General features: G+C 64.4%; 54 protein-coding genes (1 of these 54 only partly in view). 32 read left to right on the plus strand and 22 right to left on the minus strand.

The window, feature by feature from the left end:
• Together D8Z78_RS17300 and D8Z78_RS17305 are read right to left on the minus strand one after the other, a co-directional pair.
• Positions 1-1,151: aldehyde dehydrogenase (NADP(+)) (locus D8Z78_RS17300; protein WP_164932998.1), on the minus strand; the 1,151-nt coding region annotated here is incomplete at its 3' end.
• A gap of 79 nt (positions 1,152-1,230) precedes the next feature.
• A complete protein-coding gene (locus D8Z78_RS17305; RefSeq protein WP_121630436.1) occupies positions 1,231-2,856 on the minus strand; it encodes a tannase/feruloyl esterase family alpha/beta hydrolase in 1,626 nt (541 codons plus the stop codon).
• Positions 2,857-3,058: 202 nt separating this feature from the next.
• Between D8Z78_RS17305 and D8Z78_RS17310 the strand changes: the two genes are divergently transcribed.
• From D8Z78_RS17310 to D8Z78_RS17360, 11 genes are all read left to right on the plus strand, one after another.
• Positions 3,059-3,724 (plus strand): nucleoside/nucleotide kinase family protein, encoded by a 666-nt coding sequence (locus tag D8Z78_RS17310; RefSeq protein WP_338064690.1) that lies wholly within the window; start codon positions 3,059-3,061, stop codon positions 3,722-3,724.
• Between the two features lie 164 nt (positions 3,725-3,888).
• The gene (locus tag D8Z78_RS17315) at positions 3,889-4,935 is read left to right on the plus strand and encodes a C4-dicarboxylate TRAP transporter substrate-binding protein (RefSeq protein ID WP_121630435.1); all 1,047 of its coding nucleotides are present in this window, start codon (positions 3,889-3,891) and stop codon (positions 4,933-4,935) included.
• A 63-nt stretch (positions 4,936-4,998) separates the two neighbouring features.
• The gene (locus D8Z78_RS17320; RefSeq protein WP_121630434.1) at positions 4,999-5,508 is read left to right on the plus strand and encodes a TRAP transporter small permease; all 510 of its coding nucleotides are present in this window, start codon (positions 4,999-5,001) and stop codon (positions 5,506-5,508) included.
• The gene (locus D8Z78_RS17325) at positions 5,508-6,845 is read left to right on the plus strand and encodes a TRAP transporter large permease (protein WP_121630433.1); all 1,338 of its coding nucleotides are present in this window, start codon (positions 5,508-5,510) and stop codon (positions 6,843-6,845) included. The genes D8Z78_RS17320 and D8Z78_RS17325 overlap by 1 nt, the downstream gene beginning before the upstream one ends.
• An 8-nt stretch (positions 6,846-6,853) precedes the next feature.
• Positions 6,854-7,639, plus strand: coding sequence for an IclR family transcriptional regulator (locus tag D8Z78_RS17330; protein WP_121630498.1), 786 nt, complete (start codon positions 6,854-6,856; stop codon positions 7,637-7,639).
• Positions 7,640-7,649: 10 nt separating this feature from the next.
• The gene (locus D8Z78_RS17335; RefSeq protein ID WP_121630432.1) at positions 7,650-9,716 is read left to right on the plus strand and encodes a 3-hydroxyacyl-CoA dehydrogenase NAD-binding domain-containing protein; all 2,067 of its coding nucleotides are present in this window, start codon (positions 7,650-7,652) and stop codon (positions 9,714-9,716) included.
• Between the two features lie 12 nt (positions 9,717-9,728).
• The gene (locus D8Z78_RS17340) at positions 9,729-10,925 is read left to right on the plus strand and encodes an acyl-CoA dehydrogenase family protein (RefSeq protein WP_121630431.1); all 1,197 of its coding nucleotides are present in this window, start codon (positions 9,729-9,731) and stop codon (positions 10,923-10,925) included.
• 1 nt (position 10,926) lies between these two features.
• Positions 10,927-11,979: an acyl-CoA dehydrogenase family protein gene (locus D8Z78_RS17345; protein ID WP_121630430.1), complete on the plus strand. Its 1,053-nt coding sequence runs from the start codon at positions 10,927-10,929 to the stop codon at positions 11,977-11,979.
• The gene (locus tag D8Z78_RS17350; RefSeq protein WP_121630429.1) at positions 11,976-12,395 is read left to right on the plus strand and encodes a PaaI family thioesterase; all 420 of its coding nucleotides are present in this window, start codon (positions 11,976-11,978) and stop codon (positions 12,393-12,395) included. Before D8Z78_RS17345 ends, D8Z78_RS17350 begins: the two co-directional genes overlap by 4 nt.
• A complete protein-coding gene (locus D8Z78_RS17355; protein WP_121630428.1) occupies positions 12,392-13,906 on the plus strand; it encodes a class I adenylate-forming enzyme family protein in 1,515 nt (504 codons plus the stop codon). Before D8Z78_RS17350 ends, D8Z78_RS17355 begins: the two co-directional genes overlap by 4 nt.
• Positions 13,907-14,126: 220 nt before the next feature.
• Positions 14,127-14,807, plus strand: a complete 681-nt coding sequence (locus D8Z78_RS17360; protein WP_164932999.1) for a GntR family transcriptional regulator — start codon at positions 14,127-14,129, stop codon at positions 14,805-14,807.
• Here D8Z78_RS17360 and oiaX read toward each other — a convergent pair.
• The gene (gene oiaX, locus D8Z78_RS17365; protein WP_121630426.1) at positions 14,792-16,036 is read right to left on the minus strand and encodes a 3-oxo-isoapionate-4-phosphate decarboxylase OiaX; all 1,245 of its coding nucleotides are present in this window, start codon (positions 16,034-16,036) and stop codon (positions 14,792-14,794) included. The genes D8Z78_RS17360 and oiaX overlap by 16 nt on opposite strands.
• Before the next feature lie 64 nt (positions 16,037-16,100).
• On the opposite strand from oiaX, the gene D8Z78_RS17370 reads away from it, so the two are divergent.
• Genes D8Z78_RS17370 through nanR form a run of 3 tightly spaced genes read left to right on the plus strand, consistent with a single transcriptional unit; the run spans position 16,101 to position 19,453 of the window.
• The gene (locus D8Z78_RS17370; protein WP_121630425.1) at positions 16,101-17,108 is read left to right on the plus strand and encodes a Gfo/Idh/MocA family protein; all 1,008 of its coding nucleotides are present in this window, start codon (positions 16,101-16,103) and stop codon (positions 17,106-17,108) included.
• Between the two features lies 1 nt (position 17,109).
• A complete protein-coding gene (locus D8Z78_RS17375; protein ID WP_121630424.1) occupies positions 17,110-18,744 on the plus strand; it encodes a D-apionate lactonase family protein in 1,635 nt (544 codons plus the stop codon).
• A gap of 7 nt (positions 18,745-18,751) precedes the next feature.
• On the plus strand, positions 18,752-19,453 hold the full coding sequence (gene nanR, locus D8Z78_RS17380; RefSeq protein WP_240672168.1) for a transcriptional regulator NanR: 702 nt from the start codon (positions 18,752-18,754) through the stop codon (positions 19,451-19,453).
• On the opposite strand, the gene D8Z78_RS17385 is transcribed toward nanR, so the two are convergent.
• Positions 19,444-20,778: a four-carbon acid sugar kinase family protein gene (locus tag D8Z78_RS17385; protein WP_121630422.1), complete on the minus strand. Its 1,335-nt coding sequence runs from the start codon at positions 20,776-20,778 to the stop codon at positions 19,444-19,446. The genes nanR and D8Z78_RS17385 overlap by 10 nt on opposite strands.
• An 85-nt stretch (positions 20,779-20,863) precedes the next feature.
• On the opposite strand from D8Z78_RS17385, the gene D8Z78_RS17390 reads away from it, so the two are divergent.
• From D8Z78_RS17390 to D8Z78_RS17400, 3 genes are all read left to right on the plus strand, one after another.
• Positions 20,864-21,691 carry a phosphogluconate dehydrogenase C-terminal domain-containing protein gene (locus D8Z78_RS17390; RefSeq protein ID WP_121630421.1) on the plus strand — a complete coding sequence of 276 codons (828 nt, stop codon included), beginning with the start codon at positions 20,864-20,866 and terminating at the stop codon, positions 21,689-21,691.
• A 170-nt stretch (positions 21,692-21,861) separates the two neighbouring features.
• Positions 21,862-23,265, plus strand: a complete 1,404-nt coding sequence (locus D8Z78_RS17395; protein WP_121630420.1) for an HWE histidine kinase domain-containing protein — start codon at positions 21,862-21,864, stop codon at positions 23,263-23,265.
• Positions 23,266-23,348: 83 nt separating this feature from the next.
• A complete protein-coding gene (locus D8Z78_RS17400) occupies positions 23,349-24,269 on the plus strand; it encodes a hypothetical protein (protein WP_121630419.1) in 921 nt (306 codons plus the stop codon).
• 18 nt (positions 24,270-24,287) lie between these two features.
• Here the strand turns inward: D8Z78_RS17400 and D8Z78_RS17405 are convergent, their stop codons facing one another.
• Entirely contained in the window at positions 24,288-24,617 is a 330-nt protein-coding gene (locus D8Z78_RS17405) for a DUF2322 family protein (protein ID WP_121630418.1), read from the minus strand.
• Positions 24,618-24,798: 181 nt separating this feature from the next.
• Here D8Z78_RS17405 and D8Z78_RS17410 point away from each other — a divergent pair, with 181 nt between their 5' ends.
• Together D8Z78_RS17410 and D8Z78_RS17415 are read left to right on the plus strand one after the other, a co-directional pair.
• Positions 24,799-25,815: a translocase gene (locus D8Z78_RS17410; RefSeq protein ID WP_121630417.1), complete on the plus strand. Its 1,017-nt coding sequence runs from the start codon at positions 24,799-24,801 to the stop codon at positions 25,813-25,815.
• 21 nt (positions 25,816-25,836) lie between these two features.
• Positions 25,837-27,384 (plus strand): phosphate ABC transporter substrate-binding/OmpA family protein, encoded by a 1,548-nt coding sequence (locus D8Z78_RS17415; RefSeq protein ID WP_121630416.1) that lies wholly within the window; start codon positions 25,837-25,839, stop codon positions 27,382-27,384.
• 39 nt (positions 27,385-27,423) lie between these two features.
• On the opposite strand, the gene radC is transcribed toward D8Z78_RS17415, so the two are convergent.
• The 3 genes from radC to dnaK form a co-directional block, all read right to left on the minus strand.
• Positions 27,424-28,188 carry a RadC family protein gene (gene radC, locus D8Z78_RS17420; protein WP_121630415.1) on the minus strand — a complete coding sequence of 255 codons (765 nt, stop codon included), beginning with the start codon at positions 28,186-28,188 and terminating at the stop codon, positions 27,424-27,426.
• A gap of 130 nt (positions 28,189-28,318) precedes the next feature.
• Positions 28,319-29,473 (minus strand): molecular chaperone DnaJ, encoded by a 1,155-nt coding sequence (gene dnaJ / locus D8Z78_RS17425; RefSeq protein WP_121630414.1) that lies wholly within the window; start codon positions 29,471-29,473, stop codon positions 28,319-28,321.
• 80 nt (positions 29,474-29,553) lie between these two features.
• Positions 29,554-31,473, minus strand: coding sequence for a molecular chaperone DnaK (dnaK, locus tag D8Z78_RS17430; RefSeq protein WP_121630413.1), 1,920 nt, complete (start codon positions 31,471-31,473; stop codon positions 29,554-29,556).
• A gap of 210 nt (positions 31,474-31,683) precedes the next feature.
• Between dnaK and D8Z78_RS17435 the strand changes: the two genes are divergently transcribed.
• Complete coding sequence (locus D8Z78_RS17435; protein ID WP_164933000.1) at positions 31,684-32,301, plus strand: alpha-ketoglutarate-dependent dioxygenase AlkB family protein; 618 nt, start codon at positions 31,684-31,686, stop codon at positions 32,299-32,301.
• Here D8Z78_RS17435 and D8Z78_RS17440 read toward each other — a convergent pair.
• The 3 genes from D8Z78_RS17440 to D8Z78_RS17450 are packed head-to-tail and all read right to left on the minus strand — an operon-like array spanning position 32,279 to position 34,362.
• Positions 32,279-32,896, minus strand: a complete 618-nt coding sequence (locus tag D8Z78_RS17440; RefSeq protein WP_121630411.1) for an SH3 domain-containing protein — start codon at positions 32,894-32,896, stop codon at positions 32,279-32,281. The genes D8Z78_RS17435 and D8Z78_RS17440 overlap by 23 nt on opposite strands.
• The gene (locus D8Z78_RS17445) at positions 32,896-33,489 is read right to left on the minus strand and encodes a COG3650 family protein (protein ID WP_121630410.1); all 594 of its coding nucleotides are present in this window, start codon (positions 33,487-33,489) and stop codon (positions 32,896-32,898) included. Before D8Z78_RS17445 ends, D8Z78_RS17440 begins: the two co-directional genes overlap by 1 nt.
• 42 nt (positions 33,490-33,531) lie before the next feature.
• Complete coding sequence (locus D8Z78_RS17450; protein ID WP_121630409.1) at positions 33,532-34,362, minus strand: ABC transporter permease; 831 nt, start codon at positions 34,360-34,362, stop codon at positions 33,532-33,534.
• A 117-nt stretch (positions 34,363-34,479) separates the two neighbouring features.
• Here D8Z78_RS17450 and cysQ point away from each other — a divergent pair, with 117 nt between their 5' ends.
• The 8 genes from cysQ to D8Z78_RS17490 all read left to right on the plus strand — a co-directional run bounded on the left by cysQ (position 34,480) and on the right by D8Z78_RS17490 (position 43,855).
• Positions 34,480-35,277 (plus strand): 3'(2'),5'-bisphosphate nucleotidase CysQ, encoded by a 798-nt coding sequence (cysQ, locus tag D8Z78_RS17455; protein ID WP_121630408.1) that lies wholly within the window; start codon positions 34,480-34,482, stop codon positions 35,275-35,277.
• Positions 35,278-35,280: 3 nt separating this feature from the next.
• The gene (locus D8Z78_RS17460) at positions 35,281-36,519 is read left to right on the plus strand and encodes a glycosyltransferase family 2 protein (protein WP_121630407.1); all 1,239 of its coding nucleotides are present in this window, start codon (positions 35,281-35,283) and stop codon (positions 36,517-36,519) included.
• Between the two features lie 125 nt (positions 36,520-36,644).
• The gene (gene galU / locus D8Z78_RS17465) at positions 36,645-37,541 is read left to right on the plus strand and encodes a UTP--glucose-1-phosphate uridylyltransferase GalU (RefSeq protein ID WP_121630406.1); all 897 of its coding nucleotides are present in this window, start codon (positions 36,645-36,647) and stop codon (positions 37,539-37,541) included.
• 3 nt (positions 37,542-37,544) lie between these two features.
• On the plus strand, positions 37,545-38,525 hold the full coding sequence (gene galE, locus D8Z78_RS17470) for a UDP-glucose 4-epimerase GalE (RefSeq protein WP_121630405.1): 981 nt from the start codon (positions 37,545-37,547) through the stop codon (positions 38,523-38,525).
• On the plus strand, positions 38,506-39,657 hold the full coding sequence (locus tag D8Z78_RS17475) for a glycosyltransferase family 4 protein (protein WP_121630404.1): 1,152 nt from the start codon (positions 38,506-38,508) through the stop codon (positions 39,655-39,657). Before galE ends, D8Z78_RS17475 begins: the two co-directional genes overlap by 20 nt.
• Positions 39,658-39,729: 72 nt before the next feature.
• The gene (locus D8Z78_RS17480) at positions 39,730-40,716 is read left to right on the plus strand and encodes a glycosyltransferase family 2 protein (RefSeq protein WP_206169699.1); all 987 of its coding nucleotides are present in this window, start codon (positions 39,730-39,732) and stop codon (positions 40,714-40,716) included.
• The gene (locus D8Z78_RS17485) at positions 40,713-42,413 is read left to right on the plus strand and encodes a DUF5927 domain-containing protein (RefSeq protein WP_121630402.1); all 1,701 of its coding nucleotides are present in this window, start codon (positions 40,713-40,715) and stop codon (positions 42,411-42,413) included. Before D8Z78_RS17480 ends, D8Z78_RS17485 begins: the two co-directional genes overlap by 4 nt.
• Positions 42,414-42,424: 11 nt before the next feature.
• Positions 42,425-43,855 (plus strand): sulfotransferase family 2 domain-containing protein, encoded by a 1,431-nt coding sequence (locus tag D8Z78_RS17490; protein WP_121630401.1) that lies wholly within the window; start codon positions 42,425-42,427, stop codon positions 43,853-43,855.
• Positions 43,856-43,859: 4 nt separating this feature from the next.
• On the opposite strand, the gene D8Z78_RS17495 is transcribed toward D8Z78_RS17490, so the two are convergent.
• From D8Z78_RS17495 to D8Z78_RS17520, 6 genes are all read right to left on the minus strand, one after another.
• Complete coding sequence (locus D8Z78_RS17495) at positions 43,860-44,324, minus strand: PTS sugar transporter subunit IIA (protein ID WP_121630400.1); 465 nt, start codon at positions 44,322-44,324, stop codon at positions 43,860-43,862.
• Between the two features lie 42 nt (positions 44,325-44,366).
• Positions 44,367-44,930 carry a ribosome hibernation-promoting factor, HPF/YfiA family gene (hpf, locus tag D8Z78_RS17500; protein ID WP_121630399.1) on the minus strand — a complete coding sequence of 188 codons (564 nt, stop codon included), beginning with the start codon at positions 44,928-44,930 and terminating at the stop codon, positions 44,367-44,369.
• A 258-nt stretch (positions 44,931-45,188) separates the two neighbouring features.
• Positions 45,189-45,947, minus strand: a complete 759-nt coding sequence (lptB, locus tag D8Z78_RS17505; RefSeq protein WP_121630398.1) for an LPS export ABC transporter ATP-binding protein — start codon at positions 45,945-45,947, stop codon at positions 45,189-45,191.
• Positions 45,948-46,430, minus strand: a complete 483-nt coding sequence (lptA, locus tag D8Z78_RS17510; RefSeq protein WP_121630397.1) for a lipopolysaccharide transport periplasmic protein LptA — start codon at positions 46,428-46,430, stop codon at positions 45,948-45,950.
• Entirely contained in the window at positions 46,427-47,044 is a 618-nt protein-coding gene (gene lptC / locus D8Z78_RS17515) for an LPS export ABC transporter periplasmic protein LptC (protein ID WP_121630396.1), read from the minus strand. Before lptC ends, lptA begins: the two co-directional genes overlap by 4 nt.
• A gap of 11 nt (positions 47,045-47,055) precedes the next feature.
• Positions 47,056-47,670, minus strand: a complete 615-nt coding sequence (locus D8Z78_RS17520) for a ribonuclease D (RefSeq protein ID WP_121630395.1) — start codon at positions 47,668-47,670, stop codon at positions 47,056-47,058.
• 948 nt (positions 47,671-48,618) lie between these two features.
• On the opposite strand from D8Z78_RS17520, the gene D8Z78_RS17525 reads away from it, so the two are divergent.
• A complete protein-coding gene (locus D8Z78_RS17525; protein ID WP_240672170.1) occupies positions 48,619-49,308 on the plus strand; it encodes a sugar transferase in 690 nt (229 codons plus the stop codon).
• Positions 49,309-49,356: 48 nt separating this feature from the next.
• Here D8Z78_RS17525 and D8Z78_RS17530 read toward each other — a convergent pair whose 3' ends face one another.
• Positions 49,357-50,154: an HTD2 family dehydratase gene (locus D8Z78_RS17530; protein WP_121630393.1), complete on the minus strand. Its 798-nt coding sequence runs from the start codon at positions 50,152-50,154 to the stop codon at positions 49,357-49,359.
• A gap of 30 nt (positions 50,155-50,184) precedes the next feature.
• Here D8Z78_RS17530 and D8Z78_RS17535 point away from each other — a divergent pair, with 30 nt between their 5' ends.
• On the plus strand, positions 50,185-50,580 hold the full coding sequence (locus D8Z78_RS17535; RefSeq protein WP_121630392.1) for a VOC family protein: 396 nt from the start codon (positions 50,185-50,187) through the stop codon (positions 50,578-50,580).
• Here D8Z78_RS17535 and D8Z78_RS17540 read toward each other — a convergent pair.
• The 3 genes from D8Z78_RS17540 to D8Z78_RS17550 form a co-directional block, all read right to left on the minus strand.
• Positions 50,577-51,125, minus strand: a complete 549-nt coding sequence (locus D8Z78_RS17540; RefSeq protein ID WP_121630391.1) for an NADPH-dependent FMN reductase — start codon at positions 51,123-51,125, stop codon at positions 50,577-50,579. The genes D8Z78_RS17535 and D8Z78_RS17540 overlap by 4 nt on opposite strands.
• Before the next feature lie 99 nt (positions 51,126-51,224).
• Positions 51,225-51,893 (minus strand): YiaD family glycine zipper/OmpA-like lipoprotein, encoded by a 669-nt coding sequence (locus D8Z78_RS17545; RefSeq protein WP_121630390.1) that lies wholly within the window; start codon positions 51,891-51,893, stop codon positions 51,225-51,227.
• 169 nt (positions 51,894-52,062) lie between these two features.
• Positions 52,063-52,917 (minus strand): methylated-DNA--[protein]-cysteine S-methyltransferase, encoded by an 855-nt coding sequence (locus D8Z78_RS17550; protein WP_121630389.1) that lies wholly within the window; start codon positions 52,915-52,917, stop codon positions 52,063-52,065.
• 125 nt (positions 52,918-53,042) lie between these two features.
• Between D8Z78_RS17550 and nth the strand changes: the two genes are divergently transcribed.
• Both nth and D8Z78_RS17560 read left to right on the plus strand, forming a co-directional pair.
• Entirely contained in the window at positions 53,043-53,687 is a 645-nt protein-coding gene (nth, locus tag D8Z78_RS17555; protein ID WP_121630388.1) for an endonuclease III, read from the plus strand.
• Positions 53,684-54,679, plus strand: coding sequence for an adenosine kinase (locus tag D8Z78_RS17560; RefSeq protein WP_121630387.1), 996 nt, complete (start codon positions 53,684-53,686; stop codon positions 54,677-54,679). The genes nth and D8Z78_RS17560 overlap by 4 nt, the downstream gene beginning before the upstream one ends.
• A gap of 87 nt (positions 54,680-54,766) precedes the next feature.
• Here D8Z78_RS17560 and polA read toward each other — a convergent pair whose 3' ends face one another.
• Positions 54,767-56,796: the 3' portion of a DNA polymerase I gene (gene polA, locus D8Z78_RS17565; protein ID WP_121630386.1), read on the minus strand. Its footprint extends 769 nt past the window's final position; the window shows 2,030 of its 2,799 coding nt (coding positions 770-2,799); the start codon falls outside the window, past its right edge; it ends in the stop codon at positions 54,767-54,769.

Here is a 56,796-nt window from a genome sequence, read left to right on the forward strand (position 1 = left end):
TGATCCTGCAGGTAATTCGCCGCATCCGTCTGGTAGAGGTTGGGGTTGGCGTTGCGGCCGTCGCTGTCGGTGACCAGAACCGGCTCGACCGCGTTGCGCCCGTCGAACCGCGCCTTGCCGTCGCGATAGGCCTGCGCGATGCCGTCGGTCAGCATACATTGTGTATTCACGCCCTTCAGCGCCTCGGCCGCCGCAGAGACGAAGGCGTCACCCGCCGCGCCCTTTTCGACCACGGCGATGCCGGGATTGGTGCAGAACTGCCCCGCGCCCATGGTCAGGCTCGCCGCCCAGCCCTCGCCGATCTGCGCGCCGCGCGCACTGGCCGCCTCGGGCAGCAGGAACATCGGGTTGACCGAGCCCAGCTCGCCGAAGAAGGGGATCGGCTCAGGCCGTTGTGCACACAGATCATACAACGCGCGCCCGCCCTTGAGCGATCCGGTGAAGCCCACCGCCTTGATCAGCGGATGCTGCACCAGAGAGGTGCCGACATCGCGCTTGCCACCTTGGATCAGGCTGAAGGTGCCGGGGTGTATACCGCATGTATTCATCGCGGCGAGGATCGCCTCGGCGACGATCTCGCCGGTGCCGGGATGGGCCGAATGGCCCTTGACCACGACGGGACAGCCCGCCGCCAGCGCCGAAGCCGTGTCGCCGCCGGCGGTGGAAAAGGCCAACGGGAAGTTCGACGCGCCGAACACCGCGACCGGGCCGATGGGCCGTTGGATCATCTTGAGATCGGGGCGCGGCAGGGGGGCTCGGTCGGGCAGCGCATCGTCATGACGCCGATCGCGGCAATCGCCCTTGAGGATATGTTCCGCGAACAGGCGCAACTGACCGGTGGTGCGGCCGCGCTCGCCCTGCAGGCGGGCTTCGGGCAGGCCGGTTTCCTGGGTGCCGATCTGGGTGATGGCCTCGGCGCGGGCCTCGATCTCGTCGGCGATGGCGTTGAGGAAGGCGGCGCGTTGTGCACTGGTTGTATACCCGTACTCCCAAAAGGCCTCCTCGGCCTTGGTGACGGCCTGATCGACCAGTTCCGGGGTGCCGATGCTGAAATCATGCGCAGGCCCATGCGCCGGTTCCGAGGCAAAGGTCTGGTCGGACGCGCCCCACTCACCTGCGATCAGGTGGCGGCCGTGGGGGGTGAAGGTCATGCGGTATCCTCTTTCCTGTCGTACAATCGCACCGGCAGGCGGACTGCCGGTGCGATCCTGTTGCCGCGGCCTTTCGACCTTATTCGCAGGCGAAACTCGAGGCCTGCGCAGCGTCACCACCTTGGTAGCGGGCGATGGTCGGATAGGGGCACAGCGGCCGCGAAATGTCGCCAAGGGCGTCCTGCCCTTCGGCGTTTGCATCGGTCACATGCGCCTCTATCGCGCCGGGTGCCTCGCCGTTTTCCACCCAGTTCACCAACGGGGTCAGCATGTCGAATCCGTCCGTCGACGGCCCTCCCGCCCCGTGCGGCATCCCGGGGATGCGATAGAACACGGCAAAGCGTTCGGCCTCGTCATCGTTGTTCAGGTCAAGCCTTTCATACCAACTCGTCGTGTCCAAGACCGAAAAGACCGGATCTGCATTTCCGTGCAGGATCAACATCTTGCCCCCGGCCTCGCGGAACTCGGCCAGTTCCGGTTCACCCACCCCCGGCGGCGTCATCACCTCCATCGCGCTTTCGACAAACGTGTCATCGGTGGCAAAGATCTGGCTCGCCTCGGCTTGGATATCGAAATCCAGAAGGAACTGTTCCAGCGCCTCCGGGCTTCCCGCGACCTCTGTTGGCGGCGTGGTGAAGATCTGCGCAAGCGATGCGGCCCCCATCACCGCAATGATCGGCTTGTTGCCCCAAGGCGGAATCGGGCTTTCGATTTTCCAGAACCGCCAGTTGCCCGACGCAATGCCCGGGTCCCACGCCCAGTCGGCATAAAGCGGCTCGCCATCCTCGTCGAGGGGGCCGGTAAAGATTATATACAACGCGTTCACCTGCGCTTCGGTCAGGCAGCCGCTGCTTTGTTCGGCGCATTGCACCATCGAGGGGTCGAAGCTGGCAAGGCAGCCGTTCACATCGTAGACCAGCCCGTCCTCGAGACCGTCGAGACCGTCACATGTCTGGCGGATGCGGTCGGCCACCAAGTTCAGGTCATCGCGGGTGAAGGCGGTCTTCAGATCACCGGAGACACCGTGAAAGGCCTGCACGTCCAGCGCGTGTTGCAGTGCCGCGCGGGGCAGGTTGAAACCGGGATAGCCGATCAGCAAACCGTCGAAGGCATCGGGCATCCGCGCCGCCGCGACCATGGCATGCCGCCCGCCATTCGATCCGCCAATACCGTATGTATACAATATCTGCTGACCGTAGAACGTCTCGGTCAGGCCGGTCGCCACCGGGTGCAGATCGCGCACCGCCGTGTAGCCATAGGCAGCCCGCGCCTGCGGATCGAAGCCGAAGCGCGCGCCACCGGCCAAGCCTGCCTCGCCAAAGGCGGCGCCGTCATGGCCCGCATCGGACGACACGACCGCGTAGCCGCGCGCCAGCGCCGTGTCGTCCTTGAGCCCGGACAGCAGGGGGCCGAAGGCGGGTTTCACCTCGCCGTCATTGCCGCCGTTGAACTGGTGCACGAACCGACCGTTCCATTCGTCTGGCAGACGCAGCTCGAACCGCAGGGCATAGGCCATGCCATCCACGCCCTCGCGTTCGTTCATCACCCCGGTGATCCGGCAATGCTCCCGCGGGCTTTCATCGCCTTTGGCGACCTGTTCGGCGCCCGTCAATCGGACACCGTCCGGCACTTGCAGATCGGTGGTGCAAGCGGCGAAGCCGGGTCCGGCCAGCAAGACCGCCGCGAGGCCTGTCAATATGCGCATCTCTCCCTCCCTGTGGGCTTGTCCCGTTCAGCTTTCCCCCATTGGGCGAAATTCTCAAGGTCTTGTTCACCTTTGGCAGAAGGTCTTGGGGTCATGCACCTGCGTCTGACACCCGTCGTACCGGGAGAAGGGTGTTGCGGTCGGTGCGAATTCCTTGCAACCCTGACCGCCAAAGTTTCGAGGAAGGACACGCGATGGAACGTTGCTTGAACCAGTTGCCGGGGTGCTCGTCCTGATGGCGCGCGACGTGGACATGGACGGGCTTCTTGCCGAAGCCCTGACGCTGCTGGATGCGCCGGGGCGGACATTTCTGGCCATCGCAGGCGCGCCCGGTTCGGGCAAGAGCACCACGGTCGAAACCCTGCATGATCGGCTGAATGCTGCGCGCCCCGGCCTGACGGCCATCCTGCCGATGGACGGGTTTCACTATGACGACGCGGTGCTGCACGCGATGAACCGCCGCCCATGGAAAGGCGCGCCGGACACGTTCGACGTGGGCGGGCTGGCCTCGGTACTGGCGCGGCTGCGCAAGGCGGATGACACCGTTGCGGTGCCGGTCTTTGACCGCGATCTGGAAATCTCGCGCGGGTCGGCGCGGCTGATCGATACGCAGGCGCGGCTGATCCTCGTCGAGGGCAATTACCTGCTTCTGGATCAGGCCCCTTGGGACCAGCTTGCCCCGCTGTTCGACAAGACGGTGATGATCGCGGTGCCCGAATCCGTTCTGGCCGAACGGCTGCGCGCCCGGTGGGTGCATTACAAGCTGTCCAACGACGAGATCGTGCAAAAGCTGGAGGATAACGACCTGCCAAACGGGCGCACGGTCCGCGACCGAAGCCGGGACCCGGATTTCATCCTGCATCAATGAGGGGCCGTCACGGCCCCTTTTCCTCGACCGGCTAACAGCACCTTCCGCCCCGCGCCCGGAGGCAGCTTTCGCACTGGCATCGGAATTTCCGGTTGTCAGGGTCGCGATGCTCTGGCATGGTTTTAGAATTCAATTCCACATAGTGGAAATAAGGGAGGAAGCCGATGAAGACCGTGATGCAAAATGTGCTGCTGGCAACGTTTCTGGCCGGCGCGTCCGTGGCGCAGGCCGAGACGACGCTGATCTTTGGCGAGGCGGGCCCGAACCGGGGCGCCCGTGCCGAGGCGCTGAACTGGTTCACCGAAAAGGCCACCGAATTGTCGGGCGGCGAGCTGCAATTCGACACGCAATGGGGCGGCGCGCTGTTCAAGGCTGGCGCGGCGCTGAGCGGCGTGGCCGACGGCGTGGCCGATCTGGGCACCGTGATCAGCGTCTATTTCCCGCAGGAAATGGTCGCCTATGGCATCGCCGACCTGCCGCTTCAGAACGACGATGCATGGGTCGGGATGAAGGCCACCGACGAGCTGATGCGCAACAACGACCAGATCGCTGCCAGCCTTGCCGATCTGAACCTCGTCTATCTGGGCACCTTCACCACCTCGGCGGTGCATATCGGCTGCAAGGATGCCGCGATCCGCAGCGCCGATGACATTTCCGGGCTGAAAGTCCGTGGCGTCGGCGCCTATGGCAAGGCGTTCCAGGATCTGGGCGCGAACATGGTGCCGATGTCGGTCTATGACGCCTATCAGGGGCTGGATTCCGGCCTGCTGGATTGCTCGCAGGGCTACAGCTATGCCACCGCCGCGCTGAAGCAGCACGAGGTGATCGACAGCTACACCCTGCTGAACTGGGGGCAGGTCGGCGCGCTGGGGATCGTCATGAACAAGGATGCCTTCGACGTGCTGTCAGAGTCCGAACAGCAGGCGTTGCTGGATGCGGGCGCGGGTCTGCCGGATGTGCTGGGCCAGTTGATCACCGCCGACAACGACAAGGCCATCGAGACGATGAAGGCCGCCGGTGTCGAGGTGATCGAGCTGCCCGAGGCCGAGCGCGCCAAGCTGGTCGAAGCCGGTGCGCCCTATGTCGAGGCTTGGGTCGAACAGGCCAGCGCCGCCGGTCTGGACGGCGCGACCCTGCTGGACGAGTACAAAGCGCTGATCGCCAAGTACGAGACCGAGGTCGCCGACAAGGGCTATCCCTGGACCCGCTAAGCTGACCTGAACGGGGTCGGCTCTGGCCGGCCCCACCTTCCCGAACACTCCAGGAGGGGCGCCATGCTTCGCCGGATCGAGCGTTTGCTCGTCGATCTTTCCATTGCCGCGGTGGCGGGCCTGTGCGGGCTGATCACCCTCAACGTCGCCCTGCGCGCGCTGTTCAACGGCGGCGTGCCGGACAGCACCACGCTGGTGGCCGAGCTGATGATCGCCGCCGTGGTCCTGCCGATGGCCGCCGCAACGACCCAGCGTGCCCATATCGCGGTGGACCTGATCGCAAAGCGCCTGCCGCGTCGCGTCGGCGACGGGCTGATCATCTTTGGCTCGATCTTCGGCCTGATCGCGCTGTCGCCGTTGATCTGGGCGGGCACGCGCGAGGTTCTGGGCGTGATCGAGAAGGGATCGTTCTTCTATGGCGAATTGCAACTGCCGAAATGGCCGGGCCGCGTGCTGTTTTTGATCGGGATGGCAATCTGCTGGCTGCGCCTGCTGGTGATGGTCATCCGCGACATCCGCACCCTGCGCGCAGGCGGCAGCCTGAGCGACGACCACCCGGAGGAGGCCGCCTGATGGACGGAACGCTGATCGGCCTCGTGGCCTTTGCCGCCCTGATCGTCCTGCTGGGCGCGCGCGTGCCCATCGCCTTTGCGCTGGCCGGGGTGGCGACGCTGGGCACCTTCGTGATGTTCGCCTTCCGCACCGGGGCCTTCAACCCGGACCGGGCGATCCGGCCCACCGCGTCGATGGTGTTTTCCAACAGCTTCGACCTGATCCACAGCTACGACCTGTCGATGATCCCGCTTTTCGTTGCGCTGGGACACATCGCCTACCGGGCCGAGATCACCACCCGCATCTACTACGCCGCGCGGGTCTGGCTGTCTGCCATTCCCGGTGGCGTCGCCATGGCCAGCGTGATGGGCTGCGGCGGGTTCTCGGCGATCACCGGATCGTCCATCGCCTGCGCCTCGACCATGGGGCGGATCTGCACCCCCGAGATGCTGAACATGGGCTATGACAAGCGTCTTGCCACCGCCTCCGTCGCCGCCGGAGGGACGCTGGGCAGCCTGATCCCGCCCTCGGTGCTGTTCATCATCTACGGCATCTTCACCGAGACCTCGATCTCGCAGCTGTTCCTTGCCGGTATCCTGCCAGGGCTGATCTCGCTACTGGGGTTTTTGCTGGTGATCTGGCTTTGGGTGCGGCGCGATCCGTCCGCCGCGCCGACCCGCCCCGATGACCTGACGACCCGCCAGCGCCTGCAGGCAGCGCTGGATGCGTGGCCCGCCGCGCTGCTGTTCGTGATCATCGTCGGCGGCATCTATGGCGGCATCTTCACCGCGACCGAAGCCGCCGCCGTCTGTGTCTCGGCCACCTTGCTGATCGGCTTTGCCCAGCGGCGGCTGACCGTCGCTGCGGTGATCGAGTCGCTGCGGGAAACCGTCATTCAGACCACCTCGATCTTCATCATCGCTGCCGGGGCCAAGATCTTTGTCGCGTTCATCGCGCTGACCGGCGTGGCGGGCGACATCGTCGCGGCGGTTCAGGCCGCCGATCTGAACGTGGTCTTGCTGATGCTGGCCATCGCCGCAATCTACCTTGCGCTGGGGATGTTCCTCGACCCGATCGGGATCATGGTGCTGACCCTGCCGCTGCTGGTGCCGCTGGTCGAAGGCTATGGCCTCGACCTGATCTGGTTCGGCGTGGTGGTCATCAAGCTGCTGGAAATCGGCCTGATCACCCCGCCCGTCGGCCTGAACGTCTTCGTCATTTCGTCCGTCGTCGGCAAGGAAGTCCCCATCGACCGCATCTTTTCCGGCATCCTGCGGTTCCTGTCGGTGGACGTGATCGTGCTGGCCCTCATCATGGCCTTCCCGATACTGTCGCTGCTGATCCCGAATTCGATGTGAGGCAGATGATGCAAGACCACCCCGACGCCAAGGACCGCCGCTTTGCCACCACGTTGGCCCGTGGGCTGGCGGTCCTGCGCGCCTTTCGCGCCTCTGATGACGGGCTTGGCAATGCCGACATCGCCGAGCGCACCGGCCTGCCGAAAAGCACGGTCTCGCGGCTGACCTTCACGCTGCAAAGCCTTGGGTACCTGACCCATGCCCGGCGCCATGACCGCTATCGGCCCGGGCCCGCGCTGCTGGCGCTGGGGAACGTGGCGCAGGCATCGATTTCCTTCGTCGACCTGTCCGCGCCGATCATGCAACGGCTGGCGGATGAAACCGGGACGCTGTCGCTGCTGCTGGTGCGCGACGATACCAAGCTGCTGATCGTGCGCACATGGCGACCGCGCGGGGTGTCGTCGCTGTGGCTGGAGGTCGGGCACAGGCTGCCCTTCGTCGGGACCTCGTCCGGCCATGCCATGCTGGCCGCGATGTCCGACGACCAGTTCGCCACGCTGTCCGATGGCATGGTCGGTGCCTCTGCTGCGCGACAGGCGGCCTATGGCCAGCTGATCACCCGTGGCTTCGCCATCACCCCGCCCGATCAGTATTACGCCGCCAATATCCATGCCGTTTCAAAGCCCTTCTTTGCCCGCGACCTTGCAGAGCCGGTCGTGTTCACCTGCGGGGCCATGCCGCAGGACCTGTCCGTCGAACGGATGGAAACCGAGGTCGGGCCGAAACTGAACGACGCCGTGAAAGAATTGGAACGCATCATGGGGCAGCCCGCCTCGATCACGATGCGCACCTGAAAGGAGACCCATGTCAGACCCAGTCCGCTATGAACGCGAGGGCGAGATTGCCCTGATCGTCATCGCCAACCCGCCGGTCAACGCGCTGGGACAGGCGGTGCGGCAAGGCCTGTGGGGGGCCATCGACCGTTTTGCGCAGGACGATGCGCGCATCGCCGTCATCCTCGGCGAGGGCAAACTGTTCCTTGGCGGCGCGGATATATCCGAGTTCGGCAAGCCGATGACGGAACCCTTCCTGCCCGATCTGTGCACCCATATCGAAGGCTGCACCAAACCCGTTGTCGCCGCCATTCATGGCCCGGCGCTGGGGGGCGGCTGCGAGGTCGCCTTGGGCGCGCATTACCGGCTGGCCATGCAGGGCGCGCGGCTGGGCTTTCCCGAGGTGCATCTCGGCCTGATCCCCGGCGCGGGTGGCTCGCAACGCATGCCGCGTCTGACCGGCATTGGCCCCGCCATCGACATGATGGCGGCTGGCGGGTCGGTCACCGCCGAAAAGGCGCTGGCCATCGGCCTTGTGGACCGTGTCGCGACCGGCGAAGTGCGCGCCGCAGGGATCGCCTATGCGCAGGACCTGCTGGAGGACGCAGCACCTGTGCGCCGTACCGGCGACCTGCCCCGCCCCGCCTTCGACGCGGCGACCTTTGACGAGGCCCGCGCGCTCTGGACGAAGAAGGCGCGCGGCGAGGTTGCACCGCTTGTGGCCATCGACGCCGTCGAGGTCGCCACAAGGATGGACCTGGACGCGGGCATCGCCGAGGAACGCCGCCTGTTCTTCAAGCTGATGGAGACGCCGCAGCGCGCAGGCATGATCCATGCCTTCTTCAACGACCGCAGGGTGTCGAAACTGCCCGAACTGGCGGGCATTGCCCCCCGTGAGGTGAGCCACGTCGGCGTGATCGGCGGCGGCACCATGGGCGCGGGCATCGCCACGGCCTGTCTGCTGGCCGGCCTGACCGTGACCTTGGTGGAGCGCGATGACCAAGCGGCTGACAAGGCGCGCGCCACGATCACCGGCAATCTCGACGCCGCCGTGAAACGTGGCAAGCTCGACGACCGGGATACCGCGCTGGCCCGTCTGCGCACCGTGACCGACTATGCCGAGCTGCGCGACGCGGATCTCGCCATCGAAGCGGTGTTCGAGGATATGGACGTGAAGAAGGACGTGTTCGCCCGGCTCGACGCGGTCCTGAAGCCCGGTGCCATCCTCGCCACCAACACCTCTTATCTGGATGTGAACGAGATCGCGCAGGCCACCGGCCGCTCCGGCGACGTGATCGGGCTGCACTTCTTCAGCCCTGCGCATGTCATGAAGCTGCTCGAAGTCGTCGTTGCCGACGCCACCGCGCCGGACGTCACCGCCACCGCCTTTGCGCTGGCAAAGCGGCTGGGCAAGACGGCGGTCAAGGCCGGTGTCTGCGATGGCTTCATCGGCAACCGCATCCTCGCCACCTATCGCGGCGCGGCGGATCGGATGATCCTCGACGGGGCCTCGCCATGGGAGATCGACGCCGCGATCAAGGCGTTCGGCCTGCCGATGGGCCCGTTCGAGATGGGCGATCTGGCGGGGCTGGACATCGGATTTTTGACGCGCCAGCGCAAGGCGGCCACGCGCGACCCGCGCGACGTGGTGCCGACATGGGCCGACGACATGGTTCACAAGGGCTGGCTGGGGCAGAAGACCGGCACGGGCTACTATGTCTACGAGGGCCGCAAGGGCATCCCGAACGAGGCCATCCTACCCCTGATCGAGGCCGCGCGCGGCGACCGCCCGCAGCAGACCTTCACGCCCGAAGACATCCAGCGCCGCTACATGGCCGCCATGGTCAACGAGGCCGCCAAGGTCGTGGGTGACGGCATCGCCGCGCGCCCGCTCGATGTGGATGTGACGCTGCTTTACGGCTACGGCTTCCCGCGCTGGCGCGGCGGACCGATGCACTGGGCCGACACGGTCGGCCTGCCCGCCCTGCTCGATGACATCAAGTCATGGGCACAAACCGATCCGTATTTCTGGACGCCCGCACCGCTGTTGGAGCAGCTGGTGGCCGAGGGGCGTCAATTCGCCGATCTCAACACATAAGGGGCCAAACGCATGGACCTGAGCTTTACGCCTGACCAACAGGCCTTTCGCGCGGAGTTGCGCGCCTTCCTGAACGAAAACCTGCCTGCGCGCCTGTCCGACAAGGTGCGCCGGGGCCTGCGCCTGACCAAGCAGGATTACGAGGACTGGCATGCCATCCTCAACGCCCGTGGCTGGCTGGGCGTGAACTGGCCGGTCGAGCATGGCGGCACCGGCTGGGACGCCGTGCAGCGCCATATCTTCGAGGAAGAAACCACCGCCGCGCACGCCCCGCGCATCGTGCCGTTTGGCATCGCCATGCTGGGGCCGGTGCTGATGGCCTTTGGCAATGACGCGCAAAAGGCGCATTACCTGCCGCGCATCCTGAACGGCGACGACTGGTGGTGTCAGGGCTATTCCGAACCCGGCGCCGGGTCCGATCTGGCCAATGTCCAGACGACCGCCATGCGTGACGGCGACCATTACGTGGTCAACGGCCAGAAGACTTGGACGACGCTGGGCCAGCACGCCAACATGATCTTCTGCCTCGTGCGCACCTCGAAAGAGGGCAAGAAGCAAGAGGGCATCTCGTTCCTGCTGATCGACATGAATACGCCCGGGGTCGAGGTCCGCCCCATCGTGCTGATCGACGGCGAACCGGAGGTCAACGAGGTCTGGTTCTCGGATGTCCGCGTTCCGGTCGAAAACCTCGTGGGCGAGGAGAACAAGGGCTGGACCTATGCCAAATACCTGCTGACCCATGAACGCACGAATATCGCCGGTGTGGGCTTTGCCCGGGCGGGGCTGTCGGCGCTCAAGCGCATCGCGGGCGAGCAGATGGATGGCGGCAAGCCCCTGATCCAGAACCCGTTCTTTGCCGCCAAGGTGGCGCAGGTGGAAATCGACCTGATGGCCATGGCCACCACCAACCTGCGCACCATCGCCGCCGCCGCTGCGGGGCAGGCGCCGGGGGCGGAATCCTCGATGCTCAAGGTCAAGGGGACGGTGATCCGCCAGACGATCAACGCCCTGACCCGGCAAGCGGTCGGGCCCTATGCGGCGCCCTTCGTATCCGAGGCGCTGGACGAAGGCTCGAACGTGGAACCCGTGGGGCCTGAGGCGGCGATGCCCGCCACGCAGGCCTATTTCAACAACCGCAAGCTTTCGATCTACGGCGGCTCGAACGAGGTGCAGCGGCAGATCATTTCCAAAGCGATCCTGGAGCTCTGACATGGATTTCCGACTGACAGACGAACGCCAGATGTTGCAGGACAGCCTGCGCCGATACCTGACCGACACGGTCACGCCCGACGGCATCGCTGCGGCGACCGATGGCGAGGCGGGCTTTGACCGGACGGTGTGGGACGGGCTTGTCGAGATGGGCGTGCCCGCTGCGCTGTTCCCCGAGGAACAGGGCGGCTTTGGCGGTGCCGGTTTCGACCTGATGGTCGTGTTCGAGGAATTGGGCCGCGCCGGTCTGCCCGCGCCCCTCTTGGAAACGGTTCTGGTCGGGTCCTTGGCCTCGTCCGAGGACCTGATCGCCGGGCAGGTCGCGACGCTCGCCCATGCCGAACCCAGCAGCCGCTATGACCTGTCCCACGTGGAAACCCGCGCCGAGCAAGCGGACGGGGCCTACCAGCTGACGGGCCGAAAGGCGGTGGTGCCCTATGCCAGTGCCACTGAGACCCTTCTGGTCAGCGCCCGGCTGAACGACAAGATCGCCCTGTTCCAAGTCCAGCCCGATGCCGTGCAGATGCGGGACTATCCGCTGAATGGTGGTGGCCGCGCTTCCGAAATCATGCTGGACGGGGCCGCTGCGCAGTTGGTGCAGGAGGACGCGATGGACGCCCTTCACACCGCTTTTGCTCGCGCCACAGCCGCGCAATGTGCCGAGGCGCTGGGTCTGATGGAGGCGATCAAGGCGCTGACCGTCGACTACCTGCGCAACCGCAAGCAATTCGGCCAGCCCATCGGCAAGTTTCAGGCCCTGCAACATCGCATGGCCGATGTGCTGATCGAGATCGAACAGGCGCGCAGCGCGGTCATCAACCTGTGCGGCCATCTCGACGGGCCGGAGCGTGACCTGCATGTGTCCGCGACCAAGAACCTGATCGGGCGCACCGCCAAGCTGGTGGTCGAGGAGTCGATCCAGATGCATGGCGGCATCGGCATGACGCAGGAATACGCGCTGGGGCATCTGGCCAAGCGGCTGACCATGGTCGATCATCGCTTTGGCGATGCCGACCACCATCTCGAACGCTTCATCCGGCTGGCCGCCGCATGACCGAGACGATCCGCAACGAGACCGGGGCGCAACGCAGTCTGGGCTACATCATCGAAATCGGTCACCCCGACGGCACGGCGCGCTGCATCCTCGACGTGACCGAGGCGCATGGCAACCGCCACGGCGTGCTGCATGGCGGGCTGGCGGCGGTGCTGCTGGACAATGCGATGGGGGCGACCTCGTCGCTGACCGTGGACCAGACCGGGCGCGTGCCCTTCCTGACCGTGTCGATGAACACCCAGTTCCTCGCGCCGGCCCATGTCGGCAAGCGTGTCACCGCCTCGGCGCGGGTCACGGGCGGCGGGCGGTCATTGCTGTTTCTCGCCTCCGAACTGGTGGACGAGGACGGACGGCTGATCGCCACTGGCACCGGCGTCTTCAAGCGCGTGCGCATGGAAACAGGGGGCGACGCATGACCGTGACCCGCATTCACGACCTGATCGACAGAACCGCCGCCGAGCGCCCCGACGCCCCCGCGATCAAGGATTGCGACGGGCAAGTCTACACATGGCGCAGCTATGCCGAGCTGACCCACCGCGCCGCCGACCTTCTGGCGCAACAGGGCGCAGGCCCGGGCGAGCGGGTGCTGGTGGTGGGCGAGAACTGTCTCGCCCTGCCGGTGCTGATCAACGCCGCCTCGCGGATCGGGGCATGGGCGGTGCCGGTCAATGCCCGCATGTCCGGCCCCGAGATCGCGCGGATTGCCGGTCACGCAAGACCCGCACTGACGATCTATACCAGCCACATCTCGCGCGAGGCGGCCACCCATGCCGGCGATGCCGCGCCCCTCGATGCCGGGTTCGGGGCGCTGCACATGCGCAAGGGTCATCCCGATCCCGAACCGAGCGGGGACGACCCCGACCCGACCGCGATCCTGCTTTATACGACGGGCACGACCGGCGACCCCAAAGGCGTGATGCTAAGCCATGGAAACCTGCTGTTTGCCGCCAAGGCCTCTACCTGGTTGCGCGATCTTGGCCCGCAGGATCATGTCTATGGCGCGCTGCCGCTGACGCATGTGTTCGGCGTGGCCTCGATGCTGATGGCCTCGGCGCATGCGGGGGCGATGGTCGAACTGGCCACGCGCTTTGACCCTGCACGCCTCTACCGCGCCCTGCGCGAGGGGGCCACGGTCATGCCCGCCGTGCCGCAGATGCACGCCCTGCTCATGGCCTATGCGGAAACCCAAGGCCATCAGACGCTGGGCGCGGGCCGCCTGCGCTATGTCTCTTCCGGGGCGGCGCCGCTCGACCCCGCGTGGAAGCGCAAGGCCGAAAGTTTCTACGGTCTGCCCTTGCAGAACGGCTATGGCATGACCGAAAGCACAGCCGGGGTTTCCGGCACGCGCAACCCGATCGGCGATGCCGATACCAGCGTCGGCCCGCCCCTGCCCGGCGTCGAGGTTCGGCTGGACCTGACCCTTGGCGCCGACCCGGAAGTGGGCGAGGTGCTGACCCGCGGCCCCCATGTGATGAAGGGCTATTTCCGCAACCCGGAAGCCACCGCCCGCACCGTGCAGGACGGCTGGCTGCGCACCGGCGATCTGGGCCGGATCGACGCGCAAGGGCGGCTGCACATCGTCGGCCGCGCCAAGGAGTTGATCATTCGCGGCGGCTTCAACGTGTATCCGCCCGAGGTCGAGGCGGCGCTGAATGACCACCCGGCTGTCGTGCAATCGGCGGTGATCGGTCGGCCCGTCGGCGGTGACGAGCAGGTTCTGGCCTTCGTGCAACTGCGCGTGCCCGGCAGCGTCGGCCTCGCTGAACTGTCCGATTTCGCCGCCCGCAGCCTGAGCGGGTACAAGCGCCCCAGCCGGATCGTTCTGGTCGATGCCCTGCCCGCTGCTGCCACCGGCAAGATCCTAAAGCACCGTCTCCTGTCGGAATTCGCCGACCTGCTCGGGGAGGAAGACGCCGGCGCAATCTGACCCGATCCGCGTCCCGGCACGAAGCCGACGGGGCCGCGTGCGCCCGTCGGCTCAGGGGCGGCAGACGGCTGGCGCGGGCTGCGTACAAGAAATTCTGGTATATTAGTTGACCCAATGACACAATCTGGTCTTTCCTGAGTTTCAAGGCTACATGCAGTGCGACCACGATTTGGAGGGGGCGATGCCTGCGGGGGAGAATTCGAATCTACTGGCAGGGTTCTTGGCGGCCGACACGGCCTCGGGCCAAAGCGCCTCGGCGCGGGTCTATGACGACCTGCGGCAGCGGATCATCGACCTTGACCTGCCCCCGGACACCGTGCTGGTCCGCAACGACCTGACCGCCGCCTATGGCGTCAGCCAGACGCCTGTGCGCGAGGCCCTGCAAAAGCTGGAGCAGGACGGGCTGGTCCGGATTTACCCCCAGTCACGCACCGTCGTGGCGCGGATCAACGAACAGCAGTTGCGCGAAAGCCAGTTCATGCGCGTCGCCATCGAAACCGAAGTCGTACGGCGGCTGGCCGCCGAACATGACGAGGCCCTGCTGGCGCGCATCCGGTCCTTGGTCAAGATGCAAGAGGCCGTGCTGGACGACCCGTCGCAAATGCAGCTGTTTTCCAGCCTCGACCGGGCCTTTCACGCCACCCTGTTCGACGCGCTGAACCTGCAAGGCTTGCATACGATGCTGGCCCGTCGGCTGGGGCATCTGGCGCGCTGTCAGGCTCTGGAACTGCCGCGCACGGGCAAGATGCAACAGATCGTCGAGGATCACAGCGCCATCGTGGCGGGGATCGCCGCGCGCGACCCGGAAATGGCCGTCGATGCGATGCGCCGCCACCTGACCGGGACGATCACCCGGATCGGCGTGCTGCGCGCGGAATTTCCCGACTACTTCTCGGCCTGACCCCATTTGGCAAGGGCCTGCGCCAACTCGGGGTGGTCCTTGGCATAGGTGTCCAGCGGGATGTCCTGCGCGGCGGCCTCCCACGCTTGCCGATTGGCACGAACGCCCGCCGCCATGCCACCGGGATGGCCATGCACCCCGCCCCCCGCCAGATACATCAGGTCCGTCGACCGCACCGCCTGATAGGTGTCATAGGCCTGCCCACCCCATTGCCCGGAACACACGACCGGCAAGGGGCAATCCGCATCGGCAAACAACGGCTCGGTCACGTCATGGAAACTGCGGACGAAGCTTTCATCGCTTTCCCAGTATTTCGCGCGGATGCCGTTGATCTGGAACTGGTCGACCCCCAGCAGGCGCCAGATCTTTTGATAGGCGCGGAATTCCATCCCCAGACCGGGGTGGCGGGTCAGGATATCCCAGCCGTTGCGATGCGCGTGCAGGCACAGGGCCGAGCGTTTGCGCAAGAAGCTCATCCCGCCATAGCCGATCGAGTTGATGTTGATCACCGCCGCGTTGCCGCCAGCCTCGGCGACGATATCGTGGTTGCGCATCATGGTGTCCGGGTCGGCGCTGGAGATGCCAAAGGCATACATCACCCGCTTGCCCGTCTTTTGCCGATGCGCCTCGATCACCGGCATGATCGCCGCAACCCGGGCCGCCAAGGGCGAATAGCCCGGCGACATCAGCTTTTCATCATCCTTGATGAAATCCACGCCCGCCTCGCACAACTGGCGGACCACCTCCGCCGTTTCCTCGGGCAGCAGGCCGAGCGATGGCTTGATGATCGAGGCGATCATGACGCCTTGCGACACGCCCATCAGGTCGCGCGAGCCCGCGATGCCGAATTGCGGGCCAGGATGGCACCGATACGCCTCCGGCAGGTCGATATCCATGACCCGCACGCCGGACAGGCCGCGCACCGCGTAGACGCCACCGATGCAGATGGTCTGCAAGGCTGCAAGGTCCGTGCCCACCGCCTCCAACGGGTAGGAGATCACCACATCCGCCCGGCTCACCGACCCCTGCCCCGGCAAGGACGGCGTGTCCTGTGGCGGCAGGTCGGTGATCTGCTCGACCCGCGCGGCGCAGCGGGCCTTGACCTCGGCGGTTTCACCCGGAAGCTCGGTGAAGGTGCCGGTGGACTGGTCCGAGGCGATCTTGGCCGCCAAAGCGCCCATGTCGCCGGTGGTTTCCAACCTGTAGGTGACGCGGATCGTGCTGGACATGGGGCCTCCGGTTCTGTCACGGTACAGTAATGCTCATCATACCACTTTGACAACGAGGCCCGAGATGAAAATCGCCGTGATCGGCTGTGGTTTCTTTGCCCGCAACCAGATGCACGCCTGGCAGGATATCGACGGGGTCAAGCTTGTGGCCCTGTGCGACCGCGACGCGGGGCGGCTGGCGGACGCGGCGCAGGCCTTTGGCGTGGCGCGCAGCTATACCGATGCAGCGCAGATGCTCGCGGATGGCGGCTTTGACGTGGTCGACATCGCCACGACGGTCGACAGCCACCGCCCGCTGGTCGAGCTGGCCGCCGCCCATGGCGTGCATGTGATCTGCCAGAAACCCTTTGCCCTGACCATGGCCGATGCGCGGGCCATGGTCGCCGCCGTCGAGGCCACGGGCAAGACCCTGATGGTGCATGAGAATTTCCGCTGGCAAAGCGCCATTCGCGCGGCCATCGACGCCGTGCGCGGTGGCGCCATCGGCACGCCGTTCTTTGGCCGGGTGTCCTTCCGGTCGGGCTATGACGTGTTTTCCGGCCAGCCCTATCTGGCCGAGGGCGAACGCTTCATCATCGAGGATCTCGGCATCCATATTCTCGACATTTCCCGCGCGCTGTTCGGCGATGTCGAGCGGATCACGGCCACGACCCGCCGCATCAACCCCGCGATCAAGGGCGAGGACGTGGCCACCATGCTACTGGCGCACAAGGACGGCGTGACCTCGGTGGTGGATTGTTCCTACACGACGCGGCGCACGCCCGAGACCTTCCCCGAAAGCCTGCTGGAAATCGACGGGACTAAGGGCACCTTGCGGCTGGATGCCGGGTATCGGCTGACCGTCGATGGCGTGACGCGCGACGTCTCGCCCCCGGTGCTGGACTGGGCCGAGCGGCCTTGGCACAACATTCAGGAAAGCGTTCTGCTGATCCAACAGCATTTCGTCGACTGCCTGCGCGAGGGGCGGCAACCGGAAACCTCGGGGCAGGACAACCTTCAGACCTTTGCTCTGGTCGAGGCGGCGTATCTGTCGGCCCGAGAGGCGCGCAGCGTTCCCCTGTCGGAGGTCTGACATGCAGCGGATGACCTTCGGCGAGCTGTCTTTCGCGGTGGATGGCGCGGCCCTGCGCCACATCCGCTTTGCCGGGGTCGAGGCGCTTCGGGGCATCGCCCTGCTCAGCCGGGACCGCGACTGGGGCACGATCACGCCGGAGGTCCGGGAAACCGCGCCGCTGCGCTTTGCGATGACCTTCCGCAATGGCGACGCGAGGCTGGAGGCCGAGCTGGCGATCACCTGCTCAGACAGCACCCTGACATTGGAGGCAACAGGCACCGTCACCGGCGCGTTCGAGACCAACCGCACCGGCTTTACCCTGCTGCACCCGGCCCATGTCGCGGGGTGTCGTGCGCGGGTGACCCATTCGGACGGCACGGTCGAGGCCACACAGTTCCCCGAGTTGATCGCCCCTTGGCAGCCGATGATGGACATCACCGTTCTGGAACACGAGGCCGACGGCTTGCGCACCATCTGCCATCTCGAAGGCGACACGTTCGAGATGGAGGATCAGCGGCAATGGGGCGATGCGTCCTTCAAGACCTACAACCGTCCGCTGGCGCTGCCATGGCCGTACCGGCTCGACCCCGGCAGCCGTTTTCACCAGAGGGTGACGGTGCGGTTCGAACGGCTTGGCGCGCCCGCGCAGGCGCGCGAAAGGCCGAACATGCGGCAAGCCGTCTTTCCCGACACCGCCCTTTTGCTGAACGCTTGGGACGCGCCGCAGGTGACGGCGCTGCCGATCCCCGCGCAGCGCCTGTTGTGTCATGTCGATACCAATCGTGACCCGGCCCCGCAGATCGCCGCGCTGGCCGCGCTGCAAGCCCGCCTGCCCGCGCCGATCTACGACCTCGAACTGGTCTGCGCCTTTGCCAAGCCGCCCGAGGTCGAATTGAGCCAGATCGCCGACCTGCTGACGTCCACCGGCTTTCAGCCGGACAGCACGCTGGTCTGCCCAAGCGTGGACCGGCAATCGACCCCGCCCGGCTCTGACTGGCCCGACTGCCCGCCGCTGGACGACATCCACCGGATCGCGCGCAGCCTATTCCCACGCAACGGCGGTGGCATGGTCAGCTTCTTTCCCGAACTGAACCGCAAGCGCCCCCCGATGGAACTTCTGGACTTTGCCGGGCACGGGCTGTGCCCCATCGTGCATGCCGCCGACGATCTGCATGTGATGGAAACGTTGGAGACGATCCCACATATCACCCGCTCGGCGCGGGCGATCCTTGGGGATCGCGGCTATCGCATCGGGCCTTGTACCATCGCCATGCGCCACAACCCCTATGGCGCTCGGACCATCCCCAACCCGGATGGCGCGCATGTGCCGATGGCCGATGACGACCCGCGCCACCGCAGCGCCTTTGGCGCGGCTTATGCCATCGGGCTGGCCACGGCGCTGGCCCCCGCAGGCGTCACGGTCTGGACCCCGGCGGAAATGACCGGCCCGCGCGGCCTGCATCCCGACTGGCCGATCACACAGGCGCTGACCCTGCTCGCCGGATTGGCCGGGCAACAGGTGCATGCGGCAGAGATCGCCCATGGCCTTGCCCGCCTGCATGTGGGCACGACAGAGATCCTCGCAAATCTGACCGAAGGCCCAAACACTGGCCTGCCCGCCTATGGCTGGACTTCGGCCCACAACCCGATATGAAAAGACCGTGACCGCTGACAAGATCATACGCCGCAAGCTGTCGGATCAGGTGCTGGACCGCCTGCGCCAGATGCTGGCCGCGGGCGAGTTGAAACCCGGCGATACCCTGCCCTCGGAACGGGCCTTGATGGAACGCTTCGGCGTGGGCCGCCCCGCCGTGCGCGAGGCGTTGCAATCGCTGCACAACAGCGGGCTGATCACCATCAGCCATGGCGAGCGCAGCCGCGTGAACCGGATCGACGCGACCACGGTGCTGACCCAATCGGACGATCTGGCGCGCATGGTGCTCAGCTCTGCCCCGGACAACCTGAACCACCTGCGCGAGGCACGGCGCATGTTCGAACTGGGCATGGTCCGGCAGGCCGCAGAGCGCGCCACCGACAAGGATGTCTCGGATCTGCGCGCACTGGTCGAGGCGCAGCGCGCGCAGCTGGGTCAGCCCGAGGATTTCATCGCCGCCGACATGGCCTTTCACATCCGGCTGGCCGCGATCACCGGCAACCCGATCATCGAAAGCGTCAGCCGCGCCATGCTGGGCTGGCTGTTCGAATATCACACGACGCTGCTGCACTGGTCCGGAAACGAGGATATCACGCTCGCCGAACATGCCCGCATCGTCGATCGGATCGCCGCGCATGACGGCGACGGCGCGGTGACGGAAATGGCGCGGCACATGGACCGCTCTGCCGAGGCCTTTGGTCAGGCCTGACGCGGGCCGCCGCCTTCCCTGATCCAGCCGAAGAAGTCCTCGGACCCCATCTGCCCGCCCTTCAGCGCGATCTCCAGCCCGTCATGCGGCCCCGCGCCATAGGCGACGTTCAGCGCCGCGCCCGGGATGGTCGGCGCGATGGCCTGCAAGGCCTCCAGCCCCAGCGCCCGCATGCCATGCCCCGAGGTATCCCCGCCCGAGATCACCGCCCGGCGCAGCCCCGTCGCGCGCAGGATGCCATCCAGAATTCGGCCCAGCGCGGTGCCGATCATCCCGTTCGCCTTGGCCATGTCATTGGTCGCGGCGCGCAGATCGGCCACAGCCGGGTCGTCCGGCCCGGTGGCCGAACAGATCAGCGGGCTGAGGCCGCGCCCTGCCGCCGCGATGCCCTCGGCCACGCAGCGCGCGACCTCGGCGCTTTCGTCCTGCAACGCCCGCACCGCATCGAACCGGATCACCGCAAAGCCATGCGCATCGGCCCAGTCGATCTGCCGCGCGGTCGACGGCGAAACCGACCCCGACACAACCGCGATCTGATCGACGCGCCCCGCGCCCTGCGCCACTGGCGCGGCCGGGATCACTCCGGTCTGTTGCCAATGCCGGACCAGCGCGTATTCGACCCCCTGCGAACCGGCGGCAAAGCCCAGCACGTCGCGGTTTTCCCAGATCAGCCGCCCGGCGGCGGCCTCGCTGCCGGGGTCCATGCAATCGACCGACAGGATGCGCGCCTCTTGCGCCAAGGCCTCCTCCAGCGCCGGGCCATGATCGGACCAAAGCGCCTCAAGGTCGATCACCGCGCCCTTGAGGTCCGTCTGCAAGGTCAGATGCGCCAGAAGGTCGCTTTCATCCATCGGCGTGACGGGGTGGCGCGACATGACCGGGTGCCGATCCAGACGGAAGACCCCGTCGAAACTGCCCGCAAAAAGGTGGCCAAAGGCCTGATAGCGCCGCATCTGCGGGGCCGCCACCAGCAAGGGCGCGGCCTTTGCGCCGGTGATCTCCAACCCGATCTCGATTGCCCGGCCGATATTGCCGCTGTCCGGGGCGGAATCGAAGGTCGAGCAGACCTTGTAGTGCAGGATCGGCGCGCCCAGACCGTGCAGGAACCGGAACGGCGCGGGCAGGTGCGCCTCCATCCAGTCGGGGCCATGCGTCCGCGCGGTGGAGGCGATGCCCACCGCCCGACACCCCGCAAACCGCGCCATCATCGCGTCCGAGGGGATATCCGAGAACAGAACTGTCTCGATCCCGGCAAAGGCCAGCACCTCCATCACGGCAGCCGAGCCGGTGAAATCATCGCCATACCACGTGATCAAGCGGGTCATGCCCGGCCCTCGCATTGACTCTTTACCCACATTATTATCTCATCATACCAGTTGAACAAGGCCGAACGGCCAGAGGAGAAAGACGATGACCAATGTGGCCCTGCTGGGTGCCGGCGGCAAGATGGGTGTGCGCCTGTCGACAAACCTTGCCAAGACCGATTTCAAGGTGCGCCATGTCGAAGTGTCCGAAGCCGGGCGCGCCCGCCTGAAAGAGGCCGTCGGCGTCGATTGCGTCGATCTGGATGCCGCGCTGGACGGGGCCGAGGTCGTCGTGCTGGCAGTGCCCGATACGCTGATCGGCAAGGTCGCCAGCGGCATCGTCGACAAGCTTGCCCCCGGAACGATGGTCGTGATCCTCGACGCCGCAGCGCCCCATGCCGGGCACCTGCCCGAACGCGACGACATCACCTATTTCGTCACGCATCCCTGCCACCCAATGATCTTCCACAACGAGGAAACCGAGGCCGCCCGGCTGGATCGTTTCGGCGGCGTCGCCCATCCTCAAGGTGTGGTGAACGCGCTGATGCAGGGCCCCGAGGATCACTACGCGCTCGGCGATGCCATCGCCAAGGCGATCTATGCGCCCGTCCGCACCACCTATCGCGTCACCGTCGAACAGATGGCCTATCTGGAACCCGGCCTGTCGGAAACCGTCTGCGCCTCGCTTCTGGTGGTCATGAAGCAGGCGATGGACGAGGTGGTCGCGCAAGGCGTGTCCGAGGACTGCGCCCGCGACTTCCTGCTGGGTCACATGAACATCCTCGGCGCAGTGATCTTTGGCGTGCAAGAGGGCCAGTTCTCGGATGCCTGCAACAAGGCCATCGAATTCGGCATCCCCGCCCTGATGAAGGACGACTGGAAGCGGGTCTTCGAGCGCGACGAAATCATGGACTCGATCCGCCGGATCACCTGACACGACAGGGCGCGCGACTGGCCAAATCCGGACGCGCGCCGCCCAACAAGGATGACTTTACGTTCACCAGCCGGGTTTTGCCGCGCGTATTCGTGCTGATCGGGTGCAGACTTGCCAGATAGGCACTATAATGGCTCCCATGTACGAAGCATTTGGCAAAGCGAGCGCCCATGAGTGAGATTGCATTTCCGGCGGATGGCAGCGACCATCTCGACCTTCTCCTTGCGACCTCCGAGATCGGGATCTGGGAACTCGACGCCGCAAGTGGCAAGGCGCTGCGCAATCTCCGCCATGACCAGATCTTTGGCCACATGACACCGCTCCCCGACTGGAGCGCGGACATCTTTCTGGCCTATGTCGCCGAAGAGGACCGTGGGCGGGTCAGGCACGCGTTGAACCGGGCGTTGGCCGAAGGTGAGCCTTGGTCCTTCGAAACCCGCATTCGCCGGGCCGACGGGGCCGAGCGGTGGATCAGCGCCAAGGGCATCCCGAAACTCACCGCGACGGGCAAGGTGTCGAAACTGATCGGCCACGTGATCGACATCACCGAGACCAAGCAGAACGAGGACCGGCTGAGACTTCTGTCGAAGGAGTTGAACCACCGCGTGGCGAATACCTTTGCGATCCTGAATTCGATGGTGCGCCACGCCAAGAAGAAATCGACGACCGTCGACGATTTCGCCGCGACCCTGCTGGAACGGCTTGGCGCCCTAGCGCGGGCCAACCGCGTCCTCGTCGCCGCCGAAGCCGAACGGGCGAGCCTGCGGGACATCCTCGAAATGGAGATGAAGGCCTTTGCCGGGTGGGGCGACCGCGTCCGGGTCGATGGCAATCCGAACATCATGTTCTCTGGCGAAGCCTCCGAGGCGTTGGCGATGATCCTGCACGAACTGCTGACCAACGCGGTGAAGCACGGGGCCCTGTCGATGCACGGGGGTTGGGTGGACCTGTCCATTGCCCAGCAGGACGGCGGTCAGGTCCGCCTATGCTGGGCCGAGACGGGCGGTCCGGTGGTGTCGCCGCCCAGCCGGGTCGGTATCGGATCGACGATCCTGCACAACGCGCTGCGCGACCAAGGCACGCTGACGCTCGACTTTGCACCGGACGGACTGGTGTGCGACATCCTCATCAATCACGGGCAAGAGCGCGCCCTGCCCGAGATCGCCGCGCTGGAAACGGGGATACCGCAGGCGGAGCCGTCCCCGGTCGACGATGCGACCTGCGCCGACCTGAGGATCATGGTTGTCGAGGACGACCCGATCATCGGCATGGACATTGCCGAGATCCTGCGTGCGCGGGGGGCCGAGGTGCTTGGCCCGTTCACCACCGTGGCTCAGGCTGTGCAGGCCCTGCGCGACGCCCCCGACATCGTGGTTCTGGACGTGAACCTTGGCCACGAAACGGCGGATGATGTCGCATCGCAACTGTCCCGGACGGCGATCCCCTTCGTCGTTCTGAGCGGCCACATGGACCCCGGCGAACTGGATGTGGTGTTTCAGGACGCGCCGATCATCAGCAAACCCTTCGCCGAAGAAGACCTTGTCCGGCACGTGATCGAGACCGCGCGCGGCTGAGCGGCGGGTTGCCACCCAGCGCAGGACCAGAGGAACATCCTACCGAAGCGCCGCGTTTCCCCGCGAAACGAAAGGCCTGCGACATGACCAAGCTTGCACTCGCCAGCGCAATGGCGCTCTGCGTGACATCGACCTCCCTGCTTGCCAACCCGATGACCCCGCCCGGCGGCATCACCCATGCCGTGCCTCAATCCGGTCAGGTCTGGCTGGCCCAAGGCAATGGCAACGACAAGCTGCGGAAAAAGCCGAAGGGCTCGCCAAGCCAAGGCAGGGCCAATCCGGGTCACGGCAAGCCGGACCATGCCGGAGGGCCAAAACCGGCAGGCAACACGCCGCGCCCCAAAAGCCGTCCGGCCCCGGCGGCCACCCCCGGTCTGGAGAAGCGGGACATGACCCGCATCCTCGGGGCGTCCGCGCTTGTTTGGGCAACGCCGCAGCTTGGCGTCGCGGATCTATCGGCGGACGAGTTGATCACCTATGCCAACTGCCCGCCCGGCCTCGCCAAGAAGGACCCGCCCTGCGTGCCGCCGGGCTTGGCGAAGAAAGGTGTGACCTTTGACGAATGGGCCTCCTACGATCGCGAGGATTACGATGCGCTGTGGACCGAGCGCCGCGAGGAATGGCTGGAGGAACGCGAGGATATTGCCCCCGATCCCGAACGGCTGGTGCTGCAATCCGACCAGATCGCCACCCTGTACGGTCTCGACCCCGCGCCCGAGGGCCAGCAATACGCCTTGATCGACGGCTTGCCGGTGCTGCTGGACGACAAGGACCACGCCGCGCTGCTGCTGGTCAACCAGATCGCGCAGGTGGCCGATCTGGCATCAGACAGCCCCATCGCGCCCACAACCGCGCTGACCCAAGACGAGTTGGTCAATCTCTATCGGTTGCCGCACCTCGATGAGGGCCAGAACTACGCCGTGGTGAACGGGCAACTCGTGCGCTTGGCCGATACGGAATACGAGTTGTTGCAGCTGATCCGGGTAGCGCGCGCAGTTTTCTAGATTGGTGCCGCGCGGCGGTCAGGCCGTGACGCGCCGCACCTCCAGCGGCGCAGCGCCACCGGCGATCTCGAACAGGCGGTCGATATTGGGATGGGCGCCGGGGCGGGCCTTGGCGTCCTCGGTATGCTCGGCGAACACCGCGAGGCCATGGGCGGCGGCCTCTGCGTTCAGCATCCCAAAGCTATCGTGCAAATACTGGTAAACCGCCAGCGAGCCCTGCTTGCCCGGCTGGTTCTCGATCGTCGCGACGGTGTTTCCCGCCGGATCGACAAGCTCGATCCGAACCAAACCGTCGATCGATGGCATTTGTTCTAGGTTTTCCTTGAAAGACGCAGTCGGCCGGATCATCCCGAAATCCCTTTTCCCGTGGTGCGGTCTGGATTTAGCCACTTTCTCCGCCAGCCTCAATGACCCACGGCGTTAAGGCCGAGACAACTATGAACGCCGTAATGACTCCGCGTCGGCGCCCCATCCGTGCCATAGTTGCAACCGAAAGTATGCGTTAACCGTGTGTGGACAGGAGGCAGATATGCCGGGTCTCAAAAGTTATGTTCTGGGTGGCGCAACCTTCGTCTGCGCGCTCGGCATCGGATACGTGATGCAGTACGGCTTCAACGCGCCGCGGGGCAAGGCGCTTGTCGCACCTGCCCAGGTCGAGGTCGTCGAGATCACCGATGTATCCTCTGGCGCTGCGGCGCCGCGACCGGATGTCAGTCTCGTGCCGCGCGGCGCATCGGCGACGCTGTTGCCACAACCCGTCGCCGCGACCGAGGACCTCGATACCTCCAACCTTCCCGCAGGCTTCGGCAAGCCGCGCGCCGAGGCGCCGCGCCCCGCCGCACAGTCGGAGGTCGCCGTCGCGCAGGATTGCAAGGTCACGCTGGATGCCGAACCCGGCGCGGGCGCCATGGTCAACCTGACGCTGAACGCCCCCTGTCACCCGTCGGACCGCGTGACGATCCATCATATGGGCATGATGTTCACCACCGCGACCGACGCGGCAGGCCTGCTGTCGATCCGCGTCCCGGCGCTGGCCGAGCAGGCGGTCATGATCGCCTCGTTCGCGGATGGCACCGGTGCAACGGCCAATGCCGAGGTCAGCTCGCTGGCCTTCTACGACCGGGTCGCCGTCCAATGGCAGGGGCCAGCCGGGTTGCAACTTCACGCACGCGAGTTCACCAGCGGCTATTTCGGTCCGGGCCATATCTGGCACGATGCCACTGGCGACCTCGCCGCCGCCGCAATCGGCGAAGGCGGCTTTCTCGTCCGGCTTGGCAATGCCGCCGCCCCGGAGGCCCGGATGGCCGAGGTCTATACCTTCCCGACCGGCACCGCCAAGCAGGCCGGTGAGGTGCTGTTGACAGTCGAGGCAGAGATCACGCCGCAAAACTGTTCGAAGGCGATCGAGGCGCAGACACTGGAATTGCGCGGCACCCAAGGCATCCGCACCCGTGACCTCGTGGTCGACATGCCCGGCTGCGACACCATCGGTGACTTTCTGGTGTTGAAAAACCTCATCGAAAACCTGACAATCGCCGCCAGATAAACCGAGCTTGGCAGGCCACTCATGACACTCCTGCGTGCGGCGATCTTCGCCGCACTTTGCATTCTGGCCCCCCTTCTGGCCCACGCGCAGGACATCACCCTGCGCTCTCAGGATGGTGGTGTCGAATTGACCGGCACCCTTCTGGGGTTCGACGGCCAGTTCTACCGCATCCAGACCCGTTACGGCGAATTGACGGTCGATGGCTCCGGGGTCAGCTGTGACGGTGTCGGCTGCCCCTCCCTGATCGATTACGTGGCCGAACTGGACATCGTCGGTTCCGCAACCATGGGGCGCATTCTGCTGCCCGCCTTGATCGAAGGTTTTGCCCGGCGCGGCAACATGACCGCCACCCGCGAAGCCGAAGACGACACCCACATCCAGTACACGCTGCGCTCCGGGGACAAGACCGTCGGGCGCTTCTACGTGGCCCTGACCAACACCGATGCTGGCTTTGCCGAGTTGATCGACGACAGGGCGGACATGGTGATGGCGCTGCGCGAAATCACCCCCGAGGAAAATGCCGCCGCACTGGCCGCGGGACTGGGCGACATGACCGGCCCGCACCGCTCGCGCGTGCTGGCGCTGGACGCGATGGTGCCCATCGTCGCGCCCGGCAATCCGGCTGCCAAAATCTCGTTGGCGCAGCTTTCGGGCGTCCTGTCCGGACGTATCGACAACTGGCAGGCCTTGGGTGGTCCCGACGCACCGATCACGCTGCACCTGCGCGAACAAGGGTCGGGCCTTGTGCAAGGCCTCGAACAGCGCCTGATCCGACCGACGCGCGGCACGCTGACCGAAGCCCGGCGCCACGACAGCAATCAAGCCCTGTCCGATGCGGTGGCGCGTGACCCGTTCGGGCTGGGCATTGCCAGCTTTTCCGAGATCGGCAACGCCAAGCCGCTGGTGATCGGCGGGACCTGCGGGTTCAAGCTGAGCGCCGCGCGGCGTTCGATCAAGACCGAGGACTATCCGCTGACGGCGCCGATGTTCCTGTATCTGCCCGCGCGCCGTCTGCCGAAACTGGCGCGCGATTTCCTCGCCTATACGCGCAGCCCGATGGCGCAGATCGTGATCCGCCGCGCCGATTTCGTCGATCAGGCGCCCGAAGAAACTGCAATCGACCTCCAAGGCGACCGCCTCAGCAACGCGGTGCGCGTCGCTGCCGCGGCTGGTGGGCTCGAACAATTGCAGGACATGATCGGCGCCTTGGCGGGCAAGCGTCGCCTGTCCCTGACCTTCCGGTTCGAAGCCGGGTCCTCGCGCCTCGATGCCCAGTCGCGCTCGAATGCCGAGACGCTCGCCCTCGCGCTGGAATCCGGGGCATATGACGGGCGCGTCCTGACATTCGTCGGATTTTCCGATGGGCAAGGGCCCGCCCCGTCGAACCTGTCGATCGCCCGCACCCGCGCAGAGGCGGTGCGCGATGCGGTGCTGGCCGAAGCACAGACCGCCGACCTGTCGCGCATCACGGTCGAGACGCGCGCCTTTGGCGAGGCGATGCCCATGGCCTGCGACGACAGTTCTTGGGGGCGACAGGTCAATCGCCGCGTCGAAATCTGGCTGGACTGATCGGCGCAGCGTGCGGGCCGGGGGTGTAACAGCGCCCCCTCATAGCAGGCCTTCGCTCCGAAAACTCAGTTCCCGCGATTTGCCGATCACCAGATGGTCGTGCAGCGTGATGCCCAGCGTGTCCGCCGCCATCTGGATCTGCGACGTCATCTCGATATCCGCCTCGCTGGGCGTCGGGTCGCCGCTGGGATGGTTGTGGACAAGGATCATGGCGCTGGCATTCAATTCGAGCGCGCGTTTGACGACCTCGCGCGGATAGACCGGCACGTGGTCCACCGTGCCCTTCGACTGCGCCTCGTCGGCAATCAGGACGTTCTTGCGATCCAGATAAAGAACCCGGAACTGCTCGATATCGCGATGGGCCATGGCGGTCTGACAATAATCCAGCAGCGCATCCCAGGAACTGACCACATGTTTGTTCAGGACCTTGGACCGCGCCAGCCGATGTGCGGCGGCCTCGATGATCTTCAATTCCGTGACGACGGCATCGCCCACGCCCTTCATCTCGGCCAACCGGGCCACAGGAGCAGAGAGGACGCCATTGAAGTCGCCGAACCGGTCCAGCAATTCCCGCGCGAGCGGCTTGACATCGCGCCGCGGGATGGCCCGGAACAGGACCAGTTCGAGCATCTCGTAATCCGGCAGCGCATCCGGCCCGCCCACAAGGAAGCGTTCGCGCAGGCGCGCACGGTGATCCTTGATGTAAGAGGGCAGCTTGTCACTGGACGGCAAGGGCGCTGTCTCGGCCTCGTCAAAGGCAAAGAGCGCGGCTTGCGAGTCGGAGAAGTGGGGGCCTCTGGTCATGGCCAGAGCATCGGGGGAAAGTGGTGAAGATTTGGTAAACCCCGGACCATAAGGGCCCGGGGTCTTGCCGGTGATCTCCCCAAACGCTCCCCCGGAGCGTCTGCCGGGCCTGACGGCCCGGTGTGGGACATCACCCCTTCATGCTATCCCAGAAGCCTTTGACAGACTTGAAGAAACTCGAGCTTTCCGGGTTGTTGTCCTCGGCGAGGCTTTCGAATTCCTTCAGCAGTTCCTTCTGGCGCGAGGTCAGGTTGACCGGGGTTTCCACCGCAAGTTCGATGAACATGTCCCCCGTGCCGCCACCGCGCAGCGCAGGCATGCCCTTGCCCCGCAGCCGCATCTGGCGTCCGGTCTGCGACCCCGCCGGAATCTTGACCCGCGACCGGCCACCATCGATGGACGGCACCTCGATATCACCGCCCAGCGCCGCGACAGTCATCGACACCGGCACGCGACAGTGCAGTTCGGTTCCGTCCCGCTCAAAGATCTTGTGCGGCTCGACCTCGATGAAGATATACAAGTCACCCGGAGGCCCCCCGCGCATCCCGGCCTCGCCTTCGCCCGCAAGGCGAATGCGCGTACCTGTTTCGACACCGGCAGGAATGTTCACCGACAGCGAGCGATCCTTGTGGACACGCCCTGCGCCCTGACATTTACGGCAAGGGTTCTTGATGATCTGGCCAAGGCCGGAACAGGTCGGACAGGTGCGCTCGACCGTGAAAAAGCCCTGCGTCGCGCGGACCTTGCCCATGCCGGAGCAGGTCGGGCAGGTGGTCGGCTCGGCACCGCCTTCGGCGCCCGATCCGTTACACTCGCCACATTGCACCGAAGTCGGCACGTTGATCGTCTTTTGCATGCCATTATAGGCATCCTCCAGCGTCACCCGCAGGTTGTAGCGCAGGTCGGCCCCGCGTGCGGCGCGCTGACGGCCACCGCCAGCACGCCCCCCGGCAAAGTTGCCGAAGAGGTCGTCGAACACGTCGGAAAACGCGCTGGCGAAATCCGCCTGCCCGCCGCCGAAACCACCACCGGGACGGCCACCGCCGCCACCCATGCCACCTTCGAACGCGGCATGACCAAAGCGGTCATAGGCCGCCTTCTTGTCGGCATCCTTCAGGACGTCGTAGGCCTCGTTCACTTCCTTGAACTGCGCCTCGGCATCGGGGTTGTCGGAATTGCGGTCGGGGTGCAGTTCCTTGGCCTTCTTGCGATAGGCCTTCTTGATCTCGTCGGCAGAGGCCCCCTTGGTCACGCCGAGCAAGTCGTAATAATCACGCTTGGACATATGTGTCCTCCTTGTTCGGATACGTGAAAGGGCCGGCCCGGTGTCCGGACCGGCCCCTTTTCGGTTCCGAAGCTATGGCCTCAGCCACGCTTGTTGTCACCCAGGTCCTCGAAATCGGCGTCGACGATGTCGTCATCTGCCGGACCGGAGGCGGCATCGGCAGCCGACGGCTCGTCACCATCGGAGTCGGCCTGCGCCTTGTAGATCGCCTCGCCCAGACGCATCGCGGCCTCGGTCACGTTCTGGATGCCGGACTTCAGCTTGTCAGCCGTGACGTCGGACTTCTCCAGATCGTCCTTCAGCGCCGCGACAGCCAGTTCGATGGCCTCGACGGTGGACGGGTCGACCTTGTCGCCATGCTCCTCGACCGACTTCTCGGTCGAATGGATGAGGCTTTCGGCCTGGTTCTTCGCCTCGACCAGCTCCTTGCGGGCCTTGTCGGCTTCGGCGTTCTCCTCGGCTTCCTTGACCATCCGTTCGATATCGTCGTCCGACAGACCGCCCGACGCCTGAATGGTGATCTTCTGCTCCTTGTTGGTGCCCTTGTCCTTCGCCGAAACGGACACGATGCCGTTTGCGTCGATGTCAAAGGTCACCTCGATCTGGGGCATGCCACGCGGGGCCGGCGGGATGTCTTCGAGGTTGAACTGGCCCAACATCTTGTTGTCGGCGGCCATTTCGCGCTCACCCTGGAAGACCCGGATCGTCACGGCCGACTGGTTGTCCTCGGCGGTCGAGAAGACCTGAGACTTCTTCGTCGGGATCGTGGTGTTGCGGTCGATCAGGCGGGTGAAGACACCGCCCAGCGTTTCGATCCCCAGCGACAGCGGGGTCACGTCCAGCAGAACCACGTCCTTGACGTCGCCTTGCAGAACACCGGCCTGAATGGCGGCACCCATGGCCACGACCTCGTCCGGGTTCACACCCTTGTGCGGCTCCTTGCCGAAGAACTTGGTCACTTCCTCGATGACCTTCGGCATCCGGGTCTGACCGCCGACCAGAACGACCTCGTCGATATCCGACGTGGTCAGGCCAGCATCCTTCAGCGCGGCGGCGCAGGGCTTCAGCGAGTTCTTGATCAGGTCACCGACAAGGCTTTCCAGCTTGGCGCGGGTCAGCTTCATCACGAGGTGCAGCGGCTGACCGTTGGACCCCATGGTGATGAACGGCTGGTTGATCTCGGTCTGGGTCGAAGACGACAGCTCGATCTTGGCCTTTTCGGCAGCTTCCTTCAGACGCTGCAGGGCCATCTTGTCACCCCGCAGGTCGACGCCGTTCTCTTTCTTGAACTCGTCGGCGAGGTAGTTGACGATCCGCATGTCGAAATCTTCACCACCGAGGAACGTGTCGCCGTTGGTGGATTTCACTTCGAACAGGCCGTCGTCGATTTCCAGAATGGTCACGTCGAACGTACCGCCGCCAAGGTCATAGACCGCGATGGTGCGGGTTTCCTTCTTGTCCAGACCATAGGCCAGCGCCGCGGCGGTCGGCTCGTTGATGATGCGCAGCACTTCGAGGCCAGCGATCTTGCCGGCGTCCTTGGTGGCCTGACGCTGGGCGTCGTTGAAATACGCGGGAACGGTGATGACCGCCTGCGTGACTTCCTCACCCAGATAGCTTTCCGCCGTCTCTTTCATCTTGCCGAGGATGAAGGCCGAGATCTGGCTGGGCGAATACTTCTCGCCGCGCGCCTGAACCCATGCGTCGCCATTGCCACCGTCGATGATGGCGTAGGGGACGATGTCCTTGTCCTTGGTCACTTCGGCGTCGGTGGTGCGACGGCCGATCAGACGCTTGACCGCGAAAACGGTGGCTTCGGGGTTGGTCACGGCCTGACGTTTTGCAGGCTGGCCGACGAGACGCTCGTCTTCGGTGAAGGCCACGATGGAGGGCGTCGTGCGCGCCCCTTCGGCGTTCTCGATCACGCGGGCCTGAGAGCCATCCATGATGGCGACGCAGGAGTTGGTCGTGCCGAGGTCGATACCGATCACTTTACCCATGATTCGATCCCTTTCTGTCTCAAGGCGATGTCACGAGGCCCGGACCCGTTTCGGCATCCGCTCCCCGCATTGGTTTCGCGGCGCAGTGTTACCTGCTGCAGCGTTCGGAGGGTATATAAGGAGGCAAATTTCACCCTGCAAGCATCCCGAGCATGGCTTTTTTGCAGAAATGCCACACATTCTGCGCGCGAACCGCGAAAGGAGGCATGGATGCAGAAGATCGAGCAGAAGGGCTTCGTGATTTATCCGGAATTTCTGGACCGTACCGCGCAGGAATCTATGGTCGCCGACCTGCGCGCCTGTCTGTCCGTCGCGCCGCTGTTCCACCCGGTCACGCCGCGCGGCAAGCCGATGTCGGTGCGCATGTCCGCCGCCGGACGCTTTGGCTGGGTGACCGATCGTAAGGGCTATCGCTACGAGGAACGGCACCCCGACGGCATGGTCTGGCCACCGATCCCGGACAGTGTGCAAGCGGTCTGGGACGCGGTGTCCGGCGTGACCCGCGCGCCGGAATGTTGCCTGATCAACTGGTATGGCGAGGGCGCAAGGATGGGGATGCATCAGGACCGCGACGAGGCGGATTTCTCCTGCCCCGTCGTGTCGGTGTCATTGGGGGACGAGGGGCTGTTCCGCATGGGCAACCCCGAACGCGGCGGCAAGACCGAATCGATCTGGCTGCGCTCCGGCGACGTTGTGGTGATGGGTGGCGATGCGCGCCTTGCCTATCACGGCGTCGACCGGATCAAGTTCGGCACTTCGACGCTGTTGCCCAAAGGCGGGCGCATCAACCTGACCCTGCGGGTGGTCACGGGGCAAACGGCGCCATGAGGCTGCAACACCCGTTGTGAAAGGCTGGCCCGTCCGGCGTCAGCGCCCAGACCGAGGCCCGCAAGCCGTATTGCGCATCGACCATCGTGCTTTCGCATTGCGCCTGTTCGATGGCTGCGGTCACCGTCACCCCCGGTCCTTCGGCCAAAATCCCCTTGGAAAACAGATGCTCTCCGCCGCTGCGCAACGGTGAGACTGTCAGGCTGGGTCCGGTGAACTCATACCCGGCTTTGTAGCGCGCGGTTTCGCCTTGGGTGATCTCGAACCGCCACGGGCTTTCGCTGCCGAAGCAGGCGAGGAACGGCCAGTCGGGGTAAACCGCCCCCGGCTCCTCGACCATGTAGCGCATAAAGACCCAGCCCATCCCGGCCTCGCCCGCGTAGACCTGCCCCCATTTGCCGGAAGCATCGAGCGCCATGACCTGAACATGCGTTGCGTCATGCGCCAGCTCGCCCAGAATGTCCGTCCCGCTTTTCGGCTCGGCGCGAATGTTCAGGGTGTCGTCCGACGCCACGTCGGTGACATGGTACAGCTTGGGGAAGGCCAGCGCCGCGACGGGCGCCAAGGCCAGAAAAATCGCCAGAACAAATCGCATCAGTTCACCTCCAAAGTGCAGCAGCCGGAATAGACCTGCATGTCATAGCCACCGATGACCACCGTCCCGTCGAAGCCGAACAGGTTGTCGGACATGCCGTCGGAACAGATTTCCTCGGATACGACGATGGTGATGTTCTCGGCCTGCGCGCTGCCAAGGATCGCGTGCGGTTCGAACCGGCCCGAGGCGGTGGTCATGACCCCCAGCGAGAACGCCTTGTCAGACCCTTCGGGCGTCGAAAACACCGCCACATCGCCTTGGGTCACGTTCAGCGCCCAGAACGGTTCGGTCCCGAAACAGTTGAACCGCTGCGCCGTCTCGATCTGGCTGTCGGGCACCTCCTGCAGGAAGCGCAGGCTCGCCCAGCCGGACATTCCGTCGACGTTCACACGACCCCAACCGTTCTCTTCCTCCAGCACCTCGACGCCGGTGGCATCGAAGGCCAGCGTGCCGACCACATTGGCCGAGGCCATCGGTCGCGTGCGCACATTGAGGATGTCATCCGAGGCAACGCCGGTCACGTCGTAAAGCGCGGGCAGGTCCTGCGCCGCCAAGGGCGTGGCCAGCAGAAAGGCAAAGGCAAAGCGTTTCATCAAAGCGTCTCCGTCCAAAGGCCAAAACCCGACGGAGTCACCTTAGCGGCGGGCGCTCCAAGAGGCAGAGGCGTGCTTGCGAGTATAAAACTCGCCGATCAAACCGATCATGATCAGGACGATACTCAGATTCAGCGAGTATTCCCAAGACGAATTTCGCGGCACGTAATTGACGAAGGCATAGCCGCGCGACTGGTCGATGGTGTGGAACAGCGGGTTCCAGTCGAACAATACCAGCTTGGACGAGGGCAACGTGTTCGCCACGAACATCTTGCCCGAGGCGATCATGTTGGCGCGTTGGTAGATCGTCGAGGCGATGGAGATCGGCGTGGGGAACCACGGCTTTGCCGCAAGGAACACCAGCCCGATCGCCGCGCCGGAGAACCACGACAGGAACAGCATCATCAGGCAGCCAATGGGGTCGTGGATTTCGGTCATCACGAACGGGTTGAACGCCACATCATAGATGAACAGGATCGCCACCAGCGACAGCACCTGGATATAGAGCGAGCTCAGCATCGCTGCGGCAATGGCGACGGCGGTGTTCATCGGCGCGTGCTGCATCATCGGGCTGGCTGGCCCCTCCGATCCGGCGACGGCCCCCAATGTCTTGGAATGGGTCATGAACAGGAAAACGCCGGTCATGATATACAGCATGAAATCGCCGCGCACCGCCTGCCCGCGCAGGCCGAGGATCATGAACATGAAATAGAAGGTCAGCACGAAGATGATCGTCTGAAGCATGTTCATGAAGATCGCCATGAAGGCGTTGCCATGCGTCTTGCGCACCGCCCGGACCGAGTTGTGATACACCAGTTCGGCGAAATACATGGCCGAGGACAGCCGCGTCCGCGGCACGGTGGTCTGAAACATGGCGCTGCTCCTGCGGCCTCGGGTGACGGCATCCTTGCCGTTCTGGTTGCGAGGCACCATAAGACGGAGAAGTTTTCAAATCAATGAATCCGACCGGCTCGGAAAGGGATGTTGCCCATGAATTACTCTGACTTGACCACGACCCTGCGTCGGCTCGCGCTGTCGGGCGGGGAGAAGATCATGGAAATCTACAATTCCGACGATTTCGAGGTGAAGGTCAAATCCGACGACAGCCCCGTCACCGAAGCCGACGAAGCCGCCGACGCGATCATCTCGGCGGGTCTGCGCGAGGCCTTCCCGGATGTGGCGCTGGTGACCGAAGAGCAGGCCGCCAGCCACGACACGGATGCGCGGACCTTCCTCATCGTCGACCCGCTGGACGGCACCAAGGAATTCATCAAGCGACGCGGCGACTTCACCGTGAACATCGCGCTGGTCGAGGATGGCGTGCCGACGCGTGGCGTCGTCTATGCGCCCGCCAAGGGCCGCATGTTCTACACCGACTCCACCGGGCGCTCGGTCGAGGAGATCGGCCCCTTCGATCTGGACGAGGTGGGCGAGACCAAGCCGATCCACGTGTCCGAACCCAACAACAGCGCGCTGATGGTCGTCGCGTCGAAATCGCACCGCGACGAGGCGACGGATGCCTATATCTCCAAGTATGACGTCGCCGATATGAAAAGCGCCGGGTCTTCGTTGAAATTCTGCCTCGTCGCCACCGGCGAAGCGGATATCTACCCGCGTGTCGGTCGCACCATGGAATGGGACACCGCCGCAGGTCATGCGGTGCTGAACGGCGCGGGCGGGCGCGTCGTCCGCTTTGACGACCATACGCCGCTGGCCTATGGCAAGCCCGGTTTTGCCAACCCGTTCTTCATCGCCTTCGCGCCCGGCGTCGACCTGAAAGAGGCCTGAGCCATGCTGCCCGTCAGCGTGATCGTCGTCAGCCGGGGCCGTCCCTCGGCGCTGATGCGGTGCCTGACGGGCCTGTCACAACTGGACTACGCCCCGCTGGAAATCGTCGTCGTCGCCTGCCCCGAAGGCGCAGAGGCCGTCAAGGCGCGCAGCGATGCCGACCGGATCAAGCTGATCGAGTTTGACGAGGCGAACATCTCGGCGGCGCGCAATCTGGGGCTGGCGCAGGCGGGCGGCGATCTCGTCGCCTTCATCGATGACGACGCGGTGCCCGAACCGCTCTGGCTGCGCCACCTGACCGCGCCACTGGCCGAGGGCGCCGCAGCATCAGGCGGCTATGTCATTGGCCGCAATGGTATTTCCTACCAATGGACGGCGCGCAGCATCGACAGGCTTGGCGCATCTCATCCGCTGGACATCGTCGGCGAGGACCCTGTCATACCGACCCCGCCCAAAGGCCATGCCGTCAAGACCGAGGGCACCAACATGGCCTTTCGGCGCGAGGTGCTGGCCGCGATCGGTGGCTTTGACCCGGCCTTTCACTTTTACCTCGATGAAAGCGACGTGAACCTGCGGCTGGCCGAGGCCGGGCATGACACCGCCATCGTGCCCTTGGCGCAGGTCCATCACGGTTTCGCCGAAAGCGCCCGCCGCTGCCGCGACCGCACCCCGCGCGACCTGTACGAGATCGGGGCCTCGCAACGCGTGTTTCTGGCCAAGCACGCGCCGGGCCGGGCAGGTCGCCGCGCATGGGCCGAGTTCCGCAAGGAACAACGTACCCGCTTGCTGCGCATGATGCAGCGCGGCCCTCTGGGCGCTGACGAGGTCGCGCGCCTGATGCGCCGCCTGTCCAAGGGCGCACGCGACGGGGCCAAGCGCACCCACAGCGCCACGCCGCCCATCGCCGAGGCCGATCTGTTCCTGCCCTACCCGACCCGGCCAGATGCGCCCCGCGTCACCCTGTCGGGCCGCCCATGGCAAGCCCGCCGCCTGCGCGAGGACGCCCGGCAATCCGTGGCAAACGGCGCGATCACCAGCCTCTTTCTGTTTTCGCCGACGGCGCTGTTTCACCGTGTCAGGTTCACCGATGACGGTTTCTGGCAACAGTCCGGGGGTCTTTTCGGAAGAAGCCTGCGCAGCGGGAGGTTTTTCCGTTTCCGCTCATTCCGCTCTCGGTTAAGGCTTGAACTGTCCCGAGTGGTTCGCGTTCGCGGAACAACGCACGATTCTGACGCAAATTAGGCAGGAAAATTAATCGAAATGCATGGTTTTTCGCCGATACCGGATGAATCACGGGACAGAATTTGCAGGCTGTGCGACAATCGCGCATAGAATACGCTCGAAAGATATTATGAAGGAGCAGGTGGATGCGTAAAAAGGTCACCAAGGCAATTTTCCCGGTGGCAGGCATGGGGACCCGTTTCCTCCCCGCCACGAAATCCGTGCCCAAGGAAATCATGACGCTGGTCGACCGCCCGCTGGTGCAATACGCCATCGACGAGGCACGCGCCGCCGGCATCAAGGAATTCATTTTTGTCACCTCGCGGGGCAAGGGCGCGCTTGAAGATTACTTCGACGTGGCCCCCACGCTTGAGCAGGAGCTCAAGAAAAAGGGCAAGGACGAGCTGCTGGAGATCCTGAAATCCACCAACATGGATTCCGGCGAGATCGCCTATATCCGCCAGCACAAGGCGCTTGGTCTGGGCCATGCCATCTGGTGCGCGCGCCGTCTGGTGCATAACGAACCCTTTGCGGTGATGCTGCCCGATGACGTGATCGCCGCCGAAAAGCCCTGCCTTCAGCAGATGGTCGAGGCCTATGAGGAAACCGGCGGCAACATGGTCGCCGCGATGGAGGTCCCGCAGGACCGTGTTTCGTCCTACGGCGTGCTCGATGTCGAAGAGGACATGGGCTCGATGGTCAAGGTCAAGGGCATGGTCGAAAAGCCCAAGACCGAGGACGCGCCGTCGAACCTCGCCGTGATCGGCCGCTATATCCTGTCGCCCAACATCTTCAAGAACCTCAACAAGATGAAAGCCGGTGCCGGCGGTGAAATCCAGCTGACCGATGCGATTGCGCAGGAAATCGACAACCCCGAAGCGGGCGTCTATGGCTACCGCTTCCGGGGTCAGCGTTTTGACTGCGGGTCCAAGGCCGGGTTCCTTCAGGCCACCGTCGCCTTCGGCCTTGCGCGCGACGATCTGCGTGACGACCTCGAAGGTTACCTGCACGAGGTGATGGCCTCGCGGAAGGCTGCGGAATAAGTCATGCATGTTTTGGTTACGGGTGGCGCCGGGTATATCGGCAGCCATGCCTGCAAAGCCTTGAAAACGGCCGGGTACACCCCGGTCGTTTTTGACAATCTGAGCACCGGCTGGCAGGACGCGGTCAAGTTCGGACCGTTTGAACAGGGCGACCTGCTGGATCGCAAACGGCTGGACGAGGTCTTTGCAAAATGGCAGCCGGTCGCCGTCATGCATTTTGCCGCGCTGTCGCAGGTGGGCGAGGCGATGGCCAAGCCCGGCCTTTACTGGCGCAACAATGTCGAGGGGTCATTGACCCTGATCGAGGCGGCCGTGGCCGCGGGCTGCATGGATTTCGTGTTTTCCTCGACCTGCGCCACCTATGGTGAGCATGACAATGTCGTGCTGGACGAAAACACCCCGCAAGAGCCGCTGAACGCCTATGGCGCGTCCAAGCGCGCGGTGGAAAACATCCTGCGCGACTTCGAGGCCGCCTTTGGCCTGAAATCCGTGATTTTCCGCTATTTCAACGTCGCCGGTGCCGATCCCGAGGGCGAGGTGGGCGAACATCACCGCCCCGAGACGCATCTGATCCCCGTCATGCTCGAAGCCATCGACGGCAAGCGCCCCGGCCTGACCATCCACGGCACCGATTACGACACCCCCGACGGCACCTGCATCCGCGATTATGTCCATGTCTGCGATCTGGTCGATGCGCATGTGGCGGGGCTGCAATGGCTGCGCGATGGCAAGGGCAGCCGGGTCTTCAACCTTGGCACCGGGCAGGGGTTTTCCGTGCGCGAGGTCATCACCGCCGCCGGTCACGTCACCAATCTGGAAGTCCCGTGTTCCGAAGGCCCCCGCCGCGCGGGGGACGCGACGAAACTGGTCTCGGGGTCCACCCGCGCGGGCGAGGAACTGGGCTGGCGGCCGGAGCGGTCCACCATGCCGCAGATGATCGCCGACGCGTGGCGCTGGCACAAGAATGGCCATTACGACCGCTAGGGTCCTCGACCTGACGCGGCTCATCAGCCGCGCGGGTCGCCCCATGACCGGCGTGGATCGGGTCGAATACGCCTATCTGGAGAACCTCCCCGATGTGTGGGGATTGGTGCGGACCTCGCTGGGCTATGTGTTGCTGGACCCTTCCGGGTGCCGTGCCTTGCGCGCCAAAATCCGCGACAATGTGTGGGGCGCGCCTGACTGGCTGTCGCGCAGGCTCGACCCGATGCGCGCAGGCGCCGAAGCCGATCTGCGCCGGTTGTGCGTGGCGCGCTGCCTGCCGGTCGGCCTGAAACGGATGCTGCGTCGGCACCTGCCGCGTGGCGTCACCTATGTGAATACCGGCCACACCAACCTGACCGACCGCGTTCTGCGCGCATTGGGCGCGGTCGAGGCCCGCATCGCCGTGCTGATCCACGACACGATCCCGCTGGACCATCCCGAATTCCAACGCCCCGAAACGGTGGCGCGGTTTCGCACCTTCCTGACCCGCGCCGCCGATCATGCCGATCTGCTGATCTGCAACTCCCGCCAGACCGAGGCCGACCTGCGCCGTCACGCACCGCAAGCCCGCGCCACGGTCGTCGCGCCGTTGGGGGTGCCCATGCCTCAACCCGGCACCGCCCCGCACGGCCCGTGGACGACGCCGTATTTCGTGACGCTCGGCACCATCGAACCACGCAAGAACCACGCCCTGCTGCTGGACCTCTGGCCGGAAATCGACGCCGACCTGCTGATCCTCGGACAGCGCGGTTGGGAAAACCATGACACTTTCGCCCGGCTCGACGCCAAGCCCGCACGCATCCACGAACTGAACGGCTTGCCCGACGATCAGGTCTTTGCTCTGCTGAAAGGCTCCGCCGGGCTGTTGTTTCCAAGTTTCGCCGAAGGCTATGGCCTGCCCCCGGTCGAGGCCGCCGCGCTGGGGGTGCCGGTTTTGTGCAACGATCTTCCCATCTATCGGGAGATATTGGGGAATATACCCGTTTACGCAAACGTTTCGGATCGTTATCTTTGGCAATCAAAGATTATCGAACTGGCCCAGTGTCTTCGCGCAGGAAACAATAGCAGCCGCAAGAAATTCACGCCCCCCGATTGGGACGCGCATTTCAAGGCCGTGTTAACGCTGCTCTGATACCAACCAGTCAAGGGCCGGGACGCCGGTCGACAAGAGGGCACCTGATTGGGCGCATGGCAGTCATACCGTTTGCGGCTTCGGCGACGCCGCTGGCGTATTCGCGCCTTTCGCAAGCGTCGGGAACTCCGCCCGGTGACGAACCGCACATCTGACATCAAACCCTCGGATTTGCTGGTCTTTTCCACCCAGCGCAACGAGGGTGTGCGCCTGCCCTACTTCCTCGATTACTACCGGGATATGGGGGTCAATCATTTCCTGATCGTGGACAATGATTCCACCGACGGCTCATTGGACTACCTGGCGCGACAGCCGGATGTCTCTGTCTGGTCAACGCAAGCCAGCTACAAACGGTCCCGTTTTGGCGTCGACTGGATGAACTGGCTGTTGATGAGATACGGCCACGGCCACTGGTGCCTGACCGTCGACCCGGACGAACTGTTCCTGTACCCGTTCTGCGACACGCGCCCCCTGCGCGCCCTGACCGACTGGCTGGATGCCTCCTCGATCAAGTCGTTCTCGGCAATGTTGCTGGACATGTATCCCAAGGGCCGCATGGACCAGACGCCCTACATGCCCGGTCAGAACCCGCTGGAAATCGCGTCCTGGTTCGACAGCGGCAATTACACGATCCAGAAGAACCCCGAACTGGGCAACCTGTGGATACAGGGCGGCCCGCGCGCGCGGGTCTTCTTTGCGAACAAGCCGGAACTGGCGCCCGCGCTGAACAAGATCCCGTTGGTGCGCTGGGACCGGCGCTATGCCTATGTGTCCTCAACCCATAACCTGCTGCCACGCGGGCTGAATCTTGTTTACGACGAATGGGGCGGGGAAAAGGCCAGCGGCATCCTGCTGCACACGAAATTCCTGTCCACCTTTGCCGACAAAGCCGAAGAGGAACTGACCCGCGGACAGCATTACGGGGCCAGCCGGGAATACATCGCCTACGCAGATGCGGTGCAGGACAATCCGGACCTGTGGTGCAAGTGGTCCGAGAAATACATCAACTGGCGGCAACTCGAAATCCTCGGCCTGATGTCCAAGGGGAACTGGGCATGACCGTCGGCATCGTCATGTTGGTCCATACGGCTTTGGGCCGGGCCGAGCAGGTCGCCCGGCATTGGGCGCGCGGCGGCTGCCCGGTGGTCATTCATGTCGACCGCAACGTGTCGCGCAAGACCTATGACGCCTTCGTTGCGCGCTTGCAGGACGAACCCTCGGTGCTGTTTTCCAAGCGGCATCGCTGCGAATGGGGCAGTTGGGGGCTGGTCGCCGCCTCTCAGGACGCATCCGAACTGATGCTGGAGCGCTTTGAAGAGGTGCGCCATGTCTACCTTGCCTCCGGGTCCTGCCTGCCGCTGCGCCCGGTCGAGGAACTGGTCGAATACCTCGCGCACCGCCCCCGCACCGACTTCATCGAAAGCGCCACGACAGCGGATGTGCCATGGACGGTGGGCGGGCTGGACCATGAGCGCTTCACCCTGCATTTCCCGTTTTCGTGGCGGCAAAACCGCTACCTGTTCGACAAGTTCGTCGAGTTGCAGCGCCTTGTCGGCTACAAACGGCGCATTCCCGGCGGAATCGTTCCGCATATGGGCAGCCAGTGGTGGTGCCTCACGCGCCAGACCCTGAGCGCAATCCTGCAAGACCCCGAACGCCCATCCTTCGACGCCTATTTTCGGCGGGTCTGGATTCCGGACGAAAGCTATTTCCAGACGCTCGCCCGGCTCTATTCGACCAAGATCGAGAGCCGCTCGCTGACGCTGTCCAAGTTCGACTTTCAGGGCAAACCGCATATCTTCTACGACGATCACCTGCAATTGCTGCGCCGGTCCGACTGTTTCGTCGCGCGCAAGATATGGCCACATGCGGACCGCCTGTACGAAAGCTTTCTGACCGACCCGAACCGCGCCATGTCGCGGCAGGAACCCAACCCCGGCAAGATCGACCGCATCTTTGCCAAGGCCGTCGACCGCCGGACCCGTGGCCGCCCCGGTCTGTTCATGCAATCCCGCTATCCCAACTATGGCTGGGAAAACGGGCTGACCGCCGGGAAATACTCGGTTTTTCAGGGCTTTTCCGAACTGTTCGAGGAATTCGAGGGATGGCTTGGCCGCGCCACCGGCGCGCAGGTCCACGGCCATCTCTTTGCGCCTGAACGCGCGGAATTCGCCGGGGGCCAGACGGTTCTGAACGGCGCCCTGTCCGACAATGCCCTGCTGCGCGACGCCAACCCGTTGGCTTTTCTGACCAATCTGTTGTGGAACACGCGTGGCGAGCGGCAGTGTTTTCAATACGGGCCGCGCGACAACCCCAAGATCAACTGGCACATGTCGCGCGACCCCAATGCCCAGATCAGCGTGATCTCGGGCGCTTGGGCCGTGCCGCTGTTCAAGTCGAACGCCAATTTCGCCGACCTCCGCGCCACCGCCGCCAAGCTGCAAAAGATCGAAAGCCGGATGCTGGACGAATTGCGCAGCCCCGACGTGAAGGCACGCGTGCGCATCTGGACCATGGCCGAGTTCATCGAAAGCCCGATGGAACCGCTTCAGGTCATCATCGACGAGATCGGCCAGAAATCCCTGCGCCGACTGGCCGAGGCGCCGAGGCTGGAAAACCTCAACGGATTTGGGCAATTCCTGCAAAACCTGAAGAATCAGGGCATGCACCCCTATCTCATGGGCGATTTCCCGGTTGACCCCGCCCCCAGAAACACGCGTTCTGGCCCTCGCAAACCCTATCTGATCAAGAAGTGATTGGCCGCTGAATGTCCCATGGTTTCGACTGCTTCGTCGTCTTTGCCGAAATGCGCACCGGGTCGAATTTTCTCGAGGCGAACCTGAACGCCTTTGACGGGATCACCTGCCATGGCGAGGCGTTCAACCCGCATTTCATCGGCTACCCGAATTCCGAAGACATCCTTGGCATCACCCTAGCGGAACGCGACCACGATCCGACGCGCCTGCTGGGCCAGATCCGCCATGCCACACCCGGCGGGATCGGCGGCTTTCGCTACTTTCACGACCACGACCCGCGCGTGCTGGATGCGCTGACCCGTGACCCGAAGGTCGCCAAGATCGTGCTGACCCGGAACCCCGCCGAAAGCTATGTCAGCTGGAAGATCGCCCGCGCCACCAACCAATGGAAACTGACCAACGTCAAACGCCGGAAAGAGGCGCAGGCGCATTTCGACGCGCAGGAATTCGAGGACCATCTGGCGGCCTTGCAGACCTTTCAGGTCATGCTGATGAACGCCCTGCAAAAGACCGCGCAGACCGCGTTCTATATCGATTACGACGACCTTCAGGACGTCGAGATCATGAACGGGCTGGCGCGCTGGCTGGGGGCGAAATCGCAGCTCGACAGCCTGAATACGGCGCTCAAGGTCCAGAACCCCGAACCGCTGTCGCAAAAGGTCGAGAACTTCTCCGAGATGGAGCGGGCCTTGGCGAGGATGGACCGCTTCAACCTGTCGCGCACCCCGAATTTCGAACCGCGCCGGGGGCCGGTCGTGCCGTCTTATGTGGCCGCCCCGCGCACTCCGCTTTTGTATATGCCGATCCGGTCGGGGCCGGAGGTGGCCGTGCAACGCTGGCTCTGCGCGCTCGACGATGTCGGCCAAAAGGACCTGCTTGGCGACTTTTCCCAAGGCACGCTGCGCGCTTGGAAAAAGGACAACCCCGGCCATCGCAGCTTTACCGTGATCCGGCACCCGCTGGCCCGCGCGCATGAGGCGTTCTGCACCAAGATCCTGACCACCCGGCAGGGCAGCTTCAAGGGCATCCGCAAGACCCTGCGCCGCGCCCACAACCTGCCCATCCCCGAGGATGAACCGGGGTCGGATTACGACGTGAACGCCCATCGCGAGGCGTTCACATCCTTCCTCGCATGGGTCAAGGCGAACCTGCAGGGGCAGACCGCCGTGCGGGTCGATGGACATTGGGCGACGCAGGCGCAGTGCATTCAGGGCATGGCGGAGTTCACCTTGCCCGACATGATCGTGCGCGAGGACGAGATGGCCAGCTACCTGCCTGCGCTGGCGATGCAGGTCGGCCATGCCAGCCCGCCCGATCCGGCCAGCGTGCCGAATGCCGCGCCGTTTTCGCTGGCGGAAATCTATGATGACCAGATCGAGGCATTGGCGCGTGACGCCTATGCCCGTGACTACATCATGTTCGGGTTCGGGGATTGGGGCTGAGGGCTCAGGCGGCCTTCACCGCCGCATCCTCGGTCAGGATGGTGTAAAGCGTCTGCGGATCCCGGTTGGCGCGCAGCTTGGCACACAGCGTTTCTTGACGCAGCGATCGGGACACCAGCGCCAGCGCCTTGAGATGCTCGACGCCCGCCTCTTCGGGGGCGAACAGGCCAAAGATCACGTCGACCGGCTGACGATCGACCGCCTCGAAATCGATGGGCTTTTCCAGAAGGATGAACGCGCCGACGACCTGTTCAAGGCCGCTGACGCGCGCATGTGGCAGCGCCACGCCGTGGCCGACACCGGTCGGCCCCAGCGTTTCGCGTTCCATCAGGGCCTCGACCACGGTCGGGGCGTGCAGGCCATAGGCGCTCTCTGACAGCTCCGCGACATCATGCATCAGACGTTTCTTCGAGGAAACGGCAGAAATGACTTTCACGGCCTCGGGCTTGAGGAGATCAGAGAACTTCATGGAGTTAACCTGCCTGACTGGGCGCTTGCGCCGCCTGCTCTGTTACGGATCGATCCAGCCGATATTGCCGTCATCCCGGCGATATACGACGTTCACGCCATCTTTCTTCTCGTTGCGGAAGACCAGCACCGGGGCGCCCGCGAGTTCCATCTGCATCACCGCTTCGCCGACGGACAGGGACGGAATCTTGGTTTCCATCTCGGCCACGATCATCGGTTGCAGCGAGTCCGGCTCGTCATCATGCGAATCCGGCTCTCCGGCGAGGATATACGAGGAGCCCATCAAATGTTCAACGGGGTCTGGGCGATCCTTGTGGTGATCCTTCAGGCGGCGCTTGTAGCGGCGCAGTTGTTTGTCCATTTTCTCACCGCATTCGTCGAACGCGGCGTAGATCTCGGTGGCGCGCGCCTTGGCGGCGGCGTTCAGGCCGCTCGACAGATGGACGACCACTTCACATACGTATTCATGGGCGTCCTTGGAAAAGATCACGGTGCCGTCTGTCGGACGTTGCCCGTACTTCTCCAAAACCTCCCCCAGTTCGTTCCTCACATGGGTCTGAAGCGCCTCGCCGATGTCGATATGCTTGCCCGTGATCTGATAACGCATGTTCGGTCCTTTTCTCTTTACGACCATACCACACGCCGAGGGCTGGCGCCCCCGCCGCAATCAGGCAGTGATGGTCCGGGAAAGGCCCGCCGTTCCTGCGGTTTGATCTCGACCGTCCCCGGAAACAAGGAAGCGGTCGATCAGCACTGCAACAGAACGAAGAGCCATACCTATATGAAGGTACGATGACGTGCGTCTGTCAATGGAGGCCGCGCTCAAAATTTCGCTTTCCGGCAAACAATCTGTCGCCGCCGCGTGTCAACCGATACGGAAGTTGTCGCCCAGATACACACGGCGCACATTTTCGTTGCGCACCACCTCGTCGGGCGTGCCGGACATCAACACATGCCCGTCATGCAGGATATAGGCACGGTCGACGATTTCCAGCGTTTCCCGCACGTTGTGGTCGGTGATCAGCACACCGATGCCGCGCGTCTTGAGGTCGGCCACGAGGTGGCGGATGTCCCCGACGCTGATCGGATCGACCCCGGCAAAGGGTTCGTCCAGCAGCAGGTATTTCGGATCGGCCGCCAGACAGCGGGCGATCTCCACCCGGCGGCGTTCCCCACCGGACAGCGCCAGCGCAGGCGCGCGGCGCAGGTGTTCGATGGAAAATTCGCCCAACAGCTCCTCCAGCCGCTCGCGGCGGCGGTGGCTGTCCTTTTCGGCGATGTCCAGAACGGCCCTGATGTTGTCCTCGACGCTGAGCCCCCGAAAGATCGACATCTCCTGCGGCAAGTAGCCGATCCCCAGCCGCGCGCGCCGATACATCGGCAGCCACGTAGCGTCGCGCCCGTCGATCATCACCTGCCCCGCATCGGGGTTCACCAGACCGGCAATCGCGTAGAAGGACGTCGTCTTGCCCGACCCGTTCGGCCCCAGCAGGGCCACGACCTCGCCCCGGTCCAGCGTCATCGTGACGTCGCGGATCACCACGCGCTTGCGATAGCTCTTGCGCAGATGCTTGACGCGCAGGCCCGAAGAGCCCTCGGTGACGGAAAATTCAGGACGCGCCATTTACTGGCCCTCATCCCCGGCTGGCTGGAGCACGGTGCGCACCCGGCCATCCATTTGCGCGGTGCCGCTTTCCAGATCGACCACCAGCCGTTCGGATGTCAGCGCGTTCTCGCCTTGAGTCAGCAGGACATTGCCGCTCATCACCACGGACCCGGCATCGATGTCGTAATCGGCGCGCTGCGCCTCGGCGGCCTCTTCGCCGCTGACCAGCGTGACGCCGCCCGTGGCCTCCAGCCGCTCGATCCGGCCACCGCCCTTGACATAGACGACAAGCACGCGTGGCGCGGCCAGCCGCATCTGGCCCTGAATAATGACCACGTTCCCGGTATACAGCGCCGTGCCGTCGGACTGGTTGACCGACAACGCATCTGCCGTCACCTCGACCGGGGCACTGGTATCCTGTTGCATCGAGCCGAACGCCACCTGCTGGGCCAGTGCGACAGACGGGAACATGACGGCCAGAACGGCAAGAACACGGATCATTGGGCAGCTTTCTCTTCTGATCTGGGCCGATATACCAGTTTTACGCCCCCGGTGAACAGCATTTGCACATCGCCACCATCCTCGGTCGGCTGGATGCGCATCTTGCCCGCCTCAAGCGTGCCCAGCGGGCCCTCGCCCCGCACTGGCCCCAGTGTTTCGGCTTCGACACTGTCCAGCCCGGAAATCATCGCATCGGTCGTCACCACATAGCCCTGAGAGCTTTCGATCCGGACCCCGCCTTGCAGGTGAGCCTTGCGTTCGTCGTCGCGCACCGTGGCCTCGGCGGAATCGAGCAGGATTTCGCCACCGGACTGCAGGCGCAGGCGGGCCTCAAGCTGGTCAGCGCGAATCACGCCTTCGGCTTCGGGCCGGGCGGTGCGCGCGGTCATCGTCAGGATGTCCCCGCGATCCGTGGTGCCGGCGTAGTACGGCGCGCCGACCTGCTGGCGTGCGGTCTCGGTCCCGGACAGCGCATCGGCAAAGGGCACGCTGGTCGCGGGTTCGCGCTGGCTCGACAGCATGAACATGGTCGACAGCATCGCCAGCGCCACCAGCGGCAGCCCGATCTTGAGCCCCGCGATCACGTGGGAATAGATGCCGTCCGGCCGCGCCATGTCAGTCACGCTCAGCCATGGGCAAAGATGTCGGTTTCGGCCCAGCCCGACAGGTCCAGCCGGGCCCGCGTCGGCAGGAAATCGAAACAGGCCTGCGCAAGGTCGCTGCGGTCTTCGCGTTCCAGCATCTCGGTCAGCGCGTCGCGCAGCCGGTGCAGGTGCAGCACGTCCGAGGCCGCGTAGGACAGCTGCGCGTCGGTCAGCGTGTCCGCCCCCCAGTCGCTGGATTGCTGCTGCTTGGAGATATCGGTTCCCAGCAACTCCTGCACGAGCGAGCGCAAGCCGTGCCGGTCCGTATAGGTGCGCACCAGACGGCTGGCGATCTTGGTGCACCAGACCGGCGCGGCGAGCGCGCCAAAGGTCTGGTACATGGCGGCGATATCGAAGCGCCCGTAGTGGAATAGCTTGAGCACCTGCGGATCGGCCAGCAAACGGCACAGGTTGGGCGCTGCGGTCTGACCCTTGGCGATCTGGACGAGATGCGCATGGCCGTCGCCCGACGACAGTTGCACCACGCAAAGCCGGTCGCGATGCGGGTTTAGCCCCATGGTTTCGCAATCGATGGCGACCACCGGCCCCAGGTCGAGATCGTCGGGCAGGTCTCCCTTGTACAGATGGTTTGCCACGGACAGCCTTCCTGTTTTGACAATGGGCCGGACATAGACCCCTGCTTGGTTGCTTTCAACTCTGGCAAACGGGGCAAACCCGTCACATTTGACCGACCACCCCCGGAATCTGGGCGAGATTCGGACCAAATGCGGCAGGAATTTGGCCCGGAGGCGCCCCGATTCGGGCGCGTTTCTCGCAAGTTCTGATAAATTGTAACATTTCGTGAGCGGAAACGTTCCCCCTAGGATTGTCCGAGAGGCCCGTCCCGACCTGCCGCCAAACAGCGCCAGACGCAGTTGCGGGCGATCCGGCAGGATGCCGGGAATCGCCTGATCCCAAGCATTTGCACGCATGTCGATTGTTTCCTGCTGAAACGCGTCCAAGGGGCACTTACCGGCATTCGCAGCAAATTTTCGCCGATTCAGCCGCGTTATTTCCAGATTCCACATTCATTGTTTCTTAACCGGCAACAAATGCCCGTTGGGCGCCAAAGGAATTGTTCGCTGACGTACATCAATTGAGCGTAAGCCTCGGGCGCGGCAATGCCAAGGGACAGCGCGCTGACCCCGTCACCCCGCGTGGAAAAACATCCGCAAAAACAGTGGCGTATTAACCATGTTGCACTGGTCGGCGCCATCCTGTCGCCAACCAGAGACACAACCCAAAGGTGCAGCGCCATGTCTTTGTTGACGTGTCAGAGGAGCAGCGTCATAACTGAATGTGTCGAGCGTAAGAACATAATCTTGTCTTATTTCGCGTAGCCACGGCACTTGGGGGTTGGTGCTTCCACTTGGGAGTTGAACGGTAAGTCTGATACGATCTGCCTGAACGGGTGGGTGAATGACACGGCCTCGTGCCGTAATGGTTGAACGGTGCGGATGCTCCGAACGGCTCTCATACGCCTTGGAAAGTAGAATTGATTTACCGATCGTTGCTCTCGTCAACGCATGACTTGGGAGGTCATCTTGACACTGCATTTTCGCCAGCCGCTGCCGACGGCAAAATTCGAAGCCTTGATCGAGGACGCTCTGCGCCCCGATCGCGCCCCGACCCCATATCGTGACACCTTCAAGCGCGTGCTTGACGTCACCCTCGTCCTCATGGCGGCCCTGCCGGTCCTGATGATGACCTTGGCCTTTGCCGCGGTGATCGCCCTTGACGGCAAGTCGCCCTTCTATCGTCAGGAACGCGTCGGCCGCAACGGCACGACCTTCTTCATGTGGAAGCTGCGCTCGATGGTGCCGAACGCGGATCGCCTGCTGGATGCCTATCTGGCCGACAATCCCGCCGCCCGCGCCGAGTGGGACCGCGACCAAAAGCTGCGCCACGATCCGCGCATCACCCCGATTGGCCACGTGATCCGCAAGACCTCGATCGACGAGCTGCCGCAGCTGTGGAACGTGCTGCGCGGGGACATGTCGCTGGTCGGTCCGCGTCCGATGATGCCCTGCCAGCAGGAGATCTATCCCGGCACCGCGTACTACGCGCTGCGCCCCGGCATCACGGGCTTCTGGCAGACTTCGGTCCGCAACGAAAGCAGCTTTGCCCAGCGCGCCGAGTTCGACGGGGATTACCTGCGCAAGCTGTCCTTTGGCACCGACCTGCGTATCCTGCTCAAGACCGTGCGCGTCGTGATCCGCGGCACTGGCTACTAAACACACCTCCCAGATGCGTTGACAGGCCCCGCCATTGGCGGGGCTTTTTCATGCGACGGTGGCGGTCATGCATTGCCGCCCATCCGGCCCACGCACCCACATATCCGACCCGTTCCGACAGAACGTGCCACGCTCGAAATGGATCAAAGGCGACGAGGCGCGGAAATCGAACCGCGCCACCGGCCCGGCAGCCTCGGCCATCAGCATCAGCTTTTGCGCCAGCAAAGGCCCATGCACCACCAGCCCGCCATAGCCTTCGACATCGCGGGCATAGTCCAGATCATAGTGAATGCGATGGCCGTTGAAGGTCAGCGCCGAGTAGCGGAACAAGAGCGTGCTGTCGAAGCCCGCCTCCTGCGCCTCTGCTTCGTCGGTGCGCGCCATGGGCGGCACGGGGCCCGGCGCGGCCGGGTCCGGGTCCTCGCGATAGACGAGGTCCTGCCGTTCGGACACACATAGCGCACCGTCCTGAAACACCTCGTGCCGCAGGGTGACAAAGCCCAAGGGCCCGCTGCGCCCCTCTTTCCGTGCGGTGTTTTCGACCCGCGTGACTTTTTCCGCCAAGATGCCGGCACGCAGTGGTGCGTGAAACTCCAACGCGCCCCCCGCCCACATGCGGCGGGGCAGGCCCATATCGGGGATCAAGCCGCCGACCTTCGGATGGCCGTCACGCCCCAACGCCTCGGGTGCTCGGGCGTCCCAGAAATAGATCTGATGGAAGAACGTGGGCAGCACCGTGCCCCGCATGACCTCCCCGCCCATTCCAAGCGCGATCCGCAGCGCCTGCGCGCGGCTTGGGTCCATCACATCGGTTTGACGGTGTTCCACCGGGGCGGCATCTTGCATGGGTCGTCTCCTTTGACCGGAGTTATCCTCATGAAAGCGCCCGCCGTCCAGTCGCTCGATCATCTTGTCCTGACCGTGGCCGATCTGGACGCCACGATCCGCTTTTACACCGCGCTCGGGATGCAGGCCGAGGCGTTCACCGTGGCCGATGGCAGCACCCGCACCGCGCTGATATTTGGCGCGCAAAAGATCAACCTGCACCCCCTGCCCGGTTTCGAGCCAAAGGCGCAGAAGGCAACGCCGGGCAGCGCCGACCTGTGCTTTCTCTCGGACACGCCCCTGATCGATTGGCAAGAGCACCTCGGCAGCAAAGGCCTAACCGTGATCGAAGGCCCAATCCGCCGCACCGGCGCAACCGGGCCGATCCTGTCCATCTACCTTCGGGACCCCGATGGCAACCTGATCGAGATCGCGAACCCGGCCTAGGCGCGCAGCTTCACCGCCGCGTGCAGCTCTTCCATCAGCTCCTTCAGCAGCTTGGTCGCGAATTCGTCGGTCAGGCGACCGTCGTCGTCCCATTGCTTCGAGGTCTGCGCCACAAACACCTCCGGTCCGGGGATGACATGCGGACGGAACGGGTTCAGCGCCAGCCGCGCCATGCTTTGCGAGCGTTCGCCCCCCGCGCGCCCCGCTGCGGCGCTGACGAGGGCCACAGGCTTGTCCCGCCACGGATTGCCCTCCACCCGCGACACCCAGTCAAAGGCATTCTTGAGCACGCCGGTGATGCCCTTGTTGTATTCCGGGCTGGCGACGACGATGGCATCGGCCTGCGCGATCTGGTCCGCCAGCGTCTTGACCTTGGCCGGAATACCCTCGGCATTCTCCAGATCCTGATCGAAGAGCGGAAAGTTGATATCGGCCTCGATATACTGCGCCGGGTCGAAATGGCGGGCGGCTTCGCGCAGGAGCAGCCGGTTGGTCGAGGCCTTGCGGAGCGAGCCGCTGATACCGAGAAGGGTCAAGTCACTCATGTGGTCACCTTTGGATTTGTGCGTTGACCCATGACATGGCCGCAAAAAACGCCGCGGCAAGCCGCGGCGTTTCATAGGTTGGGTGCGTCAGCGCACAGATCAGGCGTTGGGCAGGATCACGATCTCGACCCGGCGGTTCTGCGCCTTGCCTTCGGGCGTCAGGTTCGACGCGATCGGCTGATCCTCGCCGCGACCGATGACCTGCAGGCGGGACGACGGCACACCGGAGCCGGTCAGAACATTGGCGACGGATTGCGCGCGGCGCTGCGACAGGTTCTGGTTATAGGCCGCGTCGCCGTCGGAATCGGTGTGCCCGATGACTTGCGCCGTGGTGTTCGGATAGGCCAGAAGGCTCTGCGCCACATCGCGCAGGTCGGGGATCAGGCCCGGACGCAGATCGGCGCTGTCGGTGGCAAACAGGATATCCTGCGGCATGGTCACGATCAGCCGATCACCGGTGTTGCGGATCGACGTGTCCGGCCCAAGCTGCTGGCGCAGTTCGGCCTCTTGCTTGTCCAGCTGGTTGCCGATGGCGGCACCGGCGGCGGCACCAACCAAGGCACCAGCGACGGTGGCGCGGTTGCGCTCGCCCTTGTCGCCGCCACCCAGCGCGCGCCCGGCAAGCGCGCCCACGGCAGCGCCGGCCAGTGCGCCGGTCTTGGCCTGACGGTTGGGGTCGTTCTGGTCGAACATGGGGCCGGTGGTGCAGGCCCCAAGGGTCATGGCACCGACAACGGCCAGAATGATGGGTTTGGATGCTCGGATCATCTGTCTCTCTCTTCGCCTCGATTGCAGCCCTTCACGGGTCGCGGTCATGATTAACCACACAGTAGGGCCGCGACCATGGGGGGTGAAGGGGAAAATCGGCGGGACTCCGCGCATCATCGCCGTGAAGCCGGGTTAAAGCATTTGGAACCAAAGGCTTGCGAGGCGCCCGTTATCCGATAGCAGCCTCCGTCTCGCCCTCGAGTCTGGCGGCTTCCCACGCAAGGATCTGGCGTTTCACCGGAATCCCCCAGTGATAGCCACCCAAGCCCCCCGATTTGCGCAGCGCGCGATGGCAGGGGATCAGGTAGCTGATCGGGTTGCGCCCCACGGCCGTGCCGACCGCGCGGACCGCCTTGGGGTGGCCGATGGATTGGGCGATCTCGGAATAGCTGGTCACGTGGCCGGACGGGATGCGCATCAGCGCCTCCCAGACCTTGATCTGGAACGGCGCGCCGATCAGGAAGAGCGGCACTTCGCCCTCTTCCTGCAGGCCAAACGCCGCCTGCACCCAAGGCCGCAGCCGCATCGGGTCCTCGACATAGTCCGCAAGGGGCCAGCGCGATACAAGGTCTTCCATCGCATGTTCGGCGGTGGTCTCGGCTGCGAAGCCGATGCCGCAGATGCCCTTGTCTGTGCCCATGACCAAGGCCGGACCAAAGGGGCTTTCGAACCAGCCCCAATAGATCACCAAGCCCGCGCCGCTGCGGGCGAAGTCACCGGGGCTCATCGCCTCCCACCGCAGGAACAGGTCATGCAGGCGGCCCGACCCGGACAGGCCGCTGGCATGGGCGGTCTCCAGCGTCGTGAACCTGTTGGCCAGCAGCGCCTTGGCATGGCCCAGCGTCAGGTATTGCTGATACCGCTTGGGCGACACGCCCGCCCATCTTGAAAACACCCGCTGGAAATGCGCCGGGGACAGGCCGATCTCGCTTGCGATCTGGTCGAGGCTGGCCTGCGGGCCCAGCCGGTCGACCGCCTCGATGGCACGCGCCATGACCTTGTAATGATAGCCTTCGGTGTCCATGACATGTCTCCTTTGACGCCAGAATACGCCGGAGGCGCGGGCACAATCGACCCGAATATTGCGCTTTTGACGGCTGCGGCCTTGTATCGCTTGCGACCCTGCGCGCAGGCGGGCATAGCTGCGGCATGGCCAAGCAGCTTGATTATCACACGATCCGCGAGATCTTTACCCGCTTCGAGGCGTCGGAACCCGAGCCCAAGGGCGAGTTGAACCATGTCAACGCCTACACGCTGGTGGTGGCGGTCGCGCTGAGCGCGCAGGCCACCGATGCGGGCGTGAACAAGGCCACGGAAAAGCTGTTCCAGATCGCCGATACACCGGAAAAGATGCTCGCCTTGGGTGAAGAGGGCGTGATCGAGCATATCAAGACCATCGGCCTTTTCCGCAACAAGGCCAAGAACGTCATCAAACTGTCGCGCATCTTGGTCGAGGAATACGGCTCCGAAGTGCCCTGTTCCCGCGCCGCGTTGGAAAGCCTGCCGGGCGTGGGCCGCAAGACCGCCAATGTCGTGCTGAACATGTGGTGGCGCTATCCCGCGCAGGCCGTCGACACCCATATCTTTCGCGTCGGCAACCGCACGGGCATTTGCCCGGGCAAGGACGTTGTCGCCGTCGAACGCGCGATCGAGGATCACATCCCGGTCGATTTCCAGCAACACGCGCATCACTGGCTGATCCTGCACGGCCGCTATATCTGTGTCGCGCGCAAACCCAAATGCAAGGCGTGTCTGATCGCCGATCTCTGCCAATTCGAGGAAAAAACCGCATGAGCCAGAAGAAATACCAGGTCGTCGGCATCGGGAATGCCGTGGTCGACGTGATCGCCCGCGCCGAGGATACCTTTCTTGACCATATGGGCATCGAAAAGGGCATCATGCAGCTGGTCGAGCGCGAGCGCGGCGAGGTCCTGTATGCCGCCATGGGCAACCGCATCCAGACGCCCGGCGGCTCGGTCGCCAACACCATCGCGGGCGCGGGCAATCTGGGCCTGCGCTCTGCATTCATCGGGCGGGTCAAGGACGACGCGCTGGGGCATTTTTACGCCGATGCGATGACCAATGACGGCATCGATTTCGTCAATGCGCCGGTCGAAGGGGGCGAACTGCCCACCTCGCGCTCGATGATCTTCGTCTCGCCCGATGGCGAGCGGTCGATGAACACCTATCTGGGTATCTCCGCGGAACTCGGCCCCGACGACGTGGCCGAGGATGTGGCGGGCAATACCGACGTGATCTTCCTCGAAGGGTATCTGTTCGACAAGGACAAGGGCAAGGATGCCTTCCTGCGCGCCGCCCGCACCTGCCGCGCCAAGGGCGGCAAGGCCGGGATCGCGATTTCCGACCCGTTCTGCGTCGAACGCCACCGCGAGGATTTCCTGCGCCTGATCGCCAACGAGATGGATTTCGTCATCGGCAACGAGGACGAGATCAAGTCGCTGTTCCAGAACAATGATCTGGACAAGGACCTCGCCGCCGTCGCCGCCACCTGCCCGCTGGTGGTCTGCACCCGCTCGGGCGATGGTGTGTCGATCATGCGCGACGGCGTGCGCACCAATGTGCCAGTGACCAAGGTCGTGCCTGTTGATGCCACCGGCGCGGGCGACCAGTTCGCCGCCGGCTTCATCTATGGGCTCGTGACCGGCGCGGATATGCAGACCGCCGGGCAGATGGGCTCGGCTGCTGCTGGCGAAGTCATCAGCCATATCGGCCCACGCCCGGAACGCGATCTGAAAGAGTTGTTCCGCGAAAAGGGCCTGATCTGAGGCAACACCCGCCCCGGGCCTGACCCGGGGCCTCATGGTCAAGGTGCATCAAGGTGGAGGCCCCGGGTCAAGCCCGGGGCGCGAAGGTCAATGGGCCTCGGCCCAATTCGCCCCCTTCCCGGCATCGACGACCAAAGGCACGTCGAGCTTGATCACCGGGTCGGCTGCGTTTTCCATGACGTCACGCGCGGTGCCGATCAGGTCATCGACCGCGCCCGTCTCGACCTCGAAGATCAGTTCGTCATGCACCTGCAGCAGCATCTTGGCGGGCAGACCCGCAATCGCGTCGGGCATACGCACCATGGCGCGCCGGATGATATCCGCCGCCGTGCCTTGAATGGGCGCGTTGATCGCGGCGCGCTTGGCAAAGCCCGCGCGCGGCCCCTTGGCCCCGATCTCCGGCGTGTGGATGATGCGGCCGAACAGCGTCTCGACCCGTTTGTGTTCCTGCGCAAAGGCGATGGTGTCGTCCATATAGGTCTTGATGCCGGGGAAACGCTCAAAATAGCGGTCGATGAAGCCCTGCGCCTCGGCACGCGGAATGCGCAAATTGCGCGCCAGACCAAAGCCTGAAATCCCATAGATCACGCCAAAGTTGATCGCCTTGGCCTGCCGCCGGATATCCGGCGTCATCTCGTCCAGCGGCACGTTGAACATCTCTGACGCGGTCATGGCGTGAATGTCCTGCCCCTCGCGGAAGGCCTGTTTCAGCGCGTCGATCCCGGCCATATGCGCCAGAATGCGCAATTCGATCTGGGAATAATCGAGCGAAACCAGAACCTTGCCCTCGGGCGCGACAAAGGCCTCGCGGATGCGGCGGCCTTCCTCGCTGCGCACGGGGATATTCTGCAGGTTCGGATCGGTCGAGGCGAGACGCCCAGTGCTGGCCCCGGACTGCACATAGGACGTGTGCACGCGGCCCGTCTCGGCGTTGATATGTTCCTGCAACGCATCCGTGTAGGTCGATTTCAGCTTCGACAATTGCCGCCAGTCCAGCACGCGGCCCGGCAATTCGTGCTCGGTCGCGAGGTCCTCAAGGATATCAGCGCCGGTGGCATAGGCCCCGGTCTTGCCCTTTTTGCCGCCGGGCAGGGACATCTTGTCGAACAGGATTTCGCCCAACTGCTTGGGCGAGCCGACGTTGAACTTTTCCCCGGCCAGCTCGTGAATTTCCTCTTCCAGCTGCGCCATCTTCTGCGCGAAGGCCCCGGACATGCGCGACAGCGTCCCGCGATCCACCTGCACCCCGGCCATTTCCATCGCCTTCAGAACCGGCACAAGCGGGCGTTCCATCGTCTCGTAGACCCGCGTCACGCGCACCTGATGCAGTTGCGGTTTGAAGGTCATCCACAGGCGCAGGGTGATATCCGCATCCTCGGCGGCGTATTTCACCGCGTCCTCCAACGGGACCAGATCAAAGGTGATCTGCTTCTTGCCAGTTCCCAGCAAGTCCTTGATCGGAATGGGCGTATGGTTCAAATAGCGTTCCGACAGCGCGTCCATCCCATGCCCATGCAGCCCGGCATGCATGGCGTAGGACATCAGCATCGTGTCGTCGATCGGCGCGACCTCGATCCCGTAGCGCGAAAAGACCTTCGCGTCGTATTTCATGTTCTGGCCGATTTTCAGAACACTGGCATCCTCGAACAGCGGCTTCAGCGCGGCCAGCGCCTCGTCCAGCGCAATCTGCCCCGGCAACAGCGAGTGATCGGCGAACAGGTCGTCGCCGCCCTGCGCCTTGTGTGTCAGCGGGATGTAGCAGGCCTCGCCCGGATCGATGGCCAAGGAAATCCCGACCAGATCACAGGTCATCTCGTTCAGGCCCGTCGTTTCGGTATCCACCGCCACGTAACCGCGTTCATGCGCCCGCGCGATCCAGCGGTTGAGCGCCTCCATATCGCTGACCTGCTCGTAGTTCGACGGGTCGATGGCGGGCCAGTCCGGCGCGTCGGGGGCATCGGCCACGGGGGCCGGTTCGGGGATCGTAGGGGCCTCGACCCCGATACTGTCGGCGATCCGCTTGGTCAGGGTGCGGAATTCCATCGCCGTCAGAAACGCCATCAGCTTTTCGGGATCAGGGTCACGCACCTCCAGATCGTCCAGCGTAAAGGGCAGGT

It is taken from the genome of Tropicibacter alexandrii (assembly GCF_003667315.2).
In the GTDB taxonomy this organism is placed as follows: domain Bacteria; phylum Pseudomonadota; class Alphaproteobacteria; order Rhodobacterales; family Rhodobacteraceae; genus Tropicibacter; species Tropicibacter alexandrii.

Bases quoted from the DNA above. Each gene is read 5' to 3' on its own strand.
- D8Z78_RS17305 (WP_121630436.1), bottom strand. From the start codon at position 2,856: ATGCGCATATTGACAGGCCTCGCGGCGGTCTTGCTGGCCGGACCCGGC.
- D8Z78_RS17315 (WP_121630435.1), top strand. From the start codon at position 3,889: ATGAAGACCGTGATGCAAAATGTGCTGCTGGCAACGTTTCTGGCCGGC.
- D8Z78_RS17320 (WP_121630434.1), top strand. From the start codon at position 4,999: ATGCTTCGCCGGATCGAGCGTTTGCTCGTCGATCTTTCCATTGCCGCG.
- D8Z78_RS17325 (WP_121630433.1), top strand. From the start codon at position 5,508: ATGGACGGAACGCTGATCGGCCTCGTGGCCTTTGCCGCCCTGATCGTC.
- D8Z78_RS17330 (WP_121630498.1), top strand. From the start codon at position 6,854: ATGCAAGACCACCCCGACGCCAAGGACCGCCGCTTTGCCACCACGTTG.
- D8Z78_RS17335 (WP_121630432.1), top strand. From the start codon at position 7,650: ATGTCAGACCCAGTCCGCTATGAACGCGAGGGCGAGATTGCCCTGATC.
- D8Z78_RS17340 (WP_121630431.1), top strand. From the start codon at position 9,729: ATGGACCTGAGCTTTACGCCTGACCAACAGGCCTTTCGCGCGGAGTTG.
- D8Z78_RS17345 (WP_121630430.1), top strand. From the start codon at position 10,927: ATGGATTTCCGACTGACAGACGAACGCCAGATGTTGCAGGACAGCCTG.
- D8Z78_RS17350 (WP_121630429.1), top strand. From the start codon at position 11,976: ATGACCGAGACGATCCGCAACGAGACCGGGGCGCAACGCAGTCTGGGC.
- D8Z78_RS17355 (WP_121630428.1), top strand. From the start codon at position 12,392: ATGACCGTGACCCGCATTCACGACCTGATCGACAGAACCGCCGCCGAG.
- oiaX (WP_121630426.1), bottom strand. From the start codon at position 16,036: ATGTCCAGCACGATCCGCGTCACCTACAGGTTGGAAACCACCGGCGAC.
- D8Z78_RS17370 (WP_121630425.1), top strand. From the start codon at position 16,101: ATGAAAATCGCCGTGATCGGCTGTGGTTTCTTTGCCCGCAACCAGATG.
- D8Z78_RS17375 (WP_121630424.1), top strand. From the start codon at position 17,110: ATGCAGCGGATGACCTTCGGCGAGCTGTCTTTCGCGGTGGATGGCGCG.
- D8Z78_RS17385 (WP_121630422.1), bottom strand. From the start codon at position 20,778: ATGACCCGCTTGATCACGTGGTATGGCGATGATTTCACCGGCTCGGCT.
- D8Z78_RS17390 (WP_121630421.1), top strand. From the start codon at position 20,864: ATGACCAATGTGGCCCTGCTGGGTGCCGGCGGCAAGATGGGTGTGCGC.
- D8Z78_RS17395 (WP_121630420.1), top strand. From the start codon at position 21,862: ATGAGTGAGATTGCATTTCCGGCGGATGGCAGCGACCATCTCGACCTT.
- D8Z78_RS17400 (WP_121630419.1), top strand. From the start codon at position 23,349: ATGACCAAGCTTGCACTCGCCAGCGCAATGGCGCTCTGCGTGACATCG.
- D8Z78_RS17405 (WP_121630418.1), bottom strand. From the start codon at position 24,617: ATGATCCGGCCGACTGCGTCTTTCAAGGAAAACCTAGAACAAATGCCA.
- D8Z78_RS17410 (WP_121630417.1), top strand. From the start codon at position 24,799: ATGCCGGGTCTCAAAAGTTATGTTCTGGGTGGCGCAACCTTCGTCTGC.
- D8Z78_RS17415 (WP_121630416.1), top strand. From the start codon at position 25,837: ATGACACTCCTGCGTGCGGCGATCTTCGCCGCACTTTGCATTCTGGCC.
- radC (WP_121630415.1), bottom strand. From the start codon at position 28,188: ATGACCAGAGGCCCCCACTTCTCCGACTCGCAAGCCGCGCTCTTTGCC.
- dnaJ (WP_121630414.1), bottom strand. From the start codon at position 29,473: ATGTCCAAGCGTGATTATTACGACTTGCTCGGCGTGACCAAGGGGGCC.
- dnaK (WP_121630413.1), bottom strand. From the start codon at position 31,473: ATGGGTAAAGTGATCGGTATCGACCTCGGCACGACCAACTCCTGCGTC.
- D8Z78_RS17435 (WP_164933000.1), top strand. From the start codon at position 31,684: ATGCAGAAGATCGAGCAGAAGGGCTTCGTGATTTATCCGGAATTTCTG.
- D8Z78_RS17440 (WP_121630411.1), bottom strand. From the start codon at position 32,896: ATGCGATTTGTTCTGGCGATTTTTCTGGCCTTGGCGCCCGTCGCGGCG.
- D8Z78_RS17445 (WP_121630410.1), bottom strand. From the start codon at position 33,489: ATGAAACGCTTTGCCTTTGCCTTTCTGCTGGCCACGCCCTTGGCGGCG.
- D8Z78_RS17450 (WP_121630409.1), bottom strand. From the start codon at position 34,362: ATGTTTCAGACCACCGTGCCGCGGACGCGGCTGTCCTCGGCCATGTAT.
- cysQ (WP_121630408.1), top strand. From the start codon at position 34,480: ATGAATTACTCTGACTTGACCACGACCCTGCGTCGGCTCGCGCTGTCG.
- D8Z78_RS17460 (WP_121630407.1), top strand. From the start codon at position 35,281: ATGCTGCCCGTCAGCGTGATCGTCGTCAGCCGGGGCCGTCCCTCGGCG.
- galU (WP_121630406.1), top strand. From the start codon at position 36,645: ATGCGTAAAAAGGTCACCAAGGCAATTTTCCCGGTGGCAGGCATGGGG.
- galE (WP_121630405.1), top strand. From the start codon at position 37,545: ATGCATGTTTTGGTTACGGGTGGCGCCGGGTATATCGGCAGCCATGCC.
- D8Z78_RS17475 (WP_121630404.1), top strand. From the start codon at position 38,506: ATGGCCATTACGACCGCTAGGGTCCTCGACCTGACGCGGCTCATCAGC.
- D8Z78_RS17485 (WP_121630402.1), top strand. From the start codon at position 40,713: ATGACCGTCGGCATCGTCATGTTGGTCCATACGGCTTTGGGCCGGGCC.
- D8Z78_RS17490 (WP_121630401.1), top strand. From the start codon at position 42,425: ATGTCCCATGGTTTCGACTGCTTCGTCGTCTTTGCCGAAATGCGCACC.
- D8Z78_RS17495 (WP_121630400.1), bottom strand. From the start codon at position 44,324: ATGAAGTTCTCTGATCTCCTCAAGCCCGAGGCCGTGAAAGTCATTTCT.
- hpf (WP_121630399.1), bottom strand. From the start codon at position 44,930: ATGCGTTATCAGATCACGGGCAAGCATATCGACATCGGCGAGGCGCTT.
- lptB (WP_121630398.1), bottom strand. From the start codon at position 45,947: ATGGCGCGTCCTGAATTTTCCGTCACCGAGGGCTCTTCGGGCCTGCGC.
- lptA (WP_121630397.1), bottom strand. From the start codon at position 46,430: ATGATCCGTGTTCTTGCCGTTCTGGCCGTCATGTTCCCGTCTGTCGCA.
- lptC (WP_121630396.1), bottom strand. From the start codon at position 47,044: ATGGCGCGGCCGGACGGCATCTATTCCCACGTGATCGCGGGGCTCAAG.
- D8Z78_RS17530 (WP_121630393.1), bottom strand. From the start codon at position 50,154: ATGCAAGATGCCGCCCCGGTGGAACACCGTCAAACCGATGTGATGGAC.
- D8Z78_RS17535 (WP_121630392.1), top strand. From the start codon at position 50,185: ATGAAAGCGCCCGCCGTCCAGTCGCTCGATCATCTTGTCCTGACCGTG.
- D8Z78_RS17540 (WP_121630391.1), bottom strand. From the start codon at position 51,125: ATGAGTGACTTGACCCTTCTCGGTATCAGCGGCTCGCTCCGCAAGGCC.
- D8Z78_RS17545 (WP_121630390.1), bottom strand. From the start codon at position 51,893: ATGATCCGAGCATCCAAACCCATCATTCTGGCCGTTGTCGGTGCCATG.
- D8Z78_RS17550 (WP_121630389.1), bottom strand. From the start codon at position 52,917: ATGGACACCGAAGGCTATCATTACAAGGTCATGGCGCGTGCCATCGAG.
- nth (WP_121630388.1), top strand. From the start codon at position 53,043: ATGGCCAAGCAGCTTGATTATCACACGATCCGCGAGATCTTTACCCGC.
- D8Z78_RS17560 (WP_121630387.1), top strand. From the start codon at position 53,684: ATGAGCCAGAAGAAATACCAGGTCGTCGGCATCGGGAATGCCGTGGTC.